This is a genomic window from Kitasatospora sp. NPDC048298 (assembly GCF_043201465.1).
GTDB lineage: Bacteria > Actinomycetota > Actinomycetes > Streptomycetales > Streptomycetaceae > Kitasatospora.
The window spans coordinates 1-44185 of the sequence record NZ_JBICYZ010000083.1; the positions used below are offsets into that span (position 1 = coordinate 1).

At 73.4% G+C, this 44185-nt stretch carries 37 protein-coding genes; 16 read left to right on the top strand and 21 right to left on the bottom strand.

Going from position 1 to position 44185, the window contains the following annotated elements:
* Window positions 1-367: 367 nt before the first annotated feature.
* Window positions 368-862, bottom strand: coding sequence for a cupin domain-containing protein (locus ACGF0D_RS38185; protein WP_392924424.1), 495 nt, complete (start codon window positions 860-862; stop codon window positions 368-370).
* A gap of 81 nt (window positions 863-943) precedes the next feature.
* Between ACGF0D_RS38185 and ACGF0D_RS38190 the strand changes: the two genes are divergently transcribed.
* The gene (locus tag ACGF0D_RS38190) at window positions 944-1795 is read left to right on the top strand and encodes a LysR family transcriptional regulator (protein ID WP_392924427.1); all 852 of its coding nucleotides are present in this window, start codon (window positions 944-946) and stop codon (window positions 1793-1795) included.
* 80 nt (window positions 1796-1875) lie between these two features.
* Here ACGF0D_RS38190 and ACGF0D_RS38195 read toward each other — a convergent pair whose 3' ends face one another.
* Window positions 1876-2118, bottom strand: a complete 243-nt coding sequence (locus ACGF0D_RS38195) for a hypothetical protein (protein WP_392924430.1) — start codon at window positions 2116-2118, stop codon at window positions 1876-1878.
* Here ACGF0D_RS38195 and ACGF0D_RS38200 point away from each other — a divergent pair.
* Complete coding sequence (locus ACGF0D_RS38200; protein ID WP_392924433.1) at window positions 2087-2860, top strand: hypothetical protein; 774 nt, start codon at window positions 2087-2089, stop codon at window positions 2858-2860. The genes ACGF0D_RS38195 and ACGF0D_RS38200 overlap by 32 nt on opposite strands.
* Here the strand turns inward: ACGF0D_RS38200 and ACGF0D_RS38205 are convergent.
* The 3 genes from ACGF0D_RS38205 to ACGF0D_RS38215 are packed head-to-tail and all read right to left on the bottom strand — an operon-like array spanning window position 2778 to window position 5670.
* On the bottom strand, window positions 2778-3596 hold the full coding sequence (locus ACGF0D_RS38205; protein ID WP_392924435.1) for a heme ABC transporter ATP-binding protein: 819 nt from the start codon (window positions 3594-3596) through the stop codon (window positions 2778-2780). The genes ACGF0D_RS38200 and ACGF0D_RS38205 overlap by 83 nt on opposite strands.
* Complete coding sequence (locus ACGF0D_RS38210) at window positions 3593-4654, bottom strand: FecCD family ABC transporter permease (protein WP_392924438.1); 1062 nt, start codon at window positions 4652-4654, stop codon at window positions 3593-3595. The genes ACGF0D_RS38205 and ACGF0D_RS38210 overlap by 4 nt, the downstream gene beginning before the upstream one ends.
* Entirely contained in the window at window positions 4651-5670 is a 1020-nt protein-coding gene (locus ACGF0D_RS38215) for a hemin ABC transporter substrate-binding protein (protein WP_392924441.1), read from the bottom strand. Before ACGF0D_RS38215 ends, ACGF0D_RS38210 begins: the two co-directional genes overlap by 4 nt.
* A 160-nt stretch (window positions 5671-5830) precedes the next feature.
* On the opposite strand from ACGF0D_RS38215, the gene ACGF0D_RS38220 reads away from it, so the two are divergent.
* Together ACGF0D_RS38220 and ACGF0D_RS38225 are read left to right on the top strand one after the other, a co-directional pair.
* A complete protein-coding gene (locus ACGF0D_RS38220) occupies window positions 5831-7378 on the top strand; it encodes an HtaA domain-containing protein (RefSeq protein ID WP_392924444.1) in 1548 nt (515 codons plus the stop codon).
* A 44-nt stretch (window positions 7379-7422) separates the two neighbouring features.
* On the top strand, window positions 7423-9054 hold the full coding sequence (locus tag ACGF0D_RS38225; RefSeq protein ID WP_392924446.1) for an HtaA domain-containing protein: 1632 nt from the start codon (window positions 7423-7425) through the stop codon (window positions 9052-9054).
* 81 nt (window positions 9055-9135) lie between these two features.
* Here the strand turns inward: ACGF0D_RS38225 and ACGF0D_RS38230 are convergent, their stop codons facing one another.
* The gene (locus ACGF0D_RS38230; protein WP_392924449.1) at window positions 9136-9804 is read right to left on the bottom strand and encodes a heme oxygenase (biliverdin-producing); all 669 of its coding nucleotides are present in this window, start codon (window positions 9802-9804) and stop codon (window positions 9136-9138) included.
* A 188-nt stretch (window positions 9805-9992) separates the two neighbouring features.
* Here ACGF0D_RS38230 and ACGF0D_RS38235 point away from each other — a divergent pair, with 188 nt between their 5' ends.
* On the top strand, window positions 9993-10331 hold the full coding sequence (locus tag ACGF0D_RS38235) for a cyclic-phosphate processing receiver domain-containing protein (RefSeq protein ID WP_392924451.1): 339 nt from the start codon (window positions 9993-9995) through the stop codon (window positions 10329-10331).
* A 70-nt stretch (window positions 10332-10401) separates the two neighbouring features.
* Here ACGF0D_RS38235 and ACGF0D_RS38240 read toward each other — a convergent pair whose 3' ends face one another.
* Together ACGF0D_RS38240 and ACGF0D_RS38245 are read right to left on the bottom strand one after the other, a co-directional pair.
* On the bottom strand, window positions 10402-11361 hold the full coding sequence (locus ACGF0D_RS38240; protein WP_392924454.1) for a S41 family peptidase: 960 nt from the start codon (window positions 11359-11361) through the stop codon (window positions 10402-10404).
* 54 nt (window positions 11362-11415) lie between these two features.
* The gene (locus tag ACGF0D_RS38245) at window positions 11416-12045 is read right to left on the bottom strand and encodes a TetR/AcrR family transcriptional regulator C-terminal domain-containing protein (protein ID WP_392924457.1); all 630 of its coding nucleotides are present in this window, start codon (window positions 12043-12045) and stop codon (window positions 11416-11418) included.
* Window positions 12046-12103: 58 nt separating this feature from the next.
* Here ACGF0D_RS38245 and ACGF0D_RS38250 point away from each other — a divergent pair, with 58 nt between their 5' ends.
* The 4 genes from ACGF0D_RS38250 (at window position 12104) to ACGF0D_RS38265 (ending at window position 16718) form a co-directional block, all read left to right on the top strand.
* A complete protein-coding gene (locus ACGF0D_RS38250; RefSeq protein ID WP_392924460.1) occupies window positions 12104-13666 on the top strand; it encodes an FAD-dependent monooxygenase in 1563 nt (520 codons plus the stop codon).
* 270 nt (window positions 13667-13936) lie between these two features.
* Entirely contained in the window at window positions 13937-14545 is a 609-nt protein-coding gene (locus ACGF0D_RS38255; protein ID WP_392924463.1) for a hypothetical protein, read from the top strand.
* A 66-nt stretch (window positions 14546-14611) separates the two neighbouring features.
* Window positions 14612-15466, top strand: coding sequence for a response regulator transcription factor (locus ACGF0D_RS38260; protein ID WP_392924466.1), 855 nt, complete (start codon window positions 14612-14614; stop codon window positions 15464-15466).
* A 115-nt stretch (window positions 15467-15581) separates the two neighbouring features.
* Entirely contained in the window at window positions 15582-16718 is a 1137-nt protein-coding gene (locus ACGF0D_RS38265) for a glycosyltransferase (protein ID WP_392924469.1), read from the top strand.
* 182 nt (window positions 16719-16900) lie between these two features.
* On the opposite strand, the gene ACGF0D_RS38270 is transcribed toward ACGF0D_RS38265, so the two are convergent.
* From ACGF0D_RS38270 to ACGF0D_RS38290, 5 genes are all read right to left on the bottom strand, one after another.
* Window positions 16901-17413, bottom strand: coding sequence for a DUF2247 family protein (locus tag ACGF0D_RS38270; protein WP_392875922.1), 513 nt, complete (start codon window positions 17411-17413; stop codon window positions 16901-16903).
* Entirely contained in the window at window positions 17410-21000 is a 3591-nt protein-coding gene (locus ACGF0D_RS38275; protein WP_392924472.1) for an ALF repeat-containing protein, read from the bottom strand. The genes ACGF0D_RS38270 and ACGF0D_RS38275 overlap by 4 nt, the downstream gene beginning before the upstream one ends.
* A 243-nt stretch (window positions 21001-21243) precedes the next feature.
* Complete coding sequence (locus ACGF0D_RS38280) at window positions 21244-22884, bottom strand: trypsin-like serine protease (protein WP_392924474.1); 1641 nt, start codon at window positions 22882-22884, stop codon at window positions 21244-21246.
* Window positions 22885-23038: 154 nt separating this feature from the next.
* Complete coding sequence (locus tag ACGF0D_RS38285; protein WP_392924477.1) at window positions 23039-24571, bottom strand: trypsin-like serine protease; 1533 nt, start codon at window positions 24569-24571, stop codon at window positions 23039-23041.
* A 389-nt stretch (window positions 24572-24960) separates the two neighbouring features.
* Window positions 24961-25488, bottom strand: coding sequence for a hypothetical protein (locus ACGF0D_RS38290; protein WP_392924480.1), 528 nt, complete (start codon window positions 25486-25488; stop codon window positions 24961-24963).
* A gap of 460 nt (window positions 25489-25948) precedes the next feature.
* Between ACGF0D_RS38290 and ACGF0D_RS38295 the strand changes: the two genes are divergently transcribed.
* Complete coding sequence (locus ACGF0D_RS38295) at window positions 25949-26371, top strand: hypothetical protein (RefSeq protein ID WP_392924483.1); 423 nt, start codon at window positions 25949-25951, stop codon at window positions 26369-26371.
* A gap of 45 nt (window positions 26372-26416) precedes the next feature.
* Here ACGF0D_RS38295 and ACGF0D_RS38300 read toward each other — a convergent pair whose 3' ends face one another.
* Window positions 26417-29029: an ABC transporter permease gene (locus ACGF0D_RS38300; protein ID WP_392924486.1), complete on the bottom strand. Its 2613-nt coding sequence runs from the start codon at window positions 29027-29029 to the stop codon at window positions 26417-26419.
* The gene (locus ACGF0D_RS38305; protein ID WP_392924489.1) at window positions 29026-29853 is read right to left on the bottom strand and encodes an ABC transporter ATP-binding protein; all 828 of its coding nucleotides are present in this window, start codon (window positions 29851-29853) and stop codon (window positions 29026-29028) included. Before ACGF0D_RS38305 ends, ACGF0D_RS38300 begins: the two co-directional genes overlap by 4 nt.
* A gap of 341 nt (window positions 29854-30194) precedes the next feature.
* Between ACGF0D_RS38305 and ACGF0D_RS38310 the strand changes: the two genes are divergently transcribed.
* Complete coding sequence (locus ACGF0D_RS38310; protein WP_392875901.1) at window positions 30195-30377, top strand: hypothetical protein; 183 nt, start codon at window positions 30195-30197, stop codon at window positions 30375-30377.
* Between the two features lie 44 nt (window positions 30378-30421).
* On the opposite strand, the gene ACGF0D_RS38315 is transcribed toward ACGF0D_RS38310, so the two are convergent.
* Both ACGF0D_RS38315 and ACGF0D_RS38320 read right to left on the bottom strand, forming a co-directional pair.
* A complete protein-coding gene (locus ACGF0D_RS38315; protein WP_392924492.1) occupies window positions 30422-32512 on the bottom strand; it encodes a HelD family protein in 2091 nt (696 codons plus the stop codon).
* Between the two features lie 301 nt (window positions 32513-32813).
* Window positions 32814-33731 carry a LysR family transcriptional regulator ArgP gene (locus ACGF0D_RS38320; RefSeq protein WP_392924495.1) on the bottom strand — a complete coding sequence of 306 codons (918 nt, stop codon included), beginning with the start codon at window positions 33729-33731 and terminating at the stop codon, window positions 32814-32816.
* Between the two features lie 69 nt (window positions 33732-33800).
* Between ACGF0D_RS38320 and ACGF0D_RS38325 the strand changes: the two genes are divergently transcribed.
* Window positions 33801-34424, top strand: a complete 624-nt coding sequence (locus ACGF0D_RS38325; protein WP_392924497.1) for a LysE/ArgO family amino acid transporter — start codon at window positions 33801-33803, stop codon at window positions 34422-34424.
* Between the two features lie 478 nt (window positions 34425-34902).
* Window positions 34903-35448 carry an EF-hand domain-containing protein gene (locus tag ACGF0D_RS38330; protein WP_392924500.1) on the top strand — a complete coding sequence of 182 codons (546 nt, stop codon included), beginning with the start codon at window positions 34903-34905 and terminating at the stop codon, window positions 35446-35448.
* Between the two features lie 69 nt (window positions 35449-35517).
* Here the strand turns inward: ACGF0D_RS38330 and ACGF0D_RS38335 are convergent, their stop codons facing one another.
* Entirely contained in the window at window positions 35518-36294 is a 777-nt protein-coding gene (locus ACGF0D_RS38335) for a hypothetical protein (RefSeq protein ID WP_392924502.1), read from the bottom strand.
* 627 nt (window positions 36295-36921) lie between these two features.
* Between ACGF0D_RS38335 and ACGF0D_RS38340 the strand changes: the two genes are divergently transcribed.
* Window positions 36922-38085 (top strand): MFS transporter, encoded by a 1164-nt coding sequence (locus tag ACGF0D_RS38340; RefSeq protein ID WP_392924505.1) that lies wholly within the window; start codon window positions 36922-36924, stop codon window positions 38083-38085.
* Window positions 38086-38192: 107 nt separating this feature from the next.
* Here ACGF0D_RS38340 and ACGF0D_RS38345 read toward each other — a convergent pair whose 3' ends face one another.
* Window positions 38193-38618, bottom strand: a complete 426-nt coding sequence (locus ACGF0D_RS38345) for a winged helix-turn-helix transcriptional regulator (protein WP_392924507.1) — start codon at window positions 38616-38618, stop codon at window positions 38193-38195.
* Window positions 38619-38777: 159 nt separating this feature from the next.
* Here ACGF0D_RS38345 and ACGF0D_RS38350 point away from each other — a divergent pair, with 159 nt between their 5' ends.
* Window positions 38778-40202, top strand: coding sequence for an MFS transporter (locus tag ACGF0D_RS38350; protein WP_392924514.1), 1425 nt, complete (start codon window positions 38778-38780; stop codon window positions 40200-40202).
* Window positions 40203-40387: 185 nt separating this feature from the next.
* Here the strand turns inward: ACGF0D_RS38350 and ACGF0D_RS38355 are convergent, their stop codons facing one another.
* Together ACGF0D_RS38355 and ACGF0D_RS38360 are read right to left on the bottom strand one after the other, a co-directional pair.
* On the bottom strand, window positions 40388-41425 hold the full coding sequence (locus tag ACGF0D_RS38355; protein WP_392924509.1) for a hypothetical protein: 1038 nt from the start codon (window positions 41423-41425) through the stop codon (window positions 40388-40390).
* Complete coding sequence (locus ACGF0D_RS38360) at window positions 41415-41936, bottom strand: SigE family RNA polymerase sigma factor (RefSeq protein WP_392924510.1); 522 nt, start codon at window positions 41934-41936, stop codon at window positions 41415-41417. The genes ACGF0D_RS38355 and ACGF0D_RS38360 overlap by 11 nt, the downstream gene beginning before the upstream one ends.
* Window positions 41937-42332: 396 nt before the next feature.
* Here ACGF0D_RS38360 and ACGF0D_RS38365 point away from each other — a divergent pair, with 396 nt between their 5' ends.
* Entirely contained in the window at window positions 42333-43859 is a 1527-nt protein-coding gene (locus ACGF0D_RS38365) for a sialidase family protein (protein ID WP_392924512.1), read from the top strand.
* Window positions 43860-44185 lie beyond the last annotated feature (326 nt).

Here is a 44185-nt window from a genome sequence, read left to right on the forward strand (position 1 = left end):
AGCCGCATCCGGCGGGACAGGAGCCGGTGTGGCTGGCGACGAATGCAAAGTTGCCAGACCGCAACGGGCCCCGCCAAGACCCCCTCGCTACGACCCGCCGTCGTAGCGAGGAGGGCGGCTCCTATTCGAAGGAGGGGCCACGCCGAGCGCGCCACCCCCTTCCGACCTGCGCAAACACCACCCACCCCCTAGCGAAAAGCGGGCAAAACGGACATTTCTAGCCGTCGTCGTGCCCCGCAACCGCATGTGAGCGCACTCACCGTTTGAACCCCGACAGCATCACCACCCGACCCACCCCCGTCACGCCGAGTCACCGCCGACCGGCCACCACTGAGACCGCGGTCACACCCCGGCGACGCCCCCCGGCTCAGGCGCGGTCGGTGGCGGGCTCGGTCGCGTAGCGGCTCATCGCGTCGGCGTTGGTCTGCGGCGTCAGCGGCCGGCCGGCGGCGAGCACCTCCTGGAGGTCCCGGAAGTACTGCACGTACAGGTCGGGGGTGAAGGTGCTGAGCATGACGGCCGGCTGGTCGGTCGGGTTGGCGAAGGTGTGCGGGGCGCCGGGCGGAACCATCACCAGCGTGCCCGCGGCGGCGTCGTACTCCTCCTCCCCGACGGTGAACCGCACGGTGCCGGAGAGGACGTAGAAGCCCTCGTCGTGTTCGCGGTGGCGGTGCTGCGGCGGCCCCTGGGTGTGCGGGGCGAGGACGGACTCGGCGATCGCGAGTCGGTGCCCGGTGTGGCTGCCGTCCTCGAGAACGCGCATGCGCGTGGTGCCCAGAACGATCGTCTCGCCGTCGCCGGGGCCCACCACCGACACGGCGGGGGCGGTCTGCGGCTCGCTGGTCTTCGCTTCTTCGGTCATGCTCACGAGTGCACCGCCGGGGCCCCGCCGGTGTCCAAGACCCGTTCCGCGGGGCCGATACCCCGTGGGTATCGTTGCAGCGTGGAGCTACGGACCTTGCGCTACTTCGTGGCGGTCGCCGAGGAACTCCACTTCGGCCGGGCCGCCACCCGACTGCACATGAGCCAGCCGCCGCTGAGCCGGGCGATCAAGCGGTTGGAGGCCGAGGTCGGGGCCCTGCTGTTCGCCCGCTCGCCGACGGGGGTCACGCTCACCCCGGTGGGCTCGGTGCTGCTCGACGAGGCGCGGGCGCTGCTCGACCACGCCGAGCGCGTCCGGGTGCGCGTGGGCGCGGCGGCCGGCGTCGCGACCGTCACCATCGGCATCCTGGGCGACGGCACCGACCCGGGAGCGGCCAGGCTGGCCGCCGCCTTCCGCCGAAGCCGCCCCGGCGTCGATATCCGCATCCGCGAGACCGATCTGACCGACCCGACCTGCGGGCTGCGAGTCGGGCTGGTCGACGTCGCGCTGACCAGGGCGCCGTTCGACGAGACCGCCCTGACGGTGCGTACGCTGCGGGCCGATCCGGTCGGCGTGGTCCTGCGCGCCGACGACCCCCTGGCCGGCCGTGACGGGCTGCGGTCGGCCGAGCTGGACGACCGCCGCTGGTTCCGGTTCCCGCAGGGCACCGACCCCCGCTGGCAGTCGTACTGGCACGGTGGCAGGCCGCGCGAGGGCCCGGTGGTGCGCACCGTCCAGGAGTGCCTGCAGGCCGTGTTGTGGAACGGCACGGTCGGCCTGGCCCCGCTCGGACACAACCTGCCCGCGGAGCTGGCCGTGGTGCCGCTGACCGACATCCCGCCGAGCCGGGTGGTGGCGGCCTGGAACGAGGGCGACACCAACCCGTTGATCCGGTCCTTCGGCGAGATCGCGACCGCCGCGTACGGTCGCTGAGGACCGGCCACCGGTGCCGCCGCGCCCCGCGCTCCTTCGGGAGCGGCGCGGGGCGCGGCGGCCGGGCGGGGGAGGGTCGGTCAGAACTGCCAGGCGGGGTCGTCGGCGATCGCCAGGAGGGCGGCCTCGGCCAGGCCGGCGTCCGGCTGGTCGGTCCACTGCTGGAGGGTCACCGTGCGGCCGTCGGTGCGCTGGAGGCGGACGTACTGGGAGGTGCGGTCGTTCTGCGGGTGCGTCAGGGTCACGGCCTCGCCGTGCGCACCGGAGGGGAGGTCGACCAGGTGGCAGCTGGTGCGCGGGGCGACCTCCTGCGGACTGGGCACGCCGGGGCGGGGGGGTGACGACGGGCAGGGCGATGGTGGCGCAGAGCGGGACCCTGGGCGCGTCGGCGGTGCGGTCGGCGCCGCCGTCACCACCGCCTACGCGCTCACCCGCGAAGCCGTGCGGCACGACGTCACCGTCACGGCCGTCGACCGCAACGGGGCGCCGATCGGGCCGGGAACCTGGAACACCTGGTCGACGGTCAACCTCGTCAACCTGGACACCCGCGAGACCTTCCGGCCGCGGTTCACCGGCGGCACCGCCACCGCGCGGGTGCCCGAGGGCCGCTACAACCTCGGCGGAGAGCTGGTCACCCCCGCCTCGGGCACCGCGAGCCGTACCTCGACCCTGTTCCTGCAGCCCGAGCTGGAGCTGCGCGGCGACACCCGGCTCGCCGTCGACGCCCGCGAGGGCCGGCAGCTGACCGTCACCGTCCCCGGCCGCGCCACCACCGGCGGCACGCGCCGCCGACGGCTCCACCGTCGAGCAGACCGTGCTGCGCGCCTACCGCCTGGCACCCTGACGGCCCGCCGGTGGCCCGCGGGCGATGCGCGGGTCACCGGCGTGGCGGGGGCGTGGCCGCCTTCGCGCTCGGGAGCGGCGTGCCCCGGGGGCGTCCTGGCCCGGTCGGCTTCCGGCCGGACGACCGGTCCCCTTGGCGTCAGGTCCGTTCCGGCAGCACCAGCGGCGCCCCGGTGCGCGGGTGTGCCAGCACCTCGACGGGGTGCCCGTACACCTCGCTGAGCAGCGGCGCCCGCAGCACCTCGGCGACCGGCCCGTCGGCGACCGTCGCCCCGCCCGTCAGCAGGACCACCCGGTCCGCGTAGGCCGCCGCGAGGGACAGGTCGTGCAGCACCACGACCACGCCGTCCCCGGCGGCGGCGCGGGCCCGGGCGACCCGCAGCACCAGCTCCTGGTGGCGCAGGTCGAGGGCCGCGGTCGGCTCGTCCAGGAGCAGCAGCGGGGTGCGCTGGGCCAGCACCCGGGCCAGCGCCACCCGGGCGCGCTCGCCGCCGGACAGGGCGGTGAACGGGCGCCCGGCGAAGGCGGTGGACTCGGTGGCCGCCATCGCCTCGGCGACCACCGCCTCGTCCTCGGCGGCCGCCGCCGTACCGGCCCAGGGCGCGCGGCCCATCCGGACCACCTCGTCGGCCGGGAACGGGAAGGACAGCGCGGCGGACTGCGGCAACAGCGCGCGGTGCAGGGCGAGTTCGGCCGCGCCGTACGCGGACAGCGGTCGGCCGAGCAGGGTCACCCCGCCGCCGTGCGGCGCGACGTCCCCGGCGAGGACGGACAGCAGGGTGGACTTGCCCGCGCCGTTCGGCCCGAGCAGTGCGACCAGTTCGCCGGCGGCGACCCGCACGGAGGCGCCGGCCAGCAGCGCACGGCCGCCGACGGTCAGCCGCACGGCCTCGGCGGTGAGCAACTCGTTGCCGGGAAGCGGTCGTTCGGGGATCGTCCGGTGTCGGTGCAGTCTCATGCCCAGCCTCCCTGGCGGGTCCTGGTCCGGCGCAGCAGCCAGAAGAAGAACGGGCTGCCGATCAGTGCGGTGAGCACCCCGAGCGGCAGTTCGGCCGGTGCGGCGAGGGTGCGGGCGGCGAGGTCGGCGGTCACGAGCACCAGGGCGCCGCCCAGCGCGGACGCGGGGAGCAGGAAGCGGTGGCCGGGGCCGGTCAGCATCCGCAGCAGGTGGGGGACGACCAGGCCGACGAAGCCGATGATGCCGCTGACCGCGACGGCCGCGGCGGTGAGCAGCGCGACCACGGTGATCAGGGTCAGGCGCATCCGCTCGACGTCGACGCCGAGATGGCGGGCGGGGCGCTCGCCGAGGGCCAGGAGGTCCAGCCTGCGGGCGTACAGCGGGGCGATGGTGAGCCCGACGGCGGCGAAGGGCAGGACGGCGAGCACCTTGCCCCAGGTGGCCTGGGCGAGCGAGCCGAGCTGCCAGAAGGTGACCTGGCTGATCGCGGCGGAGTCGGCGGTGAACAGGAAGACGCCGATCAGCGCGCCGCAGAAGGCGTTCACGGCGACGCCGGTGAGTATCAGGGTGACCACCTCGGTGCGCCCGCCGGAGCGGGCCATGACGTACACCGCGAAGACCGTCAACAGCCCGCTCGCGAAGGCGAAGGCGGTGACCGTCCAGCTGCCGAGGGCGTCCAGGCCGAGCACGATGCAGGCCACCGCGCCGACCGCGCCGCCGGAGGAGACGCCGATGACGGCGGGTTCGGCGAGCGGGTTGCCGAACACGCCCTGCATCAGCGCCCCGGCGCAGCCGAGCGAGCCGCCGACCAGCAGGGCGAGGGCCACCCGGGGCAGCCGGACGTTCCACAGCACCGACTCGGGCACTCGGTCCAGGGCGTGCCCGCCGAGGCCGAGGCGGTGGGTGGTGGAGGCGAGGACGTCGCCGAGCGGGATGCGGTAGGCGCCGGTGCCAGCCGCGAGCAGGGCGCAGAGCACCAGGGCGGCGGTGAGCGCGACCGTGACGAGGGTGGTCCTGGACGGTCCGCGGAGGCTCTTCTCCCGTACGGCGGTGGTCACTCGGCACCCGCCGGGTGGAGCTGGGCGGTGATCTCCTGGAGCACCTGGGGTGTGCGCGGGCCGTAGCTGAGCAGTTGGCCGTCCTCGATCGAGACGATCCGGCGGTCGAGCCCGGCCGGGGTCTGGGCGACGCCGGGAAGTGCGAGCAGGCCGTCGACGCCGCCGACCGAGTCGAGCCCCTTGCTCATCACCAGGATCGCGTCGGGCGCGGCCTTGACCAGGGCCTCGCTGGTGAGCGGGGTGAAGTCGCCGGTGAGCCCGGCGGCGGTGCCGGCGTCCTCGCCGCCGGCCGCCTCGATCAGCGAGCCGGCGCCGGAGGCGGGGCCGCCGAGCAGGTAGACGGAGGCGCTGCCGCGCAGGTAGAGGAAGGCCACCCTGGGATGGCGGCCGGTGGCCGGGACGGCGGCCTTGGCGGCGTCGATCCGTTGTTCGGTGCGTTCCCTCAACTGCCGTCCGGCGTCCGGGACGCCGAGCGCGGTGGCGACGGTGTCGATGCGCGGGCCGACGTCGGCGAGCTCCTTGGCGTCGTCCAGGACAAGGAGCGGGACGCCTGCCGCGCGGATCTGCGCGATCGCCTCGGCCGGGCCGGTGGAGCGGTCGGCGAGGACGACGGTCGGACGCAGCGAGAGCACGCCCTCGGCGGACACGTCGTGGGCCTGGGTGATCACCGGCAGCGCGGCGGCCTGCCGGAAGGTGGTGGAGACGTCCCGGGCGACCACCTTGGGGCCGAGGCCGAGGCTGAACACCAGCTCGGCGAGGCTGCCGTCGAGCGGGATGATCCGCTCGGCGCTGGTGACGGTGACCTGGCGGCCGTCGGCGGAGGGGGTGGTGGCCGGGAGCTGCGGGACGGGCTCGACGGGCAGCGGCTCGACCGCGTCGGGGGCGCGGGTGGTGGTGGCGGTCGTGGCCGTCCTGGTGGCGGAGCCACAGGCGGTGAGGGGGAGCAGCAGGCCGAGGAGGAGCAGTAGGAGGGCCGGCCTGCGGGCCACCCGGGTTCGGATCGTACTGCTGCTCAACGTGCTTCCCTTCGCCGGGGGTTGTCGCCGCCTCCGACCGGACGGGGAGGGGCTCTTGATCTATATATTAGGTTAGCCTTACCTAAGTCTTGCAAGGGGGTGGCGGTCTGCCGACCCCTCCCCCCGCCGCGCCCCCGTGGCCCTTCGAGGAGTGATCCGCGTGTCCCTGCCCAGCCGGCTCCGCCGTTTGGCCGCCTCCCTGGTGGCCGTTCTCGCCGCCCTGTCGGTGGCGGGCCTGTTGCCGGCCCGGGCGGTCGCCGCCGAGGGCAGGGTCTCCGGCGGGCGGCTCGACTGGGGGATCAGACAGTCCTTCCTGACCTACGTCACCGGGCCTATCGCCAAGGGGAGTTGGACACTCAGCGGCGGCGCGGCCACGGTCGGCGGCAGCACCTTCCGCTTCCACTCCGCGACCGGCGCGTACGACCCGGCGACCGGTGCGCTGACTGCGGGCTTCTCCGGCGGTGTCCGCTTCACCGGGCACCAGGAGAACGGCGCCGACGCGCTCGACCTGAGCCTGGGGCGGCTCACCTTCCGGGCCGTCCACGGTGGTGCGGCCGGGCTCTACGCCGACGTCAGGAGCAAGTCCAAGGAGACCGGGCAGGTCAGCGAGGCGAGCCAGGCCAAGCTGGCCGATCTCTCGCTGGCCGGCGTCGACCTGCGCGGCGCGGCCGGCACCCTGAGCCTGAGTAACGTCCCGGCCACCCTCACCGACGCCGGGGCGAAGGCCTTCGGCAACTTCTACCAGGCCGGAACGGCTCTCGACCCGCTCAGCCTGTCGGTCAACCTGCCTGCCGCTCAGGCGACTTCGGCGGCGCCGTCGCCGAGTGCCGCGCCCACGGGCGCGCCCTCCGCCGAGGCCGCGCCCGTCGCCGGGGCCGCACCCTCCGTCGGCTCCGCGCCCGTCGCCGGGGCCGCCCCTTCCGGTGAGCCCGCCGCCCAGGCTCCCGCGAAGACCGAGTTCGGCAACGGCGCCCTCGACTGGGGCGTGCGCCGCACCTTCCGCGACTACGTCACCGGCGCGATCGCCCAGGGCCGTTGGGAACTCGGTGGCGGCGCGGCCGACGGCGGGGCCTTCTTCCGCTGGACCCCGGCCAAGGGCGCGTACGACCCAGCAGCCGGCGAGCTCACCGCCGCCTTCACCGGCACCGTCCGCTTCACCGGCCTGCGCGGCGGCGAGAGCCACGGGCTGGACCTCACCCTGGCCAACCCGGGCGTCACCGTGGCCGGCGGCCAGGGCCGACTGCTCGCGGACGTCTCCGGCCGCACCCCGGACGGCGCCACCCGGCAGCTGCCCGGCGTCGAGCTGGCGACCTTCGACCCCACCGGGCTCAAGGCCGAGGGCGGCCTGCTGAAGGCCGTCGAGCTGCCGCTGAAGCTCGCCCAGGGCGGGGCCGAGGCCTTCGGGGGCCTCTACCCGGCCGGCACCGAGATGGACCCGCTGAGCTTCGCCGTCGCCCTCGACCCGGCCGCCACACTGCCCCCGCTGCCCGACCTCGGCAGCGCCCCGGCCACGCCCGCCGCCTCGGCCGCCCCGGCAACGCCGGCCGCCTCGCCCGTCGCGTCCTCCGCCGGCTCGTCCTCGGGTGGCTTCCCGGTGGCCGCCGTGGCCGGCGGCGCGGTGCTGGTCGCCGCGCTCGCCACGACCGGCGGGCTGCTGGTCCGGCGCCGCCGCGCGGACGCCGCCCCGGACCCCGACCACACGGCCTGACCCTTCCCCCCCCGCCATCCCCCCATCCGAACGGAGCAACCACCATGTCCCGCAACCGCACCCGGCTGGCCGCCCTCGCCGCCGCCACCGCAGGCCTCGGCCTGACGGCCCTCGGCGCCCCCGCGCTGGCCCTGGCCGACGGCGCCCCGGGCAGCGTCACGTACGACACCGGCGCGCTGGACTGGGGGGTGAAGGCCGGCTTCCGCACCTACATCGAGGGCCCCGCCTCCCAGGGCGGCGCGGTCGAGCTGACCGGCGGTGCGACCCGCAACACCGACGGCACCTTCCACTTCGGCCTGGCGAGTGCCGAGTACGACCTCGCCACCCACACGTTCAGCTCCTCCTTCACCGGCGGCGTGCACTTCACCGCCCACCACGGCGCGCTGGACATCGCGCTCAGCGACCTGAAGGTCACCACGTCCGGCACCACCGGCACGCTCACCGCCGACACCGCCTCCAAGGAGTCGACGAGCGCCACCGAGACCACCCGACGGAACGACGTGCCGCTGGTGACCTTCACCGTCGGGCGGGACACCACCACCGGGGTGCCGACCGCCGCCAAGCTGACCGAGCAGGGCGCCCAGGCCTTCGCGGGCTTCTACCGGGCCGGGGTGGACATGGACCCGCTGTCGCTGCTGCTCAAGCAGAGCCCGGCGACGCCCGCTCCGTCCGGTACGCCGGTCCCGTCCGGTGCGCCGGTGCCGTCCGGAACGCCGGTCCCGTCCGGAACGTCCACCCCGTCCGGTACGGCCTCGCCGACGGCGCAGCCGACCGCCACACCGTCCGGCACGCCGTCGGCCCCCGCCGAGCCGTCGGCTACTGCCACCGCCTCGCCGACGGCCACCCGGAGCACGACACCAGCCCCGACCGGCACCCCCAGCACCGCTCCCGACCGCCTGCCCGTGTTGAACGGCACCTTGAACTGGACGGTCAAGGAGAGCTTCCGCAAGTACCTCGAATCCCCGATGGCCGCCGGCAAGGTCGAGTTCGGCGGCGGCGCGGCCGACTACCGCTTCGGCAGCGCCACCGGCGCGTACAACACCGCCGACCACACGCTGACCGCCGGCTTCACCGGCTCGGTCCGCTTCCTCGCCCACCCCGGCAAGGACGGCTGGGCGCTCGACACCACGCTCTCCGCGCCGGGTCTGGTCATCGACCGGGATGGTGCCTTCCTGACCGCCGACGTCAACGGCAAGTCCCCGGACGGCAAGTCGACCACGCTGAGCGGCGCCCGGATCGCCAAGCTCGACGTCCCCGCCTCCGCGCTGAAGCCGGTCAACGGCCTGGTCACGCTCACCGGTGTCCCGGCCACGCTCACCGCCGAGGGCGTCCCGGTCTTCTCCAACTACCCGGCCGGTACGGCCCTGGACCCGGTCAGCGCCACCCTGGCCTTCGACAAGGACGCCGCGCTGCCCGCCACCGGTACGTCCGGCACCGCCGGCGCCAACCCGGCTGCGGGTGGCCAGGGTTCGGGCGGCGGCACGGCCGGAGGTGCCTCGCTCACCAGCACCGGCCTGACCGGCACCGGCCTGACCGGCACGGGCACCGGTTCGCTGGCCGCCACCGGAGCGGACACCCCGGTGCTCCCGTTGCTGGCCACCGCGGCCGGCCTGCTGCTGGTCGGCGGCAGCGCCACCGTCCTGGTGCGCACCCGCCGCAGCGGCGCGCAGGCCTGACCCCGGTCGGGAACGCACACCGGCCCCGGCGAGCAACCGCTCGCCGGGGCCGGTGCGTTCACCGCGGGGGAGTGGGAACGCTCAGGGGCTCAGCGGGTAGCGCCCGTCCAGGTCGTGGAACACCGCCCCGTTGAGTATGAAGGCCCGCTTGCACTCCTCGACCACCCGGCGCCGCTCGACCTCGTCCATCGCCGCACCCGCCGCGTCCAGCCTGGACCGGTACTCGCGCTTGAAGGCGGCGGGGTTGGCGACCTCCTCGAAGACGTAGAACCGCACGCCGTCGCCCTTGCGCTCGAAACCCCAGGCCTTCTCGGCCACGCCCCGGATGATCTGGCCGCCCGACAGGTCGCCCAGGTAGCGGGTGTAGTGGTGCGCGAGGTAGCCGGCGGGCCACTCGGCGGCCAGCTCCTCCACCCGCGCCACGTACGCGGCGGTGGCGGGCAGCGGCGCCAGCCCGTCCCGCCAGTCGGGCCCGCGCAGGTGTGCCAGGTCGCGTTCGATGGCGTCGGTGCGCAGCAGCGCCCGGTCGATGAACGGGCCTGCCAGCGGGTGCTCCGCGAGCTGCTCGGCCCGCTCCTCCAGCGCCCGGTAGACGTACCAGAGCTGGCCGGTGAGGTCGGCGTAGGCCTCGATCCCGAGGCGTCCGCCCAGCAGGCGGCTCATGAACGAGGACCGCTCTGCGGCCTCGTGCTCCTCGCTGCTGGCGGTGCGGAGCATGGTGGAGAACGGGACGGGTGCGGGCGCGGGCATGCGGCCTCCAGGGATCGGATGCGGCCGGGTCGGAGAGACCCCGATAATTTTGGTTAGCCTAACCTAAGTTGCATATTGCCGACACTCTGTCGGCAAACAGGCCGAGCGGCGCGGGAGGCGGCCATCGTCACCTGTCGGGCGCGATATCCCCGTTGCTCCGGCGGCCGCTCGATTGAAAGGATGATCGGATGAAAGAGGATTCAGTCCTGCCGACGCCCGTCATCCTCGGCATAGACGACCTCCGGCCGCTCCCCGGAGTCACGCGGATCGCCCGCACCAGCCGTGAGGGCGTCCAGCTCCTGGAAGAGCATCGCGAGGTCTTCGTCGACGAACTCTGGCTCGACCACGATCTCGGCGGCGACGACAGCATCATGCCCGTGGTGACCCTCATGGAAGAGGCCGCCTTCAACGGGCGGCCCTTCCGGATCGGAACCGTCTTCGTCCACAGCGCCAACCCCATCGGCGCCGAAACCGTCGTCCGGTCACTCACGCGCTGGAACTACCGCGTCCGGCGGGCAGTGGCGTAGCGAGTCCGGTACCGGCTCGGGCCCCGGTGGTTGACGAGTCGCGGGGCTGAGCCGGGAACAACGGATCGGATCAGAGCTGCCCCAGACGCCGGGGCCCGGCATCCCCATCAGCCTCCTGGGTCAAGCGCGCCACGGCCAGGGCCAGCGCGCGGTCGAGTGCCGCCTCGGCGTCGCACGGCACATCGGGCCGGACGCCGGTGCCCTCCCAGTTGGTGCCCGAGACCGGGTTGACCGCGCGGGCGACGGGCACGCTGAGCTCCAGGTGCGGGTGCACCGTCCAGCCCTCGCGCGGGTGCGCGCCGCCCCGGGTGGCTTCCCCGACGACCTCGGCGCGCCCGAGCTGCTGCAGGTCGTAGGCGAGTTCCTCGCCCGCGGAGAAGGTGCTGCCACTCGTGAGCACGAAGAGCGGCTTGCCGCCGCCGAAGCGGGCGCCCGGTACGAACGGGGGCGTCCAGGACTGCGCGGCTACCTCTCCCTGCTGCGAGACCATGGTGTTGAGGTGTGTGCGGCCGTCGAGCAGGTAGCCGCAGACGAAGGCGACCGTGTCCGGATCGCCGCCGGTGTTGCGGCGCAGGTCCAGGATGAGGGCGCGGGCGGGGGCCACCAGTGAGAGCGCCGCGGCCAGCGGCTGCGCCGCCCAGTCCAGCGGGAACATCTTGGGGGCGATCTCCAGGACCGCGACGCCGCTGTCGAGGAGCTCCACCCGCGGGACACCATCCAGGGAGGCGTCGAAATCCCTCCGCATCGAGGCGAGCACCGCCGCTCCCCGCTCGCGCGGCACCGGCACGGCGTGGTACTTGAGGGCCAGGTGCAGGTCGCCGTTGACGGACCGCAGGTCCGCGGTGACCGCTTCGGCCAACTCCTGGGCGGATTCGGTGCGGTAGGAGCCCTCGGCACTCCGGCGCCGCAGCAGGGAGGCCAGTTCCCGGGCGGCGTCGGGGAAGACGTAGTTCTCGCCGACCAGGTCGGCGATCGACTCGACGACGGCGAGGGCGTCCGGCGCAGGTGGCGGCGATGTGGTGGCGGTCATGGGGAGGGAGTAGACCAGCGGCTTGTCCGGGCGTCAAACGTACTTGACGCTTGCTCACGTAGGTCGGGGACGCAGCAGCTGGTCGAGGCCGAACTCGAAGCGTTCGTCGAACGCCGTGTCCTCCAGCTGCGGCACCACCCGGTCGAGCGCGGGGTAGCTGCCGGCGGCGAGTGCGGGGCCGAGGGTGTGTTCCTCGCCGGAGGTGGCGAGTGCCTGCTCCTCCTGGGTCAGGCCGAGTGTCAGGTACTGGATGCTCCAGAACGTCCAGGCGGCCCGGCGTTCGTCGAGTCCGGCGTCGAGCAGGGCCGCCACGAGGTGCTCGGCGAACGCGAGGGTCGCGGGCTCGGCGGCGTAGGTGCCGGCGACGACGGCCGCGCCGTCGCGGTGGGCGAGCAGGCAGCGGCGGTAGCGGCGGGCCAGTTCGCGCGCCCGCTCGTCCGGGGCCGCGGGCAGGTCGGTGAGCGGGATCCCGGCGACGATCGCGTCGGCCATCAGCTCCAGTAGTCGGGCCTTGGTCTTGGCGTGCCACAGCACGGTGTTCATCCGTACGCCGAGGCGTTCGGCCGTGCCGCGCAGGGAGACGGCGTCGGCGCCCTTCTCGTCGAGCAGTTCGAGTGCCGCCCGCACCACGGCGGTGGGGTCGAGCCGGGTTCGCGGGGCGGCCGGGGTTTGCTTCTTGGTCACTGACCTAGTCTACTGGAGGCATCGTTATTGGTCACTGACCAAGAAGGGGAGTCTCGTCATGCCCGAAGGAACGCACACCACCACCGCACCCGCTACTGCCGAACACGCCACCGCACCGGACGCCGCGACCGGGGTCGTCATCGCCGGAGGCGGACCGGTCGGGCTCTGGCTCGCCTGCGAGCTGCGCCTCCACGGCGTCGACGTGACCGTGCTGGAGACCCGGGCCGAGCCCGACCCGCACTCCCGCGCCCTCACCGTCCACCCGCGCACCCTCGAACTGTTCGCCGCCCGGGGACTGGTGACGCCCTTCCTCGCCGAAGGACTGCGGGTGCCCAACGGGCACTTCGCCGCGCTCACCACCCGGATGGACTTCTCCCGGCTGGACACGCCCTACCCGTTCACCCTCGTCCTGCCGCAGTTCCGCACCGAGGAACTCATCGCCGCCCACGCCGAGGCCGTCGGCGTCCGCCTGCTGCGCGAGCACCGGGTGACCGGTCTGACCCGGCACGACGACGCGGTGACCGTCGAGGTCGACACCCCCACCGGGCGCCGGCAACTGCGCGCGGCCTACCTGGTCGGCTGCGACGGCAGCCGCAGCACCGTACGCACCGCCGCGGGCATCGGCTTCCCCGGCACGTCCGCCACCCGGTGGGCCTGGATGGCCGACGTCACGCTCGACGCGCCGCCCGCCGCGCACACCGCCTTCAACGAGTACGGCACCGTCATGGTCTTCCCCCTGCCCGACGGCCTCCACCGGGTGGTCGGCAACGACGCGCACAGCGTCCAGGAGCCGCCCGAGACCCCCACCATCGAGGAACTCCGCACCCGGGTGCGCCGGATCGCCGGCACCGACCTCGGCATGCGCGACCCGCACTGGATCTCCGTCTTCGGCAACGCCACCCGCCAGGCCGAGCGCTACCGCCACGGCCGGGTCCTGCTCGCCGGCGACGCCGCGCACACCCACTTCCCCGCCGGCGGCCTCGGCCTCAACGTCGGCCTCCAGGACGCCGGCAACCTCGGCTGGAAGCTCGCCCAGACCCTCGCCGGCACCGCCCCCGACGGCCTGCTCGACAGCTACCACACCGAACGCCACCCGGTCGGCGCCGACCTGCTGCGCAGCACCAGCGCGCAGACCGGCCTGATGACCGGCTACACCCCGGAGAACCTCGCCATGCGTGACCTGCTGGGCGAACTCATCGGCGACGTACCGGAGTTCTCCGACGCCCTGGCCCTGCGCGCTTCCGGACTCGCCGTCCACTACCCGCCCGCCGAACCGTCCGGCACCCACCCGCTCACCGGGACCCGTGCCCCCGACCTCCCCGTCCACGGCGGCACAACGCTGCTGCCCCTGCTGCGCCGAGGCCGCTACGTCCTGCTCGACCTGGCCACCGCCCCCGACACCCCGTCGCCGCTCGCGCCGCTGGCCCACGACGTGACGCCGGGCCTCGACGTCCACACCGCCCCTCCGGCCGACAATCGCCCCGCAGGCCACCGCCCCACCTGGTCCGGAGTCACCGCCGCCCTCGTCCGCCCCGACGGCCACCTCGCCTGGCTCTCCACCGACCCCGACCCCCGCGAACCCGCCCGCACCGCCGTCACGGCGACGCTCGCCCGCCGCTAGGAGCGGAAAGGAGGACACCCGCCACGGCACGTCCGGCGCCCGGTCCTCCGGCACGCCCCCGCGGGGCCGGCGCGACCGCCCCTCGGCGACGGTGGCGTTCCTGAGTGCGGAGACCCGGAGGGGCGCTCCGGTGTCCCAACTCCGATGTGTCGCAGTGGTTTTCGAACGATCTGTGTGTCGATACATTGATTCGGTGCCCACCTGCCGGGCTTGAGTCGCGAACGGGCGCGGAGCCGCGGCTGACGGGGCGACCGGGGAAGGCTGGTGCGCATGGTCCTGGGCAGGCGGAAGCGGCGGGAAGCGGACGAGGCGCGCGCGAAGTTCATCGCCAACCGGGAGAAGGTCCGCTCGTGGAGCGGGCGTTGGGACTGTCCCGAGGTGGACTGGCCGGCCTTCGAGGAGGTCCCCAGCCCCTGGCTGGTGCTGCCGCGCGAACGCGACCGATGGCTGGAGTTCCACGCGCCCTTCATTGAGCGGTACGACTGGCTCCTCGAAGCCACACCCCGGGCGAATGGCGTCGACGAGCTGTGGGCGCTCTGGGAGTTCGGCGCGGGCCACGGGTTCGAGCGTCTGACGATCCGCTTCCGTACCGTCCTGGACCCCGAGTACCTGGCCGAGAAGCTGGCCCTCGGCATCGAGGCGGCGGCCTTCGACGGGTGGCAGGACGGAGACGCGCAGAGCGTCTACGACTGGTTGTGCGAGGGGGTCGGCAGCCTGGCCGGCTCCGGCATGGTGCGGGGAAAGCACCGCCTGGGCTTCGTGCTCCTGGAGATGACCTGCGCGGCGGTCGGCCGAACCACCGTCATCACCGAGCTGCGCGCCTCGCTCACGACCACCTCCCTGGACGGTAGGCCCCTGAAGCCCGACGGCCGGGACTAGGAGTCGTCGGTGTCGCGGCCCGGGCGCGCGTTTGACGCATTCCGGGCACGTGATCATCCTGGAACGATGGCAGCGGAGCGGAGCGTGGCGGAGATCCTGGACGCGGCCGTCGGCGTCCGCGAGGCCGCCAGGGGCGCGGCGGCCGGCACGACCGGCCTCGACGCGGTCCTGGCGGCGCTGTCCGGGGTGATGGAGTACGACCACGCCTCGCTGGCCCGGTGGGATCCGCTGCGCGGCTGCCACACCACCCTGGCCGGGAGCTACCCGGACGACGCCACCGCGTACATCGAGACCCGCCTGCACCACGACCCGGTGTTCCCCGTGCTCCGCAGCCCGGCCAGGGGCGGCCTCTGGCTCGGGGACGTCCCCGGACGGCTCCTGGCGGCCTCCCCGGGCTTCCGGGAGGTGCTGCGCCCGCTCGGCATCGAGGACGGGGTGGCCCAGTGCCTCTTCGCCGTCGACGGCCGGTACGTTGGGGTGCTGAACGTGAGCACCCGCCGGCCGCGGTGCGCGCCCGATCCCGCGCGCGCCGTGGTCACCCTGCTCAGCGAGGCGCTCGCCGCGGCCGTCGCCCCCCACGCGGGCCCGCGGTCCGAGGAGTCCGCCGTGGCCGCCGTGCCCGGTCCGGGCGCCCCGGCCCGGCCGGGCGGGCTCTCGCCGCGCGAACTGCAGGTCCTGGCCGAACTGACGGCCGGCCGCACCAACCGGGAGATCGCCGAACGGCTGTACGTCACGCCCCGCACCGTGGGGACCCACATCGAGCACATCCTCGCCAAGCTCGACCTCCCCAACCGCGCGGCCGCCGCGGCCCGGGCCGCCGCCTGGGGGATCGGCTGCTCCGACCCCTCCGGCTCGGGCGTCGCCGGCCTCGAGGAGTTCCCCCGACCGGGCGAGCGGCTTGTGCCGGGGCGGACCGGGTAGGAGGCGGGAAGCGTCGGCGAGGCGAGGCGACTCGACGCTCGCCGCGGGGATTCCGTACGGACCCTCGCGGGTCGGTACCACCGATCGTGGTGTCTCAGGGGGCAGGGAGGGTGCGATGACCGGCCGAGTGATCTACGCGTCGTTCGAGTTCCAGTTCCCGCTGGGCGGCATCCGCGCGCTGAACCAGCAGGTCTCGCTGCTGCGCGCCGCCGGCGTCGAGGCGTTCCGCTGGACGCCCACCCCGGGATTCCGCTACACGTGGTTCGCCGACGACGTGCCGGCGCTGTCCAGCACGACCCTGGACCTCGGGCCCGAGGACGTGCTCGTCCTGCCCGAGGTCAGCGTGCTCCCCGACCACGACCCGGCGCCCGGCGGCCGCAAGGTCGTCTTCTCGCAGGGACACTACGTCACCTTCCTGGCCGGCCCCGGCCCCGGACCGTACCCGGGCTGGTCGTCCCGGCCGGCGCTGTGGACGGTCTCGAAGGCGGGCGTCGACATGCTCCGCCGCGCCCTGCCCGAGTACGAGCCGCACCTGGTGCCCAGCGTCATCGACACCGAGTCGTTCCGGCCGGCGGCGACCGGGCGGGTCCGGCGCATCGCGTGGATGTCCCGCAAGCGCCCCGTCGAGAGCACGCTGCTGCGCCGCCTGCTCCACGCCGACCCGCGCTCCCGGGGCGTCGACCTGTACGACATCCACGCGGTTCCCCACGAGGAGGTCGCCCGCGTCCTGTCGGACACGTCGGTGTTCATCGCGCTGGGAGCGCCCGAGGGCGAGGGCTTCGGACTGCCGCCGGCCGAGGCGATGGCCAGCGGCTGCCTGGTGACCGGCTACGCCGCCGGCGGCGGCGCGGAACTGTTCGACTCGCCGTCCGCCTGGCGGATCCCGGAGCTCGAAACGGACCGGCTGGCGGACAAGGCCCTCGAACTGCTCGACCTGCCCGACCAGGACGAGGTACGGCGGGCGGGTCGGCAGTGGGTCGCCGACCGGTACACCGCCGACGCCGCCGTCAGGGCACTGGTCGAGGGCATCCGCCAGGCCCGCGCCCTCCCCGGCGGCCCGGCGCGGGCCACCCACCCGGCCGCCTGGATGGACGAGTTGCTGAAGCGCTTCCCGGTCCCGCCGGAGGCGTACGCCGTGGTGGAACCGCCGGCCGTTTCCGCTTCCCGGTCGGGCCCGTCCCGCCGGGACGGAACCGCGGTGCGGCCGTGGCCGCCGGCCACGGGGGCGGGGTGTGGAGGCGGCCCTGGGTGAGGGCCACGGCTTCGGCGGTGAGCGTGCCGCGCGAGGCCGTCGCCCGCGGCGCGCCGACAAGGACCCGCTCGTGGAGGGGGGTTCCGCCGTTCAGCCCACGAGGAAGGGCTGCTTCCGCAGTCCTGCGGAAGCAGCCCTTCCCAGCCGATGGCCGGGCGGATCGGTGTCAGACACCGGTGGCGTCAGTCGGTTTCGGACTCCCGGTCACGACCTCGGTAGAACTCCCCTTCGTTGCGGACGAATTCCTCCCACCGCGACATGAGGGCATCGATTCCCGTCGTCTGCCCGGGTTGTGCCGGCATGTAGCGGACGAAGCCGTCCATCTCGGAGGGGTAGTCGAAGCCCGCGTACAGCATCTCGACCACCCCCAGCGCGTCGCCGAGGTCTTCGCGGTTCTCGTAGGCCCAGGCGAGCGCCAGGTATCGCCACACCAGCCGCAGGTCGTCCGCGGCAAGGCCTGCGTCGGACCCTTCCAGAAGTCCGGCTACCTGGTCGGCCTCGTCGGACAGCAGAAGGGCGATCGTCTCCTCCGTCTGCGACACCTGGCCTGCCTCGAGGCGTCGCGTACAGAGGCTGATGACACCGTCGGCGTCGATCCAGCCTTCGCGGTGCCCGTACTCGAGCTCCGCGAGGCTTGGGCGGACACGCGGTTCGATGAACTCCGCCGGGATCTTGAACTTCAGAAAGTCACTCATGGCTTGTTGGGGATACCGTTGATCGTTCCGTTTTTGACGAACCCTTGGTGGGATACTACCTGGATGCCGCCCTGGTCCTCGATGAGCCACTCGAACCGGCCCGTGACGCCGTTCACTTCGCCCGGCATCTGCACGAGGACGCGTGGCCTCCCGTCACCGCCGGTGATCCTGAACACCGTGCCCTTGGAGGAGATGTCCTTCACCACGTAGTCGGGCGCGAGGTGCCGGCCGTCTCGAATCAGCCCGGAACCCCAGCGCGGGAGCTTTTCGATCGCCCGCTGCGCTTCCATCGGCGAGGGAAGATAGTCAATCTTCTCAATCCACTTGATCGTGGCGCTCGATACCCGGGTGATCTGCTCGATGGTCTTGGCTTTGGTCGCGATTTCTGCGAGCTTGGCGGCCCGTCCGGCCGGGAAGAAGGTCACGGCGAGCTCTGCGCAGGAGACGAGGTTCTTCTCCTTGACGCACTCCTCGGCGGTGTCCACCCCGAGAACGGACTTGGTGAGCTGCTTCAGGATCTGCACCTCGTTGCTGGACCCCCACTCGGCGAGAAGTCCGGTGATGGTGCCCGGTCCGAACACGCCGCCCGGCCCGTACGTGCCGTTCGCCTTGGCCATGTTGCATTGGGCGATGAACTCCCGCGGCGTGTCGGGCGTGATGAAGAAGCAGTTGAACTGGCTGAAGTACTGCGCCTTCCAGATCTCTTGGCGGATCTGCGCCTCCAGCGCCTTGGTGAACTCCTCCTCGAGCTGCTTGGTCTGGGCTTCGATACCCGGGTCCCCGGCGGCCAGCTCGGCCTGGCGCTCCTGGATCATCTTCTCCGCGGCGATGCCCCAGGCTTCGTCGGCGGCCTGCTGGGCGGCTCCGGCGTCCCGTCCCGCCGCGATCGCGGAGTTGTAGGCCTGGGTGGCGGCGTCGCGGGCGACGGTGGCGGACCAGCGCGCCTGGGCCGCGGAGGCGCGGGCGCGGGTCGCCGCGGCAGTGGCCTTGCCGGCATCGCGCCCGGCGGCCTGGGCGGCGTTGCGGGCGGCGGTGGCGGACTGGGTGGCGCGAGCAGCCGAGGCTTCGGCGTCCTGGGCGGACTGGCCGGCTTGGGCGGCGAAGCCGGCCGCCTGGTCGGCGAAGGAACGGGCCTGATCGCGGGCGTTGTCGGCCTCGCCGGAGGCGTTGGCGGCGATGGCGGCGGCCTCAGTGGCCTCCCAGGCGTCCTGCTGGGCGTTGGCCGCGGTCTGGGAGGCTTCGGCGATCAGACGGCGCATCTGCGCGACGTGGGCGGAGGTCAGCTGGTCCTTGCGGTCGGCCATGTACTGGCCGGTCTTCAGGAAGGAGCTGACGAGGCCGGGTGTGCCGGAGAGCGCGATCCTGGCCGAGGCCTGGAGTTCCGGGCCGCCGCTGGCGAGCAGTTGGGTGGCCAGAACCCGTTCGTCGATCTGACGGGCGTTGTACTGGCCGGTCGCCAGGAAGGCGGCGACGGCCTTGGGTGACCCGTCACGCAGGGCCTTCTCGGCGGCTTCCTTGACGCTGGTTCCGCCGGCGGCCATCACCTGGTAGGCGCGGACCCGGTTGTCGGTCACCGCGGCCTCGTGCTGGCCGGTGGTGTAGAAGGCCTCGATCTGCTGGGCGCTGCCCTTGAGCGCGGCCGTGGCGGCGGTCCGGACGGCTTCGTCGGGGCTGTCCTGGGCGATCTCCTGCACGTTCCGGCGCATGTCGTCCAGTTCGGCCTTGTGCCGGCCGGTGCGCACCCAGTCCAGGACGGTGGCGTCGGTACCGGACAGGGCGTCGGCCGCGGCTTCCTGAGACCACGAGCCGCCGGTCTCCATGGTCCGGAGCGCGACCTTGCGGCCCTTGGCCGCCAGTGCCTTCGGGTCCGCGCCGGGCCGACTGGCCTCGGCGGCCAGAGCGGCGGCTTCGTCGTCCTGGGCCCGCCAGCCGGCGAGGAGCGTACCGATCTCACCGATGGCCTCGTCGTCGGCCTTCTTCATGCTCCGGGCCGTCTCGACGGCGGCCGCGGTACGGGCGGTGAGATCCTCGGCCTCGGTCTTGCGGGCGAGTTCGTAGACGCCGCCGGCGGTCTTGACGGCCTCGCCCGCCGCCGACGCGGCGGTGCGTGCCGCCTCTGCCTGTCGGGCGGCTTCGGCCGCCGAGACGGCGGACTCACCCGCGTGCGCGGCAGCCTGGTCCGCGGCCGCCGCCGCGTTCTGGGCGTGCGTGGCCGCCGAGTGGGCGGCGTCGCGGGCCTGGAAGGCGGCCTGGGCTGACTGGGCGGCCAGCGCCGCGGACGCGTCCGCGGCCCGGTTGGCCTCGGCGGCCTGGCGGCGGGCCTGCTCGGCCGCGGCCTGTGCGCGGTTGGCGCCGGCGCCGGCGGCGCTTGCCAGACGGCCCGCCTTGTCCGCGGAACCGGCGGCCGCGTTCGCGTTGCCACTGGCGCTCTTGGCCGCAGCCGCGGCCTCGCCCGCAGCCAGGGAAGCGGTGCCGGCACTGTCCGCGGCGTCCGCGGCCCGCTGGGCGTCACCGGCGGCATTGCGTGCTTCTTCGGCCCGCTGGCGGGCCTCGGAGGCCTTGCCCGCGTCCGAGGAGGCGGCGCTGGCGGCCTTGCGGGCGCCGGCCGCCGCGAGGGCCGCGCCGCTGGCCGCGCTGGCGGCCTGGGCCGCGGCGCTGGAGGCGACGCGGGAGGCCTGATTGGCGGCACCGGCGGCGGCCGTCGCCTGCTGCGCGGCCGCTGCCGCGCCCTGGGCCGCATCGGCCGCGTCCTTGGCGGCCGCCGTGGCACGGGCCAGGTCCTGGCCGGCCTTCTCGGTCTCCGTCGCCGCGGTCTCCGCGGCGTCCTTGGCCAGCTGGGAGGCCTTGACCGCACGCTCGGACGCTTCCTTGGCGGCATCCTTGGCAGCCAGGGCCTGCGCGCCGGCCTGCTCGGCCTGGTCGGCCAGCTGCGAGATGGTGGCGCGTTCCTTGTCCCGGGCGCTGGCGACGAACTGACCGATTTCCAGGAACTCGACGATGTCGGAGGGCGTTCCACGCAGCGCGACCTTGGCGGCCTCCTTCATGGCCGGGCCACCGGAGCCGAGGAGCTGCATCGTCCGTGCGCGGTTGTCGACTTCCCGGGCGTCGTACTGGCCCTGTTCCAGGAACCTCTTGACGTCCTCGGGCGTGCCCTTGAGCGCGGTGGTGGCCTGCTCCTTGACGCTGACGCCGCCGGTGGCGACGAGCTGGAAGGCTTCGACCCGCCGGTCCTGTTCCAGTGGGGCCTGCCAGCCGTCCCTGAGGAAGGCCCGCAGATCGGCCGGAGAACCCTTCAGCGCCTTGGTCGCGGCGTCTTGCACTCCGGGCCCGCCGAGGCCGAGTAGCTGGAACGCGCTCACCCGGTTGTCGTGGTACGCCGCGTCGCCGTTCTCGACGTCGAGGAACCGCTTGACGTCCTCGTCCGAACCGGTCAGCGCAGCCTCGGCCGCGGCCTTCACGCCCGGGCCACCGATGGTCCACAGGCCGACCACGCGGCCACGGTCCGTCAGCCCGGGCAGGTCCGGGGTGCCGTCGGACTCCGCCGCCAACGCGGATGTCGTGCCGAGTAAGCCGGCGGCGAGAGCCATGGGCAGGAGAACCGCGCACGCGCGGCGCATCCCCGCCGTTCGGCTTCCCCGTGATTGCCTCTTCCCGGTGCCTTCCGGCGCTCCCAGGGAGCGCAATGAGCGTTTCATGAGACGTTCCTCTCTGAGGGGCATAGGTTTTCCGGCCGGCGGCGCGGATGCGGCCACCGGCGGCAGAGCGGCAGGGCTCCGGCAGGAAGGGCCAAGGCCTCTCCCACCGGAGCCCTGACTCGAAGGCGTGGTGAATCAGAGGGAGCTGGTGATCACGGTTCCGGTGTGGTTGCCGGGGATCGCGGTGAGGTTGAGGTCCTCGGGGGCGTCCCAGCCGCCGTCGGCGTGACGGGCGGTGAGCAGGACCTTGTTGTCGTTGGTGGTGACGGCGAACACGGCGTCGGTGTCGACGGTGGCGGCGCTGATGCCGGTACCGGTGACGTTCCCGACGACGCTGCCGAGCGACCTGACCGGCTGCCAGCTGCCGCTGGCGTAGCGCATGGTGTGGTACTGACCGTCACTCGCGATCAGGGCGAGGTTGAGGTCGTTGTTCTGCCGGGTGACGGCGACGGCGCTCACCGGCGCGGTGGAGCCCGCGGCCTCGGCGACCGAACCCCAGCGGGACCAGCTTCCGGTGGCGAAACGGGCCGTGTGGTAGACCTTCCCCCCGGCCACGGCGGCGATGTGCAACTCCCCGCCCGCGGCACCGGCCGCCGAGATGGACGTGATCCCGCTCAGCGGCCCGGTCACGTCGGTGACCACCTTGAACGACGTCCACTGCCCGTTCTCCGAGCGGACGTTGTGGAACAGGTAGCCGTCCGCGACGACGACCACGTGCAGGTCACCGCCGACGGAGGCGATGGTCACCTGGGTGATGTTGCCCAGGTCGGACACCGTCGTGTTCAGGTCCACGAACTTCTGGCCCCAGCCGCCGTCGAGGCTGTGCACGGCGTAGTGCAGGTGCCCGTCACCACCGAGCGCGACGACATGGGTGTCACCGTTGATGCCGACCGAGGAAGCGGCCCGCACACCACCGATGTTCCCCGCCACGGCCTGGACGTCCTCGAACGGCGTCCAGGAACCGTCGTACAGCCGGGACGCGAAGAACAGGTTGGCGTCGCTGCGCACCAGGGCCTGGGTCTTCCAGCCCACGGCCGTCGCGCGGACCTGCTGGACCCAGCCGGCGACGTCGTCGGTGCGGGAGTTGAACGCGCCGGTGCGGGTCTCGGTGGCGGGCACGCCGAGGCAGCCGCCCTGCCAGGAGCGGGAGGCGACGGCGACCAGCTCGGCCTTGCCGTTGACCTCACGCACCACCGGCGCGCCGGTGTCACCCTTGCAGATCGCCGCGCCGCCCGTGCCGGTGGTGCCGATGCCGGTCGCGCTCACCGAGTCCAGGCTGAACGCGCCGCTGTGCAGCTTGTTCGGCACCCACTCGTCCTTGGTCCGCCCGTAGGCGGGCACCTTCAGCGTCTGCCCGGCGACGGGCGCGGCGGTGGCCACCGGCAGCGTGGCGACACCGTCGACGGGCGTGGCCAGACGGGCCATCACCAGGTCACGGTCGGCGCGCGGAACCAGCGCGGAAACCTCCGCCGACTTGCCGCCGACGGTCACGGTCGTCTTCCACTTCGGCGCGCCCGCCGCCAGCGCCTGCGGCTGCGCCGGGTCGTCGGCGAAGCAGGAGGCGGCGGTGAGCACCCAGGAGCGGTCCACCAGCGCGCCGGTGCAGGACCGCACGTTGTCACCGATCGCCAGACGCGCGGTGAAGGCGTAGGAACCGTCGGCGGCCGCATCGCCGACCACGGCGCCGGCCGGGGAGAAACTGCTCAGCGTGCCGGCGGTCGCGGCCGCGACCAGCACACCGGCCCGCAGGGAACGGGCCTGGGACTTGCGGGACATGAGAGAGATCTCCTCAGGACGTTCGAAAGGGCGGCACCCCGCAGGAGCGGGGGGTGCCGATGAGATTCAGGGGCTCGCGCTCGAGTCGACGCCGATGCCCGCCGGGGCCTCGCCGGCCGCGCAGCAGCCGGTGAGGCCCGAGCGTCGGGCCGGCTCAGCCGGTGGTGGCGGCGGAGACGCTCTGGATGGAGCTGCTGGCGACCGGGTAGAAGGTCGTCCAGTTGCCGTTGGCCTTGCGGTCGGCAGTCCAGATCTCATCGGCACTGCCGATGGCGAACAGGCGCACCTTGTCGCCCATCGTCGCGGCCGCGACCTGCTTGATGCCGCCGGTGTTCGGGACGGCCGCGAAGGTGGCCCAGGGGCCGTTGTCGGTGTTGCTGGTGGTCCAGACCTTCTGGTCCGCGCCGACCGCGAACAGGTTCACGGTGTTCCCGGAGGCGGTGACGGCGATGTGCTGGATGCCGGTGCTGGGCACGGCCGTGAACGGGGTCCAGGTGCCGGCGGCGTAGTCGCCGGTGGTGGTCCAGATCTGGCCGTCGCCGCCGATCACGAACAGCCGCACCGTGTCGCCGACGGCGACGGCCGCGACCTGCTTGATGCTGCTGGTGGGCAGCGCCTCGAACGTGGTCCAGACGCCGGCGGCGTAGTCGCCGGCCGCCGTGTAGACCCGCTTGTCGCCACCGACCGCGAACAGGCGCACCTTGCTGCCCATCGCGACGGCGGTCACCTGCTCGATGCCGCTGTTGTTCGGCACCACGTCGTAGGGGCTCCAGGTGCCGGCGGCGTAGTCGCCGGTGGTGGTCCAGATCCGCTTGTCGTCACCGACCATGAACAGGCGCACCTTGTCGCCCATCGTGGTGGCACTGACCTGCCGGACGTCGTTCTTGCCGGGCACCGGGCGGAAGGTGCCCCACACGTTCTCCGTGTAGGCGCCGCCGTTCCCCCAGATCTGGCCGTCACCGCCGACCACGAACAGCCGGCTCACCAGACCCGACATCTTCACCTGCTGCACCCAGCCGCCGAGGTCGTCGACCCGGGTGTTGTAGGCGCCGGTGCGGGTCTCCGTGGCCGGAGTGCCCAGGCAGCCGCCCTGCCACGAACGGGACGCGACGGCGACCAGCTCGGCCCTGCCGTTGACCTCACGGACTGCCGGGGCACCGGTGTCACCCTTGCAGATCGCCGCGCCACCGGTGCCGGTGGTACCGATACCGGTCGCGCTCACGGTGTCGAGACTGAACGCACCGGTGTGGAGCTTCAGTGGCGCCCACTCGTCCTTGGTCCGGCCGAAACCGGGCACCCGCAGCGTCTGCCCGGCCGTCGGGGCCGTCGTCGCCAGCGACAGCGGAGCGACCCCGTCCACGGGCGTGGCCAGGCGGGCCATCACCAGGTCACGGTCCTGACGCGGCGCCAACTCGGCTACCTGGACCGACTTGGAACCCACCGTGACGGTCGTCTTCCACTTCGGCGCACCCGCCGCGAGCGCCTGCGGCTGCGCCGGGTCGTCGGAGAAGCAGGACGCCGCGGTCAGCACCCAGGAGCGGTCAACCAGCGCACCCGTGCAGCCACGCAGGCTGTCACCGACGACGATCCGGGCGGTACTGGCATAGGTGTTGTCGGGAGCCGCGTCGCCGGTCACGGCACCGGCCGGAGAGTAGGAGCTCAGCGTGCAGGCGGCCGCGGCCGCCACCAGCACCCCCGTCCGCCGTAAACGAGACTGGTGCTGAGACCGAGACTGAGATTGGGGCTGGGTTTTGCGATACATGGGGATGTCCCTGCGAAGAATGAACAGAAGCGGGATGCCCACAGGCGTGGGCCGAAGCGAATCGGTCGGCTTCTCGGCATGGACGGCCAGGGCAGCCGACCGGAGCGCTGCTCGACGCCGCCGGTGACGGCAGCTCAAATTGCCGGACACCTCAGGGGGTTGGCGTCGGTGCGTCGGATCCGGAGGTCTCGTCGGCGCGGACACAGCGCCGGGGTGCCTGTCGTCAGCGGTCGGCAGCCGTCCGATTGGTGTTGATGCCTGCCGGATCCTCGCAGGCCGCACAGCAGCCGGCGCGGCCTGCGCCGGGGTGTTCGTCAGCCGGTGACGCGCAGTTCGACCAGAACGGAGCGCTTCCCGCCGGGCAGGCTCTCGCCGACGGGCGCGGCCGAGTTCGGGGCCACGTCGACCTGCTTCTCCTGCCCTCCGGCGGTGAGCTTGGCACTGACGGCGCGGTCCTCGGTCCAGATGCCGTAGACGTCCGGCAGTTCCATGGCGAGGTAGCCCGTCTTGCTGTTGGTGGTGAAGCAGTAGCCGCGCTTGTCGAGGCGGGACTCGATGAAGATCTCGTTCGAGGCCTGGCAGTCGGTCGGCACGGTGTTCCCCGGGCCCTCCTTGAGCCAGATGTGCCCGTCGCCCTGCCGGAGCGTGATCTGACGCTCCTGCAGCAGGCGGTCGGCTCCGGGGTGCTGAAAGTCCTCCACGGCGACGGGCATCGCCGAGGCGTCCGCAGAACTGCTCCCGGTGGCGGCCTGCGCGACCGTCAGGGACGCGATCCCGACGCCTGCGGCCAGAACGCCGATCGCGCCGACGATGAAGGGCTTGCTGAAGCGGGATATCTCCACGGCCGATCCTTAATTCCGAGGAGGCCTGGCTCGGTCGGCCAGGCCTTCAGATGAGATTGACATGAGTAAAGCATGTGCAACGTATCAGCAAGCGCTTCCCGGTGGGCCGAATTAAGCGCGCAAGTAGGGCCACCAGGGCGGATCCTGACGATACGTCTCCTGTGTACGAATCCCCGGAGATGCTTGTGCCTGGAGCCGATAGGCATCGCTTCCTGGCAGCCGGTACGTCAGCGTACGTACTCAGGTCAACCGGCAAGATGAATTTGCCGCTAAGCAAACCTTGAAATCCTTTGGAGCGCCAGGAACCGGGATCGGCGCGGGCGGAGCCCGCTGACGGGCTTGATCGCCGCCCTCCTGCTGCGCAGGCACTCGCGATCGAGCTACCTGTGGGCGTAGCGGCGCCCCGGCTTCTCCGAATCAAATGCACCAAAATACGGATCAATTGACGTACCATCAACGCGTGGATGCTGCGTGGTTCGGTCTCATCGGGGTCGTGGTCGGCGGTCTGATCTCCACTCTGTGGGGATGGCTCGCGACGATCCGCCAGGAACTGGCCGATGGTCTCGTGGGCGCCCGCCTTGTCGACGACGACCTGGCTCGCCTGGAAACGGGAAGTGTCGGTGCGGCTGGTCATCAGGAACGTCCGGCTGCGCAGACGTGGGCGGAGAACCGGGTCGCACTCGCGAAGGTCCTGGGCTATCAGCAGTGGAGCACCGTTTCCGCCGTCTATCGCCGTAGCGACCCGTCGTCGACGCACAGTTGGAGTGGTCGGGACCAGGAGATCCGCGCCGCTCGCGAAGCACTCGCGCCGTTGGCGGCGGGCAAACGCCATGTCCTCAGCCAGCGCTGGCGGAACCTGTTCGTTCGGCACACCGGTGACTGAGGGAACATGGCGGGGCTCTGGCGGGCCGCCCGACCCGGACGTGGTTCAGCCGTCCGTCGCGAGCGGGCGGGTGCGCAGCAGGGCCCGGGTCGGCAGGGCTGTCGCGGCGAGGCAGAGTGCGACGGCCGCGGCGGCCAGGGTCAGGGCGGTGCCCGGCGGGACGTACGGTGCGGTGCCGGCGAGGCCGCGGGCGATCGGGACGAGGGTGATCCAGGCGATGGCGCCGCCCAGCAGCAGGCCGGCCGCGGCCACGAGCAGGGCCTCCCAGCGCATCATGCCGCGGACCTGGCGGCGGGTGGCGCCGGTGAGGCGTAGCAGGGCCACTTCGCGGCGGCGGTCGAGGACGGTCATCACCAGGGTGTTGGCGGCGGTGATCGCCGCGAAGCCGCCGAGGACGCCCGCCATGACGGAGTTCGCCCAGTCGCCGGCCGCGCGCCTGCGGTCGGTCTGGGCGAGGTATCCGGCGCGGTCGGCCACGGTGAGTGCGCCGGGAGTGGCGGTTGCGGTGCCGGAGGTGTCGGCGGCGAGGTTCGCCAGGCGGGTGGCGATGTCGGCGTGGTCGGTGCCGGGGGTGTCCGCGACCAGGACCTGGCTGTCGTAGGCGACGGCGGCGTGGGTGGCGACGGCCGCCCGGGGCAGGACCAACTGGCCGAAGCCGAGCCCGCGTTCGTACGTGGCGACGACCGTCAGCTGGGCCTGGGTGCCGTCGCCGAGCCAGAAGGAGGCGCGGTCGCCGGCCTTGAGGCCGAGTTTGTCGGCGAGGGCGGCGTCGAGGGCGACGGTGTCGGTGCCCCGGGCGAGGTCGGCGAGCGAACCGGTCCGCACCCCCAGGTCGAGGACCCGGGGCAGCTTCGCCGGGTCGCCGGAGATGCCGAGGACGTTGGCGGAGCGGAGCTTGCCGTCGGAGCGGTAGACGGCGCCGGTGCGCAGCAGTCCGATCGCGGTGTCGACGCCGGGCACCCGGGCGGCCTGTTCGGCGGTGGTGGCGGGCAGGCCGGGGCCGGTGGAGCCGAGCACGTGGTCGGCCGTGATCCCGTCGCGCACCTGCTCGCCGGTGGCGTGTTGGACGCTGCTCTGGATGAACAGCATGGTGCCGCAGAAGGCGGTCACCATCGCGATGGGGGTGAGGGCGGAGGCCAGTCGGCGGGCGTTGGCGCGGGCGTTGTCGGCGGCCAGTGATCCGCCGGCGCCGCCCGCGCCGGCCCGCAGCGGCAGGCCGAGTACTCCGGCGGCGATCCGGGCCACCCACGGGCCGAGCAGGGCGATGGCCAGCAGGAAGCACATGACCACGCCGAGCGCGGTGTTGGCGGCGTTCTCGCCGCTCAGGTTGGCGGCGACCGCGGTCAGCACCACGCCGCCGGCGATGGCCACCACACCGAGGAGGGTCCGCACCACGCCCGTTCGTGCCACCGGCACCGACGCCTCGCCGAGCGCCTGGCCGGGCCGCAGGTTGGAGGGCCGTCGGGCGGCGAGGTAGCCGGCGGCCAGTGCGGCGAGCAGGCAGGTGGCGACGGCGACGAGCGCGGGGAGCGGGCCGAGGTCCAGTTCGACGCCCGGGGGGACGGCGCCGCGCGAGGCGAGGCCGTCGAGCCACCAGCGGGCCAGTGCCACGCCCGGGACGAGGCCGAGCACGCCGGCGAGCGGGGCCACCAGCACCGCCTCCGTGGCGACGGAGCGGCGGATCTGGCGGGGTGTCGCGCCGACGGCGCGCAGCAGGGCGAACTCGCGGGCTCGTTGGCCGATGGCCAGCGCGATGGTGGACACCACGACGAAGACGGCCGTCATGGTCGCGGTGCCGCCGAAGGAACCGCCGATCGCGATGAGCAGTGTCCGGCCGGCCCCGAGCGCCGGCTGTTCGACGGATCCGCGGGCGTCGCCGGTGACCACCCTGATCCCGGTGGGGGAGGCGGCGGGCTGGGATGCTCCGGCGGCCTTCCGGTCGGCGGTGTCGCGCAGCGCGTCGCGCAGTTGCCGGGCGAGGTCCCCGGCACTGACGCCTTCGTGTGGCTGGACGGCGACGGCGTCGACGCGGCCGGGGTGGCCGGAGAGCCGGTCGGCCGTGTCGTCGGCGAACCACACGGTGGGGCCGGCGCTCTGCGGTGCGGCCAGGCCGGAGATCCGGTAGGTGCCGCTGCCGCCCGGCGCGACCAGGCTCAGGCTCGCGCCCGAGGTGAGGTGGGCGGCGCGCGCGGTGGCGGCGTCGAGGACGACCTCGCCGTCGCCGGGTGCGACGCCCTCCACGAGGGTGTCCGCGCCGCCGGCGATGCCGAGCGCCGCGTACCCGCGCCCCGTCAGGCCCGGCGTCGCCGGACCCGGCTGGATCGGGAAGGCGGAGTCCGCGCGGGCCGCCGCCACGCCCGGCTGCGCGGCGATGCGCCGGGCCAGGGCGGCATCCACGCGGGCCCGGTCGGAGACGGGCCGGTCGACGGTCTTCTCCTTCTTGTCGGAGACCTTGCGGACGATCTCGACGTCCGGATCGGCCGCGACGACGACCGGCGCGTTCGCGTAGCGGACCGGGGGCACGGTGGCGGTGATGCCGGTCTGCAGCATGGTGCCGCAGGCCATGATGACCGCCGCGGCGAAGAGCAGGGCGATGAACGTGCCCGCGAAGGAGGCGGGCCGAAAGCGCACCGAGGCGCGCGCGAGGCCGTTGCTCACGCCGCCGTCTCCACCCGGCCGGTGGTGAGCGTGACCATCCGGTCGGCGACGGACTGCGGATCCGGGTGGGGCAACTCGCCCGCGAGGGCGCCGTCGGCCAGGAAGACCACGCAGTCGGCGAACGAGGCCGCCACCGGATCGTGCGTCACCATGACCACCGTCGCACCCATCGTGTCCACCGCGTGCCGCAGCAGTCCCAGTACCTCGTGCGCGGTGCGGGTGTCCAGGGCACCCGTCGGCTCGTCCGCGAACACCACGTCGGGGCGGGTGATCAGCGCACGCGCGATCGCCACCCGCTGCTGCTGACCGCCGGACAACTGGCCCGGCCGGCGTGAAGCGTGCCCACCCAGACCGACCTGGTCGAGCAACTCCCGCGCCCTGCCACGGTCCTGACGCTCACCGGCCAGGCGCAGCGGCAGCAGTACGTTCTGCAGCACGGTCAGCGAGGGCAGCAGGTTGAACGCCTGGAACACGAACCCGACCCGGCTGCGCCGCAGTTCGGTCAGCCGGTTCTCGCTCAGGCCGGTGATCTCCTCGCCGCCGAGGAACACCTCGCCCGACGTCGGTTCGTCCAGGCCGGCGGCGCACTGCAGGAGGGTGCTCTTGCCGGAGCCGGACGGGCCCATCACGGCGGTGAAGGTGCCGTGCGCCAGCGCCAGGTCGATGCCGCGCAGCGCGTGCACCGTCTCACCGCCGCGCCCGTAGCTGCGTCGTACCGCCCGTAACTCGATCGCGGCTCGGGCCTGGCCGGAAGGATCGAAAGGCCCGGTCGGCCCGTTCTGCCCGGTCGGCCGGTACTCGGAGCGGTCGTGGCGGCGTGCCATGGTGGTGCCTTCCCTCGCGGATCGCCGGCGGATCGTCGCTGGTCGTCGACGTGACCCAGGTTAGGAACGGCGGGTACCGCCGGCCATGGAGGCTACTGGCGGACGAGGGGTGGGGTTAACCCCACCCGGGTGCATCCGGAACACATCCCTAGGCTGTTCCTCCGAAGCGTCCAGCCCGCCGAGAGGTAGCCATGAAGTCTCCGCGCTGCGGCAAGTGCAGGAAACCGGCCACCGAGGGGCCGTTGGGCGGGTACGTGTGCGGCTCGTGCTGGCACGTCGTCCCCCCGCCGGCCAACGCCACCTCCCGAGAGGTCACCACTCGGGAGGTCGGCGTGTCGGGCATGAACTGCGCTCAGTGCGGAGCGGAGATCACCTACGGCCCGCGCGGGGGCTACGTCTGCGGCAACTGCAACCACGTGGTGGAGCCCCCCGACGCGGCCCAGGCCCGCAAGGACGCGGCGAAGGACAGGGCCGACCGGCAGCGACGCGCGGCAGAGGACCGTGCGATGCGGCAACGACGGTGACGACGGATTCCGTCGCATCGGTTCAGCCGGGCGCGGGGCGCCCGCTACGCCCCTGACCCCCGGACGACGACCGTGCACAGCCGCTTGGTGGCGCGGGTCAGGGCGACGTACAGGTCCCGTTCGCCCGCGGGACGGGCCGCGACGATCCCCTCCGGGTCCACCACGACGGCCTCGTCGAACTCCAGGCCGCGCGCCTCCGACGCCGGGACCAGCCGGGCGTACTCCTCGACCCCGGCGGCCGCCAGTTCCGCCACCCGGCCGTCCGCGCAGACGACGCCGAGCAGCTCGCCGGGGTGCGCGGCGGCCTGCGCCCGCAGCTCGCGGACGAGTTCGCCGACGAGCCGCTCCGGGGCCACCGCGACGGACCGCGGCTCGTCGCCGTGCCGGATCGACCGGACCGGCGGCTGCGCCGGGGCGATCCGGTGGAGCAACTCCCCGGTGGTGGCGAGGATCTCCTGTGTGGTCCGGTAGCTGACGGTCAGCGTCCGCAGGTCGAAGCGCCGGCCGAGGTGCGGGGCGAGTGCCTCGTCCCAGTCCCGCGCGGTCGCCGCCGGGCCCGCCTGCGCGAAGTCACCGACCAGCGTCATCGACCGCCCCGGGCACCGGCGCACGATCATCCGCCACTGCATGGCCGTCAGCTCCTGCGCCTCGTCGACGACGACATGCCCGAAGGCCTGCTCGGGCGGCCCGTCGACCAGGCTCGCCGCCTCGTCGAGGAGCGGCACGTCGGCCTCGGTCCACGGCGCGCCGGGGGAGCGCAGCAGCGACGCCCGCTCGTCGTCGGTGAGGTGCGGCAGGTACTCGGCGAGTGCGTCGGCGTTCGCCAGCAGGGCGTCGACGACCCCGCCGGGCACCAGCCGCGGCCAGAGCTCCTCGACGGCCCGGTCCACGTACGCGTCGTCCAGGAGTGCGGACCGGACGGCGTCGGCGTCGAACTCGTCGGCCCCGGTGGAGGGTTCGCCGTCGATGCCGAGGTTGCGCAGGTCCCGGGCCGCCATCTTGTCGAAGTCGACGCCGGTGAGCTGGGCGACCTCGGCGTCGATGCGCTCCAGGTCCTCGGCCATGCCGCGGGCCAGCGCGCCGGTCAGGGCGTCCACCAGCAGCTCCAGGAACAGCCGGCGTGCCCGGTTGTGGGCGAGTCCGCTCGCCCGCGCCGCCTCGCGCGCCCCGGCGACCTCCCCCTCCGCCAGGCGGACCCACTCCTGCCCGACCCGGACGGTGAAGTCCCCGCCGGGCGCCTGCCGCGCACGGACCGACCCGGCCAGCGCGTCGGCCAGTTCGGCACCGCCCTTCAGGCGCGCCGCCCCGAACCCGCCCACGGCACCCGGCCGGACACCGGCCAGCTCCTCGCACGTCGCCAGGACGACGTCGTTCTCCCCGAGCGAGGGCAGCACCTGGGAGACGTAGTCCAGGAAGCGCGCGTTCGGCCCCAGGACCAGCACGCCGCGCTCGGCCGCCTTCGGGAACGCGTACAGCACGTACGCGGCGCGGTGCAGCGCCACCACCGTCTTCCCGGTGCCCGGCCCGCCCTGCACCACCGTCACCCCGCGGTGTGACGACCGGACGATCGCGTCCTGCTCCACCTGGAGCGTGGCGACCGCCGTCCCCATCCGACCCGTGCGCCGCTCCCGCAGCGCCGCCGCCAACGGGCCGTCACCGACGACGTCCCCGCGGGCCGGCTCCGAGCCGTCCAGCAGTTCGTCACTCACCCCGACCACCGTGCGGCCGGCCAGGCTCAGATGACGGCGCCGACGCAGCCCCATCGGGTGCACCGGCGTCGCCTCGTAGAAGGCCCGTGCCGCCTCCGCCCGCCAGTCCACCAGCAGCGGCAGCTCGTCCTCGTCCCGTTGCAGGCCCAGCCGACCGATCCGCAGCACCGTCCCGTCCGCGAGGTCGATCCGGCCGAAGACCAGCCCTCCCTCGGCGCCCTCCAGCCGGCGCACCTCGCCCGCCAGCCGCCCGGCCGCCACCTCCCGCTCGTACACCTCGCCCGCGCTGCCGGCCGCCGACGCGAGCACCCGGCCCAGCTGCGCCCGCGCCCCGACGAGCCGCTCGTCGAACAGCTCGCCGATGACGGACACCTGCACCCGCTCCAGCTCCACCTGCTGTGCGGCGTTGCCGTGGATCTGCGACAAGGAAGAGCCCCCTCTCGATTCGACCCACCACTATGCAGAGCGATTCCGGGAAAGTAAATGTTGATTTTCCGGCACGGATGTGGCCTTCGATTTCCGGCGGCACGGATTTCCGGGGAATTCCGGAAACGGCCGCGCACCCGCCGGACCGCCGTGGATCCGTTGCGCGGCAATGCGCTTCCGGTGTCACTCCCTTTTGTGCCGCTCCTCGTCGCAGCCCGGTGGCCGTCCGCCTCGCGGCCCTCTGCGCGCGGGTGGCCGTCACCGGCAGCGGCCCGGCCGCGCGCCGTGCATCCAGGGCCGGCTATGGCCGGCGGCGGGTGGGTTCGGCCAGCAGGGCCTCGGCGGCGGCCGTCGCGACGACCTCGGCGACCGTGGACAGGGCGGGCGAATCCAGCTTCCACTGCTGCCAGTACAGGGCGACGTCCATGGGCCGGGCGGGCGCCAGTTCCACCAGTCGGCCGGACCGCAGCAGCGGCTCGGCCTGCGGTTCGGGCACGAGGCCCCAGCCGAAACCGGCGGCCACCGCGTCCCGGAACCCGTCCGAGGCGGGCACCAGGTGGCGGATCCGCCCGGCGCCCGACCGCCCCCCGGTGAGGGACCGGACGAACTCGTCCTGGAGCTCGTCGCGCCGGTCGAAGACCACGGTGGGGGCGTGACACAGGTCCTCGGCCAGGTCCCCGGTGAGCTGTCGGGCCGCGAACTCCGGTGTGGCCACGGCCAGGTAGCGGGCCAGCCCGAGCCGCCGCGCGGTGCAGCCGGCCACCGGGTCGGGCGAGGAGGTGACGGCCGCCATCACCTGGCCCTCGCGCAGCAGGGCGGTGGTGTGGGCCTCGTCCTCCCGGTGCAGCTCGAAGCAGATCGGCGGGTCCTGTGGCACCCGGGTGAGCGCGGGCAGGAACCAGGTCGCGAGGGAGTCGGCGTTGACCGCGATCGGGACCCGGGCCGGGCCCTGCTCGGCGGCCAGGCCCAGTTCGGCGCGGGCGTCGCGTTCCAGGCGGGCCAGCTGGCGGGCGAAACGGACCACCACCTCGCCGGACTCGGTGAGCCGTACCGGCTTGGTGCGCAGCAGCAGGACCCGCCCGGTGCGCTGTTCCAGGGCCTTGACGCGCTGGCTGACGGCCGAGGGGGTCACGTGCAGGGCGGCGGCCGCGGCGTCGAAGGTGCCCTCGTCGACCACCGCGAGCAGGGTCCGGACCTGGTCCAGGGGAAGCTCGTCCATAAGTACGGCTAAGGTTACTTTAGAATCTTTAGCTGTACTCATCGATACGCGGTCCATACGGTCGAAGCCATGAACAGCAGCACCATCGCGGCCGTGATCGCCGGATTCGGAACCGGACTCTCCCTCATCGTGGCCATCGGGGCCCAGAACGCCTTCGTCCTGCGCCAGGGCGCCCGCAGGCACGCCGTCCTCGCGGTGGTCGCCATCTGCGCCCTCTCGGACGCGGCGCTGATCGCGCTCGGCGTGACCGGGGTGGGCACGGTGGTCACGGCCTGGCCGCCGGCGCTGACCGCCGTGGGCCTGGTCGGCGGGGCGTTCCTGCTCTGCTACGGCTTCCTGGCGGCCCGAAGGGTGCTGCGCCCGGATCCGGCGGCCGTGCTCACCGGGGGCGGACCGGAGACGGGTTCCGTCCGGCGAGCGGTCCTGACCTGCCTGGCGATGACCTGGCTGAACCCGCACGTGTACCTCGACACCGTGCTCCTGCTGGGCTCGCTCGCCTCCGGCCGCGGCGACCTGCGCTGGGCCTTCGGCGCGGGCGCGGCACTGGCCAGCCTGTGCTGGTTCGCCGCCCTGGGCTTCGGCGCCCGGCTGCTGACCGGTGTCCTGTCCCGGCCGAAGGCCTGGCGGGTGCTGGACGGGCTGGTCGCGGCGACCATGCTGGCGATGGGCGGGATGCTCGTCGCCGGGGCGTAGGGCGGCCGGAGGCGCCCTGACCGCCGGGCCGAGGCGTTCGGCGGCAGGGCCCGGTGGATCGGCTTCGGCAACGGCGGCGTCATCACCGGTGGCGCCATCACCGACGGCGACCCCGACGGGCCTCCGGGTCCACCGGCCCGGCCGTGGCGGGGATGCGTCGAGGGACGACGGGTCGGTCACGGCCGGTGCGGGACGATCAAGGGAGACCACCCATGGAGGAGATCTCGGCCGGCTGCGACAGGTACGACGAGGAGGAGTGAGCCCGGGCGGTTCAGCCGAGTCGTCCGCGTCGACCGGCACCGGCGCCGTGCTGCCCTGTCCTCGCGCGCGCAGATCATGCGTTCATGGCGCATTCTTCCATCGAAGGCGTGATTTTCCCGGAAAGCAATTGTCGCGCCGTTCATTTTCGATCTAACGTGCGCCGAAAGTCCTGACGGGGCGGCGCGCCCTGTCGCCGGGCAGGGGAGAGGACGAGGAAATGCCGGTCAAGGTGAAGAAGCAGAAGTTCGGCATGCTCTTCGACTGGTTCGACCAGGGTGGCGACGGAATGCTCACACACGATGATTTCCAGGCGATGGGAGAGCTCTTCGGCGGGCTGGCCGCGGAGGACGACCAGGAGAACGCCTCGGCGATGCGGAAGGCGTTCGAGGAGTGGTGGCGAGTGCTGCTCGCACACGGGGACGCCAACGGGGACGGGAGGATCGACCGCAAGGAGTTCCTCGACGTCATGGAGGCCAACGTCACGGCCCCGGAGCACTTCGAGAAGGCGGTGCTGGCGATCGCGGACGCTCTGATGCGCGCGCTGGACACCAACCATGACGGGGTGCTGAGCAAGGACGAGTACGTGCGCATGTACAGCGCCCTGGGAATCCCGCCCGAGCATTCGGGGGATGCGTTCCGGCGGCTCGACCGGGACGGCAGCGGGGTGATCAGCCACGAGGAATTCAGGACGGCCATCACCGAGTTCTATCTGAGCACCGACGAGAACGCGCCGGGGAACTGGCTGATCGGCCCCATCGAGTAGCGGTCCTGAACTCCGATCCGACCGGGGTCCGGCGGGTTGCGGGTTGCGGGCTCCGGGCCCGCCGCCCCGTCAGCAGTGGCAGCACACGTCCAGGACGACGGCCTCCGGGGCCAGGGCATCCAGGTAGGCGTTGGCGTCCGGCAGGTAGCCGGCGTCGTCGTGGTCGGTCCACGAGCCGTCGAGCCGCAGCAGCGCGTGGCCGGGCACCGCGGTGGCGCGGGCCCGTGCGATGTTCCGGGCCCGGTCCTCGGTGAACCGGAACGGCCAGTCGCACGGCTCGTCGCCGCCCGCGGCCCATGCGTCGTGCCGGGCCGCGGCGAGGCGTTCGTGTGCGGCACGCAGCGCTTCGAAGTCGAGCAGTCCGCGCGGTCCGCCGTCGCACCGGTCGGGAAGGCCGCCGAGCAGGTCGCGGTCCTGGGGCACCTCGGCGTGGAGGTGCTTGACCAGCCGCGGGTCCGCGATGGCGTCGGGCCGGTGCAGCAGGCGCGGGCCCTCGATGCGCAGGGACAGGCCGTCCCACTCGCCGCGGGGGTTACGGGTGGTGAGGAAGTACCCGCGCCCGGTCTCGTCGACGTGAAGGTAGCCGTCGTCACCGGGGGTTCGCCCGGTCCGGGAGTTCATCACGTCGGCGACCTCGGCCCAGCCGAGGCGGTCCCGGTCCGGCAGGGTGCCGCGCTCCTTGTTCGCCCGCACCCAGTACGCGCTGTTCGGGTCCGCCGGCTCGTAGTCCCGGTACGGGGTCACTTCGAGTTCGCTGTGGTACGGCGCGAGGGCGGCGATCAGGGCCTTGCGGTACCGCTCGGGCGGCATCGGTGGCAGGACGACGAGCATGTCGTACTTCGACATCGGCTTTTCTCTTCTCCCTCCGCTTCCGCTTTCGCTTCCGTTCGCTGACCCACCCCATCCTGTCGGATGACGGTGCACCGCTGTATCCGGGGCCCGGCCCTGTCGAGCGTTGTCGACGCCTGGGGTGTGAGTGTCGGGAGAGTTGGGCAGGGACGCGTCAGGACCCGGGCGGCTGTGCGGACGCCCGGTGCGTCGGAGCGGGGCCGGTGGCGGCCTGCCGTCAGTGTGCGAGGAGCCCGTCGATCAGGGCGAGTGCGTCCTCGGCCGATCCCGCCGGGCCGATCACCGCGTGGCGGACTCCGCCAACGCGGCCGCTTGGTACGGGCGTTGGGTGCCGCAGCCGTGGGCCCGGACGTCGCGGGCGGTGGATTCGGCCACTCGGTCACGGTCGGTGTCGGACTCAGGGGTGCGTGTCGGCCGTGCCGGGGATCTCCCCCCACCCGGTGGGTGGGCCGGTTGGCGACAGAAGGGGTGGGACCGAGGGTGGATGTGACGACGCGGACGGCGCTCACGACGGACCGCTCGGCGCAACGGGAAGCGGAAGGGAGCGCGCGACGGGAGGCGCGACGGGATGCGCGACTCCGCACGTCGGCAGGGGTGTTCCGGCGCTACTGGACCGGATCGCTGGTGAGCCGGCTCGGGGACCAGGTGACCGCCGTCGCCCTGCCGCTGATCGCCGTGCTCACCCTGCACGCGACGGCCTGGCAGGTCGGCCTGGTCACCGGCGCCGGGTACCTGGCCTGGCTGCTGGTCGGGCTGCCGGCCGGCGTCCTGGTCCACCGGCTCCCGCTGCGCGGCACCCAGGTGGTGATGGACCTGGTGCGCGCGCTGGCCGTGGCCACGGTGCCGGTGACGGCCGCGCTGGGGGTGCTCGGGCTGCCGCACCTGGTCGCGGTGGCCCTGCTGGTCGGGCTGGCGAGCGTGGTCTTCGACGTCGGCAACTCCACCTTCCTGCCCTCGATCGTCGCCAAGGAGGAGTTGACCGCCCGCAACAGCCTGCTCTCCGGCAGCAGCGCCGCGACCGAGCTGGCCGGCCCCTCGCTCGGCGGGGTCCTGGTCCAACTCGTCGGCGGTGCGGCCGCGATGGTGCTGGACGCGGTCAGCTACCTGGTCTCGGCCGCCCTGCTGCGCAGCCTGCCGCGCGCGGAGCGGCCCGTCGGGCGGCCGGCCGGCACGGGGATGCGGGAACAGATCGGCGAGGGCTGGCACTTCGTCACCCGGCACCCGGTGATCGGGCCGTGCGCCGCGGACGCCGCCGTCGTCAACTTCGTCGCGGGCGGGCTGATGACGCTCACCCCGGTGTTCCTGATCGACACCCTCGACGCGCCGGCCGCCGCCGTCGGCGCCCTGATGGCCACCGGCGGCCTGGGCAGCCTGGCCGGCGCCGCCCTCACACCCCGGGTGGTGTCCAGGATCGGCGGCGGCGGCGCCCTGCGGTGGGCGGCGCTGCTGGCCGCGCTCTTCACCTTCCTTCTCCCGGCGGCGAGTTCGGGCTGGGCGGCGCTGGTCTTCGCCGTCGGCAACGCGGGCTTCTCGGCGGGCGTCGTGGTCACCAGCATCGTCGCCCGCACCCACCGGCAGGCCCACACCCCGACGGAGCTGCTGCCCAGGGTGATGGCCACCGTCCGGTTCGTCTCCTGGGGCGCCACCCCGGTCGGCGCGCTGCTGGCCGGCGCGGCCTCCACCGCCTGGGGACCGCGCACGGCCCTGGTGGTGCTGGCCGTGTGCGGCCTGGCGGGCCCGGCGATCCTGCTGGTCGGCCCGATCCGCCGCGTGCGCGACCTCGCCTGATCATGGTGCGTACGGCGTACGGCGGTTCCGCTTTTGTCGGGTGGGGCCGACCCGCCGCGCCCGGTCGAGGGCGAGGGCCCGGCCGGCACCACCGAGGACGCCGGGAGTCAGGACGCGTCGGACCGGATGTCGTAGCGGGAACGGGCCCTGGCGATCTCGTTCTGGTGCTGTTCCGTCCACACCACCAGGGACTGGATCGTCGAGTGCAGGGTGCGCCCGAGCGGGGTGAGTTCGTAGTCCACCCGGGGCGGGACCACCGGATGCACGGTGCGGCTGACCAGGCCGTCCCGCTCCAGCTGGCGGAGCGTCACGGTGAGCATCCGCTGGCTGATGCCGTCGATCTCACGGCGCAGTTCGGTGAAGCGCAGGGAGCGCCGGTCCAGCAGGGCGATGACCAGCAGCGACCACTTGTCGGCGATCCGGTCGAGGATCTGGCGGACTTCGCAGTCCTCACGCGTGTCCCATTGCAGGACCGCGTAGTCGCCGTCGGTATCCGTGCAGTGCGTCGGTAACTTCGAAGTGCCTTCTTCCACGGTTCCTCATGCTGCCGCAGGATGGCGACTGCTTACAAGAGGGAACTGGCAGGCCGTGCGGGAACCGACCCCGGCCGTCCGGTCCCGGGCTCCGTGACGCCTCGCAAGGAGAGCTCCGTGTCAACCCGAACCGCATCGCCGGAAGGCGACTCAGGCCGGATCACCGGCCGATCCCTGGGCGTACTGATCGTCCTGTGCGGCGCCATCTTCCTGGAGGGCATCGACGTCGCGATGCTCAACGTGGCGCTGCCCTCCATCCGCGCCGACCTGGGCATGTCCACCGGGGCGCTCAGCTGGGTGCTGAGCGCCTACGTCCTCGGCTACGCCGGCTTCATGCTGCTGGGCGGCCGCACCGCCGACCTTCTGGGCCGCCGGCGGATGTTCCTGTTCTGGCTGACCACCTTCGTGCTCTTCTCCGGTCTCGGCGGATTCGCCACCGAGGGCTGGATCCTGATCCTCGCGCGCTTCGTGACCGGTCTGTCGGCGGCCTTCATGACGCCGGCCGGCCTGGCCGTCATCACGACCTCCTTCGCGGAGGGCCCGCAGCGCAACCGGGCCCTGCTGCTCTACGCGGGCACTGCCGCGGCGGGCTTCTCGCTCGGCCTGGTGGTCGGCGGTCTGCTCACCGGGATCAGCTGGCGCTGGGTGTTCTTCGCCCCGGTGATACTGGCAGGATCGATCCTGCTCGGGGCCCTGGTGCTGATCCCCCGGGAGGCGCCGCCGCAGCGCGACCCGAGCGAGCGGTTCGACGTCCTGGGCGCGATCACGGCGACCGGCGCGATGCTGCTGCTCGTCTACGCCGTGGTCCGCTTCGGCGAGTCCGACGCCGAGCTCGGGGTCACCCTGGCGATCCTGGGCGGCGGTCTGCTCCTACTGGTGCTGTTCGTCGTCGCCGAGCGGCGCTCGGCCACGCCGCTGGTGCGGTTGGGCATCCTGCGCTCCGGCCCGCTGGTGCGCGCCAACCTCGGTGCGATGCTCTTCGCCGGCTCGTTCTTCGGCTTCCAGTTCGTGGTCACCCTGTTCCTCCAGGACCTGCGCGGCTGGAGCCCGCTGCAGACCGGTCTCGCCCTGCTGGCGGTCGGATGCGACGCGATCCTCGCCCCGACCCTGACCCCGAAGCTGGTCGACCGGTTCGGCAACGTCAAGGTCATCCTCGGCGGCTTCCTGCTGGCCGCGGTGTCCTACGCGCTGTTCCTGCCGGTGGGCCTCGACTGGAGCTACGCGGCGATGTTCCCGACCATGATCCTCACCGGCATGGCCTTCTCGCTCGCCTACGGCCCGCTCACCATCGCGGCCACCGACGGGATCGAGGAGGCCGAGCAGGGCCTGGCCGGCGGCCTGGTCAACACCTCGTTCCAGTTCGGTGCGGCGCTCGGCCTCTCCGTCGTCACCACCGTCAACCTGGCCGCCACCAAGGCCGACGGCACCGTCCGGGACAAGCTGGACGGCTTCCACGCGGCGCTCGCCGTGCCGGTGGGCGCGGTGCTCCTCGGGGCGGTCGTCACCGCCTTCGGCCTCGGCCGGAAGCGTGCCGTCGCCGCTCCGGTGGCCGGTGCGCGCGAGGACGAGGTGCTCGTCTCCTGAGGCCTCTCCGGGACGCCTGACGGGGACGCCTGGCCGGGCACCGGTGCAGCACCGGCAGGCCCCGCACATGGGGGTGCGGGGCCTGCCGTCAGCGGGTGGTCCGGCGGTCCGGTGGTCCGCCGGCCAGGTGCTGTGGTTCCTGGCGTCAAGTCCCTTGACGGCAAGGGGTGTTACGGCGCCAGTCGTCAGCGGACCTCGGCCACCAGGGGACCGTACTTCGCCTTGATGTCCGCCGCCGCGGACTGCCACTGCGGGGTGTCGACGATCACGCCGCTACCGTCGATGGCGAGTGTCAGGGCCTCGATCTCCACGCCCTTGGCCCGCCACTCCTCGGTGTCCGCGCGGATCCGGTTCAGGAACGTCATGAGCTGGCCACGGGAGCCGGCGGCGTCGGCGAACGCCACCTTCACCGTGGGCGCCGCCATGCGGGTCACGGCGGCGTCCAGGCCGCCGCCGGGGACGCGCATCACGTACAGCGTGTTCGTGTTCCGGTCGCGGCAGGTGCCGAAGTACTGGTCCGGGTAGTCGGTCATCGCCAGTCCCTCGATGGCCTGACCGGCCCGGTTCAAGGTGAGCTCCGCCGGATCCTCCGACATCGACGCTGACGCTGACGCTGACGCTGACGACGGCGACGGCGACAGCGAGCCCGAGGCGGTGGGCCAGGTCGACGACGAGCCGGGCGTGGACGGGGCGTCGGAGGTCGGGGCCGCGGTCGTCGGGCCGCCGGTTGTCGGGGCCCCGGTCGTCGGGCCGCCGGTCGTCGGATCGCCCGTCGACGTCATCCCCGACGAGGGCCGGTCCGTCGCCGGAAGGCCGGACGACGGCGTCCCGTCCGAGGGGAGGCCCGACGGCGGACTCGGCGGCAGCCGGGAGTCGTGCTGGTGCCAGCCCGGCGTCCGCATCGACGAGGGCCCGTTCGTGCAGTTCAGCATCACGGTCACGCGTCCCGGCATCGTCGCGCTCGGCGACGGGCTCGTCGTGCCCAGGCCCACGCCGGCCGCCCCCGTGCGGCCGGCCCCGAGGCCGCCGACGAGCTGCGTCAACGCCCCCGCTCCGACGGCCAGCACCGCCACTGCCGTCACCCCCCGCACGACCGCCTGCCGTCGGGCCCGGCGCCGGCCGGCCTCGTGCAGTTCGGCCAGCGGCGGGCTGCCGCCGATGCCCGCGGCATGCGCTCCGAGCCGGGTGACCAGCTCCTCCTCGAACCTGTCCTCAGCGCTCACGACTCACCAACTCCCTCACCGGTTCCATCTCCTGTCGAAGCGCCTTGATTCCGCGCGCGAGGTGGGTCTTCGCCGTGGGCACCGAACACCCCAGCTCCTCCGCCACCTGCGCCACCGGCAGGTCCAAGTAGTAGCGCAGCACCACGGCCGCCCGCTGCCGTCGCGGCAGCCCGGCCAGTGCCGCCGCCAGCTCGTCGTCCCGCTCGGCCTCCTGAACCGCCGGCCCGTCCGGCAGCGCGGAGGTGAGCACCTCGCGTCTGGTCCGCCGCCATCGCGACACGTGGGTGCGGACCATCGTCCTGCGGACGTACCCCTCGGTCGCCGCCACGTCCCGGATCGCCGAACGTTTCGGGTACACCTGGGCCAGGGCGTCGTGCAGCAGGTCGCGGGCGTCGTGGACGTCCCCCGTGATCAAGTAGGCCCCCCGGAGCAGGGCCTGGTACCGCGCTGCGACGAACTCGTCGAACGGGTCGGGCCCGGAGCCCCCCGGGCGGATCGATTCGCGCTTCATGTCCCCAGGACGTCCGGGCCGCCGAAAACGGATGACAAGCCATCGGTATTCGCCCCGGAGATCCGGGCGATGGGTGTCCGGCCTGATTTTCTGTGAGTTCGGTCACATGTCTTGTGTGATGTCATGGCCGGGCTCACACTACCGATTTGCGGACATACGTGCGCTTCCGCACGAAGGTCCTCCACTTCTCGTCGGCCGGGCGCTTTCCGGCTGCCGCATGGCCTCCTCCGGCCGGGTCCGGAGGACGGCCGCCATCACCGTCGGACATCCCCGGACGCTCGGTCCGACGCTGCCGCGCTCTGCTGACCGTACGCACCAGCCGGGGTGGGCGCCGTGCCCCCGGACCGCGCCCGCCCCCGTCGTCCGTACTCCCACCCCCACGCAAAGGAGCTTCGGATGAAGCACCCGCGCACCCCCACCCCCTGGCGGCGGCCGTTCGCCGCCGTCGCGGCCGCCGCCCTCGCCCTGGCCGGCGCCGTCTGGAGCACCGCGCCGGCGGCCGCGAGCGCCGCCACCCCCACCTCGGCTGCCCCAGCCCGAGTCGCCGCCGTCGGGCCGAGCCTGGTCCGGGTGAGCGCCGATCCGCTCACCGACACCGGCAGCCAGCACGCCACCGAGGTGGAGCCCGACACCTTCGCCCAGGGCGGCACGATCGTCTCCTCCTTCCAGGTCGGGCGGTTCGTCGACGGCGGCGCGGCCGGCCTCGGCTGGAGCACCTCGATGGACGGCGGCGTCAGCTGGCGGCAGGGCATCCTGCCCGGCATCACCGTCCAGCAGGGCGGCCGCTGGGCCCGCGCCTCCGACCCGTCGGTCGCCTACGACGCCAGGCACGGCACCTGGATGGTCGCCGGTCTGGTCATCGACTCGGGGCGCAACCCCGTGGGCGTGACCGTCAGCCGCTCCGCCGACGGCCGGAGCTGGCGGGACCCGGTGCCGGCGGTCGGCTTCGACGGCCAGGCCTACGACAAGGAGTGGATCGTCTGCGACAACACTCCGACCAGCCGCCACTTCGGCACCTGCTACATCGAGGTCGACATCCCGTCCTCCGACGACCTGATGGTCATGTCCGTCTCGCGGGACGGCGGCACCACCTGGTCCGCCCCGGCCTCCCCGTCCGGCGTCAACCTGGGCCTCGGCGGCCAGCCGCTGGTGCGGCCGGACGGCACGGTCGTGGTCCCCTTCTCGACCGACACCACCTCGATCCGCTCCTTCACCTCCACCGACGGCGGCAGGTCCTGGGGCGCCACGGTCCTGGTCGCGGACGTCTCCGCGCACGAGGTCGCGGGCGGCCTGCGCGACGGCGAGGGCCTGCCCTCGGCGGAGATCGACGCCGACGGCAGGGTCTACGTCGCCTGGCAGGACTGCCGCTTCCGCGCCGGCTGTTCGGCCAACGACATCGTCTACGCGACCTCGCCCGACGGCACCACCTGGTCCGCCGTGACCAGGGTGCCGATCGACCCCACCACCAGCGGCGCCGACCACTTCCTGCCCGGCCTCGGCGTCGACCGCGCCACCGCCGGCCCCACCGCCAAGCTCGGGCTGTACTACTACTTCTACCCGGAGGCCGACTGCACCGACGTCACCTGCCGGCTGGAGGTCGGCTTCGTCTCCTCCGCCAACGGCGGCGCCACCTGGAGCACACCGCTGACCGTCGCCGGCCCGATGCCGCTGTCCCGGATCGCCGCCACCACCGGGGGCAGCATGGTCGGCGACTACCTCTCCACCTCCGTCCTCGACGGCAGGGCGGTGGCGGTCTTCGCGGTCGGCAGGGCCCCGGCCGACGGCCGGGCCTTCGACGAGGCGATGTACGCCGTCCCGGGCGGCCTGCCCGTCCGCGCCGGCACCACCCCCTCGAGTACCGGCCCGGTCCTCGTCACCTCGCCCGACCACGAGCGGCCCCTCCCGCCGCTGACCCGCCACTGACCGCTCCGGTCCGTCCTTCCACCCGGGCCCGTCCTCCCGCCCCACCGGGAGGACGGGCCTTTCCCCGCACGGCAGTTGTCGACGCCTTCCGGCGCTCCGAGTCGGGCAGCCCCGGGTAGGGAACGGAGGTGCCGGTGCGCTCGTCGACGGCCAGTGGGCGGCCCCGGCCGCCGGGGGATCGGGTGACGGTGTGGGCGGTACGGGTAGGGAGTAGCGGGGGGGGCCCCCGCCCCCCCCGCCCCCCCCCGCGGGGGGGGCCCGGGGGGGGGGGGGGGGTGCCCCCCCCCCCCGCCCCCCCCGGGGGTGGTGTGGCCCGCCCCGAAAAA

Coding starts and splice junctions, on each gene's coding strand:
- ACGF0D_RS38310 (WP_392875901.1), top strand. CDS start 30,195: ATGAACTGCGCTCAGTGCGGAGCGGAGATCACCTACGGCCCGCGCGGG.
- ACGF0D_RS38330 (WP_392924500.1), top strand. CDS start 34,903: ATGCCGGTCAAGGTGAAGAAGCAGAAGTTCGGCATGCTCTTCGACTGG.
- ACGF0D_RS38360 (WP_392924510.1), bottom strand. CDS start 41,936: ATGAAGCGCGAATCGATCCGCCCGGGGGGCTCCGGGCCCGACCCGTTC.
- ACGF0D_RS38235 (WP_392924451.1), top strand. CDS start 9,993: ATGAAAGAGGATTCAGTCCTGCCGACGCCCGTCATCCTCGGCATAGAC.
- ACGF0D_RS38265 (WP_392924469.1), top strand. CDS start 15,582: ATGACCGGCCGAGTGATCTACGCGTCGTTCGAGTTCCAGTTCCCGCTG.
- ACGF0D_RS38205 (WP_392924435.1), bottom strand. CDS start 3,596: ATGAGACTGCACCGACACCGGACGATCCCCGAACGACCGCTTCCCGGC.
- ACGF0D_RS38280 (WP_392924474.1), bottom strand. CDS start 22,884: ATGTCCCGCAAGTCCCAGGCCCGTTCCCTGCGGGCCGGTGTGCTGGTC.
- ACGF0D_RS38225 (WP_392924446.1), top strand. CDS start 7,423: ATGTCCCGCAACCGCACCCGGCTGGCCGCCCTCGCCGCCGCCACCGCA.
- ACGF0D_RS38305 (WP_392924489.1), bottom strand. CDS start 29,853: ATGGCACGCCGCCACGACCGCTCCGAGTACCGGCCGACCGGGCAGAAC.
- ACGF0D_RS38270 (WP_392875922.1), bottom strand. CDS start 17,413: ATGAGTGACTTTCTGAAGTTCAAGATCCCGGCGGAGTTCATCGAACCG.
- ACGF0D_RS38365 (WP_392924512.1), top strand. CDS start 42,333: ATGAAGCACCCGCGCACCCCCACCCCCTGGCGGCGGCCGTTCGCCGCC.
- ACGF0D_RS38275 (WP_392924472.1), bottom strand. CDS start 21,000: ATGGCTCTCGCCGCCGGCTTACTCGGCACGACATCCGCGTTGGCGGCG.
- ACGF0D_RS38325 (WP_392924497.1), top strand. CDS start 33,801: ATGAACAGCAGCACCATCGCGGCCGTGATCGCCGGATTCGGAACCGGA.
- ACGF0D_RS38320 (WP_392924495.1), bottom strand. CDS start 33,731: ATGGACGAGCTTCCCCTGGACCAGGTCCGGACCCTGCTCGCGGTGGTC.
- ACGF0D_RS38255 (WP_392924463.1), top strand. CDS start 13,937: ATGGTCCTGGGCAGGCGGAAGCGGCGGGAAGCGGACGAGGCGCGCGCG.
- ACGF0D_RS38335 (WP_392924502.1), bottom strand. CDS start 36,294: ATGTCGAAGTACGACATGCTCGTCGTCCTGCCACCGATGCCGCCCGAG.
- ACGF0D_RS38240 (WP_392924454.1), bottom strand. CDS start 11,361: ATGACCGCCACCACATCGCCGCCACCTGCGCCGGACGCCCTCGCCGTC.
- ACGF0D_RS38260 (WP_392924466.1), top strand. CDS start 14,612: ATGGCAGCGGAGCGGAGCGTGGCGGAGATCCTGGACGCGGCCGTCGGC.
- ACGF0D_RS38250 (WP_392924460.1), top strand. CDS start 12,104: ATGCCCGAAGGAACGCACACCACCACCGCACCCGCTACTGCCGAACAC.
- ACGF0D_RS38185 (WP_392924424.1), bottom strand. CDS start 862: ATGACCGAAGAAGCGAAGACCAGCGAGCCGCAGACCGCCCCCGCCGTG.
- ACGF0D_RS38230 (WP_392924449.1), bottom strand. CDS start 9,804: ATGCCCGCGCCCGCACCCGTCCCGTTCTCCACCATGCTCCGCACCGCC.